This window comes from Polyangium jinanense, assembly GCF_028435365.1.
The window spans coordinates 1-40,550 of sequence record NZ_JAGTJJ010000081.1 but is presented as its reverse complement, the minus strand read 5'-3'; the positions used below and the strand labels follow the sequence as shown (position 1 = coordinate 40,550).

20 protein-coding genes are annotated in these 40,550 nt (G+C 67.2%); 10 read left to right on the top strand and 10 right to left on the bottom strand.

The genetic code is table 11. The features are described 5' to 3' along the window. The first annotated feature begins 327 nt into the window (after window positions 1–327). Window positions 328–1,710: a hypothetical protein gene (locus KEG57_RS50230; RefSeq protein WP_272428572.1), complete on the top strand. Its 1,383-nt coding sequence runs from the start codon at window positions 328–330 to the stop codon at window positions 1,708–1,710. 71 nt (window positions 1,711–1,781) lie between these two features. Here the strand turns inward: KEG57_RS50230 and KEG57_RS50225 are convergent, their stop codons facing one another. Continuing rightward, window positions 1,782–2,771 (bottom strand): response regulator, encoded by a 990-nt coding sequence (locus KEG57_RS50225; protein WP_272428574.1) that lies wholly within the window; start codon window positions 2,769–2,771, stop codon window positions 1,782–1,784. A gap of 260 nt (window positions 2,772–3,031) precedes the next feature. Between KEG57_RS50225 and KEG57_RS50220 the strand changes: the two genes are divergently transcribed. The 4 genes from KEG57_RS50220 to KEG57_RS50205 all read left to right on the top strand — a co-directional run bounded on the left by KEG57_RS50220 (window position 3,032) and on the right by KEG57_RS50205 (window position 17,402). Beyond that, window positions 3,032–9,040 carry an AAA family ATPase gene (locus KEG57_RS50220; RefSeq protein ID WP_272428576.1) on the top strand — a complete coding sequence of 2,003 codons (6,009 nt, stop codon included), beginning with the start codon at window positions 3,032–3,034 and terminating at the stop codon, window positions 9,038–9,040. Between the two features lie 220 nt (window positions 9,041–9,260). After that, entirely contained in the window at window positions 9,261–10,151 is an 891-nt protein-coding gene (locus KEG57_RS50215; RefSeq protein WP_272428577.1) for an STAS domain-containing protein, read from the top strand. Window positions 10,152–10,264: 113 nt separating this feature from the next. Then, window positions 10,265–12,328 (top strand): DUF4215 domain-containing protein, encoded by a 2,064-nt coding sequence (locus tag KEG57_RS50210; protein WP_272428578.1) that lies wholly within the window; start codon window positions 10,265–10,267, stop codon window positions 12,326–12,328. Between the two features lie 112 nt (window positions 12,329–12,440). Then, on the top strand, window positions 12,441–17,402 hold the full coding sequence (locus tag KEG57_RS50205; RefSeq protein WP_272428579.1) for an AAA family ATPase: 4,962 nt from the start codon (window positions 12,441–12,443) through the stop codon (window positions 17,400–17,402). Here the strand turns inward: KEG57_RS50205 and KEG57_RS50200 are convergent. From KEG57_RS50200 to trhA, 7 genes are all read right to left on the bottom strand, one after another. Then, window positions 17,389–19,365, bottom strand: a complete 1,977-nt coding sequence (locus KEG57_RS50200; protein ID WP_272459904.1) for a serine hydrolase domain-containing protein — start codon at window positions 19,363–19,365, stop codon at window positions 17,389–17,391. The genes KEG57_RS50205 and KEG57_RS50200 overlap by 14 nt on opposite strands. A 129-nt stretch (window positions 19,366–19,494) precedes the next feature. Then, window positions 19,495–21,039, bottom strand: a complete 1,545-nt coding sequence (locus KEG57_RS50195) for a vWA domain-containing protein (protein WP_272428581.1) — start codon at window positions 21,037–21,039, stop codon at window positions 19,495–19,497. Between the two features lie 488 nt (window positions 21,040–21,527). Next, window positions 21,528–22,316: an OmpA family protein gene (locus KEG57_RS50190; RefSeq protein WP_272428057.1), complete on the bottom strand. Its 789-nt coding sequence runs from the start codon at window positions 22,314–22,316 to the stop codon at window positions 21,528–21,530. Window positions 22,317–22,574: 258 nt separating this feature from the next. Then, window positions 22,575–22,715 (bottom strand): hypothetical protein, encoded by a 141-nt coding sequence (locus KEG57_RS50185; RefSeq protein WP_272428058.1) that lies wholly within the window; start codon window positions 22,713–22,715, stop codon window positions 22,575–22,577. A 39-nt stretch (window positions 22,716–22,754) separates the two neighbouring features. Next, window positions 22,755–23,048 carry a hypothetical protein gene (locus tag KEG57_RS50180; protein ID WP_272428059.1) on the bottom strand — a complete coding sequence of 98 codons (294 nt, stop codon included), beginning with the start codon at window positions 23,046–23,048 and terminating at the stop codon, window positions 22,755–22,757. Continuing rightward, window positions 23,045–23,998: a lipase family alpha/beta hydrolase gene (locus tag KEG57_RS50175; RefSeq protein WP_272428060.1), complete on the bottom strand. Its 954-nt coding sequence runs from the start codon at window positions 23,996–23,998 to the stop codon at window positions 23,045–23,047. The genes KEG57_RS50180 and KEG57_RS50175 overlap by 4 nt, the downstream gene beginning before the upstream one ends. An 8-nt stretch (window positions 23,999–24,006) precedes the next feature. Continuing rightward, on the bottom strand, window positions 24,007–24,687 hold the full coding sequence (trhA, locus tag KEG57_RS50170) for a PAQR family membrane homeostasis protein TrhA (RefSeq protein ID WP_272428061.1): 681 nt from the start codon (window positions 24,685–24,687) through the stop codon (window positions 24,007–24,009). Window positions 24,688–24,895: 208 nt separating this feature from the next. On the opposite strand from trhA, the gene KEG57_RS50165 reads away from it, so the two are divergent. The 3 genes from KEG57_RS50165 to KEG57_RS50160 all read left to right on the top strand — a co-directional run bounded on the left by KEG57_RS50165 (window position 24,896) and on the right by KEG57_RS50160 (window position 28,466). Continuing rightward, entirely contained in the window at window positions 24,896–25,579 is a 684-nt protein-coding gene (locus KEG57_RS50165; RefSeq protein WP_272428062.1) for a TetR/AcrR family transcriptional regulator, read from the top strand. A 4-nt stretch (window positions 25,580–25,583) separates the two neighbouring features. Further along, entirely contained in the window at window positions 25,584–25,730 is a 147-nt protein-coding gene (locus tag KEG57_RS56355; protein WP_372518244.1) for a methyltransferase domain-containing protein, read from the top strand. Window positions 25,731–26,291: 561 nt separating this feature from the next. Continuing rightward, window positions 26,292–28,466, top strand: coding sequence for a response regulator (locus KEG57_RS50160; protein ID WP_272428063.1), 2,175 nt, complete (start codon window positions 26,292–26,294; stop codon window positions 28,464–28,466). A 341-nt stretch (window positions 28,467–28,807) separates the two neighbouring features. Here the strand turns inward: KEG57_RS50160 and KEG57_RS50155 are convergent, their stop codons facing one another. Continuing rightward, on the bottom strand, window positions 28,808–34,771 hold the full coding sequence (locus KEG57_RS50155) for an AAA family ATPase (RefSeq protein ID WP_272428064.1): 5,964 nt from the start codon (window positions 34,769–34,771) through the stop codon (window positions 28,808–28,810). 94 nt (window positions 34,772–34,865) lie between these two features. Further along, window positions 34,866–35,561, bottom strand: a complete 696-nt coding sequence (locus tag KEG57_RS50150; protein WP_272428065.1) for a TetR/AcrR family transcriptional regulator — start codon at window positions 35,559–35,561, stop codon at window positions 34,866–34,868. A gap of 170 nt (window positions 35,562–35,731) precedes the next feature. On the opposite strand from KEG57_RS50150, the gene KEG57_RS50145 reads away from it, so the two are divergent. Both KEG57_RS50145 and KEG57_RS55995 read left to right on the top strand, forming a co-directional pair. Then, window positions 35,732–36,433, top strand: a complete 702-nt coding sequence (locus KEG57_RS50145; RefSeq protein ID WP_272428066.1) for a Coq4 family protein — start codon at window positions 35,732–35,734, stop codon at window positions 36,431–36,433. Window positions 36,434–36,498: 65 nt separating this feature from the next. Then, window positions 36,499–40,377, top strand: coding sequence for an ATP-binding protein (locus tag KEG57_RS55995; protein WP_272459903.1), 3,879 nt, complete (start codon window positions 36,499–36,501; stop codon window positions 40,375–40,377). Window positions 40,378–40,550 lie beyond the last annotated feature (173 nt).

Genomic DNA, 40,550 nt, shown 5'->3' with positions numbered 1-40,550 from the left:
GGCAAGTCCTCCGGAGGACCCCCCGGATCCGTCACCATCAGCCGCGGGCTCGAACGACTGGCACCCGCAGCAGAGATGCTACGGGTGCTCAGGGAGAATGGGCTCGCGAGATGAGACCAATGCTCAGGCCCCTGGCTGGTCCAGGTCCAGGGGCGGACAGCCCCTGGTGGGGCCTGGGGCAACGCCCCAGCGCAACGGCTTCGACATGAAACCCATGCTCCGCCGCTGGGTGGGGTGTGCGTGTGCGATCCTCGTCATCCCCCTTGCAATACGACCTGTGGCTCGATATTTCCCACGTCTCACTTCAACCCTGGAGAGTGAAAATTGATGAGCCGCTCGATTGGAGTCGGGATGGTGTTTGCTGCCGCGCTGCTCGCCGCGTGCGGCGAAGGAGGGACGAACAGCGACACGGGTGGGGGCGGCGGCGCGACGTCGTCCTCGGCGATGGGGGGCGGCGGCGCCTCCAGCTCGTCCTCGTCCACCGCTTCGGGCGGCGGCAGCCCCGCGCCCGACTGGGCCACGTCGTTGCCCGCGGGCGGCAGCTGGACCGAGCTCGGGGAGTCCGAGCCCTTCACGGCGTGGGTCAAGGCGAACCTCGAGCCCAACGCCGGTTACGTCGGCTCGGCGCCGATCGACGCCGTGCGCGACGCGTACTGCAATCCGGTGTTCGATCACGCGGGCAAGGCGTTTTACCTCTTCGGCGGGGGCCACAGTGACGGCAGCGTCAACGCCGTCTTCAAGCTCGACGCGGCGACGCTGAAGTACAGCATCGTCGTGCCGCCGACGCCGCCCTCCGCGTATCCACCTGCCTACACCGCGCCGAACTCCCCCATCGTCTATCCTTCCGGCGCGACGAACGGGTTTTTCCAGACCGCGGAGACGCTGACGGATCCCGCCGATCTGCCCTATGCGGCGCCGTTCGCCGCGCCCGCGTCGAGCCACACCTACTCCGCGATGAGCTTCGTCGACGGCAAGATGATCCTGCACTATGGCCCCGTGCGCGTCGCCGACGTGGTGAGCGGAAAGTGGACCTCTCTCGAGAAGGACGTGTACGGGCCGCAGCTCGTCAAGTTCAATCCCAACTACTTCGAGGTCGTGCTCCAGGCGGGCACGCGGACGGCCAACGATCCGGCGACCGGCAAGGCGTGGACGACCCTCATCGCCGGTGATGCTGGATTGAACTGGCGCAATCGCGTGCTCGAGATGGATCCCGCCACGCGCACGATCGAGAACGTGGTGGACGCCAAGTGGGAGGTGTCTGGCAGCTCGTCGATCGTGATCGGCGGGCCGTACGTCTACGTCTTCACGCCGACGAATTCCAACGGTACCTCGACCGCCACGCGTGGCTGGCGCATCGACAAGGCGACACGCGCGGTCGAGCACCTGACGCTCACCGGCGATCTGCCGAGCTGGCCTCAAATCTCCCCGAAGCAGGAGGGCATTCCGGTCTTCTACGATGGGGCGAAGATGAATTTCTGGAACTACAGCGTCGAAGCGGATCTCGATGCGTTCTTCCGCGTCGATCTCGAGCCCAAGAGCGGCGCCGGCACCGAGGCGGAGCCCTATGTGCTGTCGTCCACGCGCGAGGCTCGCCCGCCCTCGGGGATGCCCTCGCCCGCGCTGACGTACGAGCTGACCTACATCGCGGAATGGGGCGTCGTGTTGTTCCTGCCGAAAGGCAGCGAAAAGCTCTGGGCCATCAAGCCCTGACGCGATGCCGGCCTTTGCGAGCGGTCCCGAGGCGGCCGCTCGTTCCCTCCGCCGAACAACGAATCTGACAGCTACGCTCGATGACGGGCGGCCTGCATTGCGACCGCAATGCCGTCCTGCAGCGTCGCCTTCGTGACGATTCCTTGCAGGGATGCGTTGATGTGGACGAGCGTCCGGGCGACCTCCGAACGTATCCCGGTGATCACCGTGCGCGTTCCCAGGAGCCTGAGGCCGTTGGCAGCGGCGAGGAGCATGCTGGCGACGTTCTCGTCCACGCGCTTGAGGCCCGTGATGTCGAGAATGACGAATTCGGCGGATCGGCTGCTGGCGCCCTCGAGCATTGCCTCGATGGCTTGCTCGGCCCGGTCGGCGTCCATCGTCCCGATGAGCGGCATGACCAGGATGCGATCCGTGATCGGAATGAGGGGCGTGGAGAGCTCGAGGAGCCGGGTCTGCTGCGCGGCGATGATCTGCTCGTGGAGCGCCGTCTTCTCCGCATTCGCGCGCCCTTTCTCGACGAGCTCGCGCTCGAGCCGCTCCTTGGCATCACGCAGCTCCTCGGTACGGGTCATGAGCTCGACGAGGAGCGCCTCGCGCGCGGCCTCGACGGCGGCGCGCTGACGAACTTCCGCCTCCAGGCTCGTGTTCTTTTCCTGCAGCGTCCGCGTCATGCGCCGGACGGCGATGTGCGGGCGTATGCGCGCCAGGAGCTCCTCGGAATCGAAGGGCTTGCTGATGAAATCCACAGCGCCCGCATGCAGCCCCTGCAGCCGGTGCTCCCGACTGCTCAAGGAGGTCATGAAGACGACCTGCGTGTCGGCGGTTTGTGGGTTGGCTTTCAAGCGCCTGCACACCTCGAAGCCGTCGATGTCCGGCAACATGACGTCGAGGAGAACGAGATCAGGCTGCTCGCGCTCGATCAGGCGCATCGCCATGTTGCCATCCGTGGCAACGGCGAGGTCCAGACGCTCGCCTGACAATGCTTCGAGAAGCGTGTCGAGGTTGACGGGGTTGTCGTCCACCGCGACCACGAGTCCATTGTATTGCGTCAGAGCGTCCATCCAACCCCCGAAGAGTTTAGCGCGGACCCTATCAAGAAGTATCACGGCAGTAAAGCGCCAAGCATTTGGCGCCGCTGCAGGGAGCGCGGGGTCGGCGAGGCTGAAAAAACGCGATTCTGTAGCGTGGGCGTGATTCGATTTACACACGATCTCGAAGTGGTGGGCTTCGATCGTGTGTATGCACGGTTTGGCACGACACGACAGGCCCTCGCATCGTTCACAATTGCATTGACGTGCATCGGCTTTCCGAGGTTACTCTGGTGCAGATCGGGATCGTGCATCTGTACGAGACGCACGGGAGGGGTTCGAAGATGGATCTGACGGGGTATGGATTGGGCGATGTCGCTTACGAGGGAAGCGAGACACGCGTCTACCGCGCGGTGCATCTTGCCTCGGGCACGAAGGTGGCGATCAAGGTCCCGCTGGCCGATGTGCCGAGCCCGCGCGTGATGGGTCGGCTGGTCCACGAGCATCAAGTGCTTCAGCAGCTCGCGACCGTGTCCGGCGTGGCGCGCGTGCAGGGGTTCGCGCAGCGGGACGGCACGGTGGCGCTGGTTCTCGAAGATCCTGGATTTCGCTCGGTCGATCAGGTGCTCGCCACGCAGGGTCGTCTGCCGCTTTCGGCCGGGCTGCGGTTTGGGCGGCGCCTCGCGCGAGTGCTCGAGGGCGTGCATGCCGCCGGTGTGATGCACAAGGACGTCAAACCGCAGAACGTGCTCCTGGATGACGAGTCCGAGCAGGTCACCCTGCTCGATTTCGGCATCGCCTCGATGCTGTCCCAGGAGGCGACCGAGGCGAGCATTCCCGAAGCGCTGGACGGGACGCTCGCGTATATCTCGCCGGAGCAAACGGGGCGCACGGCGCGTGCGCTCGATACACGCACGGATCTCTATTCGCTGGGCGTGACGCTCTTCGAGGTGCTGTCGGGGCGGCGGCCCTTCACGGACCGCGATCCGCTTTCGCTCGTGCACGCGCACCTGGCCAAGACCCCGCCTCCGCTCGATACGGTCGCGCCGGACGTGCCGAGCGTCGTATCGGCGATCGTATCGAAGCTCCTGGCAAAGGATCCCGACCGGCGATACCAAACGGCCCGAGGCGTGGCGGAGGATCTGGAGGAGGCGCTCCGCGCGCTCGAGGAGCGCGGCACGGTGGAGCCCTTCTCGCTTGGAAAGAAGGATTTTTCGCGGAAGCTGCGGTTGCCGCAGGTGCTCGTGGGGCGAGAGCAGGACGTCGAGCGGGTCGGGGAGTCGTTTGCCCGCGCGGCGCGGGGCGCGGCGGAGCTCTTGCTCGTCGGCGGGCCGTCGGGCATTGGAAAAACGGCGCTGGTGCGTACGGTCTACCACGACATCGCGAAGGCCGGGCGCGGGCTCTTGATCGCAGGCAAACACGACCAGCTCGCGCGGTCGACGCCGTACGCAGCGATTGCCCAGGCATTCGGGGGGCTGATGCGTCAATGGCTTTCGAGCCCGAAGACGGTCCTCGAGACCTGGCGAGCTCGGATCCGGGACGAGGTCGGGGACAACGCGCGGCTGATTGCGGACGTAGTGCCGGAGCTCGACCTCGTCATGGGCAAATTGCCGCCGGTGCCGCCCGTGGAGGGCGAGCAGGTCCTCAATCGGCAGAAGCTGACGTGGCTGAACTTCGTTCGAGCCGTCACGACACCGAACCCGCCGCTCGTCATGTTCCTGGACGACATGCAGTGGGCAGACAGCGCCACGCTGATCATCCTGCAGACGCTCCTGACGGACGTGGAGCGAAAATCGCTGCTGGTGATCGCTGCTTACCGTGACAACGAGACACCGCCCGAGCATCCGTTGTGGAAGCTCGTGGAGGCCACGGAGGCGAGCGAAGCCAAGGTATCGAGGCTGACGGTGGGCCCGCTGTCGGAAGAGCAGGTGCAAAAGTGGCTTTCGCGCACGCTCGAGAGCGAGCCGAGTCGCGTGGAGCCGCTGGCCCGTGTGCAATGGCAAAAGACGCGCGGAAACCCGTTCTTTCTGGAGCAACTGCTGCTCTCCCTGCACCGGCAGAAGCACGTGGTGAGGGACCCGGAGAGCGGGGAATGGCGCTGGAATCAAGCGGACCTGGAGCGAGCGCAGGTCACCGATAACGTGGTGTCGCTCCTGACGGACAAGGTGCGAGAAATGCCGGAGGCCACGCAGCAGCTCCTGGGGCTCGCAGCGTGCGCAGGGCATACGTTCCATCTCCAGGATCTCGAGCGATTGAGCGGATGGGAGCGCGCCCGGGTGACGGGGGCGTTATGGCCGGCGCTGCAGGAGGAGCTGGTCGTGCCGGTCGATGGGGCATATCGCCCCGCGCAGGCGCTCGGAGCGGTCGGCGAGGGAGCGCTGGACGCTTCGTACCGGTTCTTGCACGACCGCGTGCAGCAGGCGAGCTACGAGCGAATCTCGCCGGAGCAGCGCGTCCTCGCACACCTCGAGATCGGGCGGCGGCTCTGGGCGCGATATCGAGCCGAAGGGGGCACGCCGCAGCAACTCCTGGAGCTCGTGCGGCACATGAATCAGGGCGCGGCGCGGATCTCGTCCGTGGCGGAGCGCAACGACGTCGCGCGGGTGAACCTGGAGGCCGCTCGCGTCGCAAAGGCGGCGAGCTCGTACCGATTGATGGCCAGCCTGCTGGAGAGCGCGCAGGCGCTCCTCGGCGAGCGATGCGCAGAGGACGAGCGAGCGCTGTCGGTGGAGATTGCCCTGGAGCGCCTGGAGGCGGCCTATCTGCTCCGAGACTTCGACGACGTCGAAGCACGTGCGCTCGACTTGCTCGCGAGGCCTCTTCCGGCGGTGCCTTGGCTGTCGGCGCAGGAGATCCGCGTTCGCTGCTGCCTGGCGACGGGCCAATACGCGCGGGGAATCGAGCTTGGCATTGCGGCGCTCGCGGAGCGGGGTTTTACGTTTCCCGCCACGGACGAGGCGTGTCAGCCGGCGCTCCTCGAGGAATCCGCCGCGCTGGATCGATGGCTGGAGCAAGACCTCGGTGCGTTCGATCGAATGCCGCCCGAGTGGTCCCTGGAGCACCGGCTCATCGATGCCCTGATGACGCAGGCGCAGCTCTGCTCGATCTACGGCGGCCGGCCGATGCTTTACACGCTCATCATCGTTCGCCTGGTCTCCGAGGCGGTGCGACGGAAGTCCCTCACGCCGGCGGCCACCCTCATGCTCTGCAGCTTCGCCAATGTGTGGTCGGTGGCCACGGGCATGTATCGGCGCGTCTTGCGCTGGGTCGAGCCCGGGGTCGTTGCCGCGGAACGCGTGGGGTCCGCGATGCTCCCCGAGTGCCTGGTGCTCCATGGTATCTACATGGTCTATTCCAGGCCCGTCGACGAGACGGCCGCACTCTACGAACAGGCGATCGCGACCGGCTTGAAGATCGGTTCGTTCCAGGGCACGAGCTGGGGCCTCCTGGCCGAGCTGTTCTATCACCGCGTCTGGCGTGGCCTGCCTCTCGGCCAGGTCCAGGCGCAGGTCAAGGCTCGCTGGGATCTCGTGCAGCGCGCGGGAGACGCCGTGGGAAGGCACCACTTCGAGGCGGTCGCGTCCTATTGCGAGGTGCTGATGACGCCCGAGGGCGCCCCGAAACTCCTGAATGACGAGCCTCTGTCGCGAGGTTCGCGCTCCCTCCTCGACGACGGGGACGGGTTCACGGGAGGGCTTGCGCGAACTCTGGAAGCCTATCTGTTCTGCGTCACCGGCAGGTGGGATCGAGCGCTCTCGCGGGCGCGGGACGCAGACCAATTCCGAGCCGACATCCTCGGCATGCCGCCGGTGACGGACATCCCGCTCTTCCTCGCGCTTTCGGCGGCGAAGTGCTGGCATGACGCCGCCGGCCCCGAGGAGCAGGCGCGGCTGCGAGCGCACATCGAGCACGGCCTCGAGCGGCTGCGCTATTTCGCGGAAGGTTCTGCGTCGAACTTCCTCCACAAGCTGCGCCTCGTCGAGGCCGAATACGCCCGTATCCTCGGCAAGACCGAGGAGGCGATCGTCAAGTACGACGAGGCGATCGAGCTTTCGCGCGAGCACCGCTTCCTGCACATCGAGGCTCTTTCGACCCAGCTCGCCGCCGAGTTCCGACTGCAAACGGGCACGAGCCATATCGGTGCCCTGTACATGCGCGAAGCTCGCGACGCCTATGTGCGCTGGGGCGCCGTCAACGTGGCCGCCCATCTGGGCGCGAAATACCCCGCCTTGCTCAAGGCGCCCGTGCACGCGGCTGTCGAGCGCACGGCCCTGACGACCTCGATCACGACGACCACGGGCGCCTCCGCGGGCGCGAATTTCGACGTGAACACCGCGGTGCGTGCGGCGCAAGCGCTTTCGAGCGAGCTCGATCCGGATCGCGTGGTCGGCCGGCTGATGGAGCTCTTGCTGGAGAATGCGGGGGCGCAGCGCGGCGCCCTCGTGCTCAGCCAAGGGGAAACGCTCTCCGTCGTGGCGCGGCTGTCGGTGGAGGGGGCTCGTATCGAGACGGGGCTATCGGAGCCGCTCGGGCAAAGCCAAGACATTCCGGCGACCGTGGTGCAGTATGCGGCCCGCACGGGCGAGCCCGTGGTGGCGGGTGATGCCAGGAACGAAGTGCGCTTCGCCAGCGACCCCTACCTTGCGTCGCGCGCGGTGCTCGCCCTTTTGGCCCTGCCTTTGACGCACCGAGGAAATCTCGTGGGCGTGCTTTACCTCGAACACCGAGACGTGGCGTCGGCGTTCCCTCCCGCGCGCGTGGAGTTCTTGTCGGTGCTGGCCTCGCAGGCGGCCATTGCCGTCGAAAATGCCATGCTGTACCGGGACCTGGAGGCCAAGATCAAGGAGCGCACGGCCGAGCTTCGGATCGCCAAGGAGGCGGCCGATCGGGCGAACCGGGCGAAGAGCGATTTCCTCTCGAGCATGAGCCACGAGCTGCGCACGCCGCTCAACGGCATCCTCGGTTATGCCCAGGTCCTCTCGCGCGCGCCCGAGCTCTCCTCGAAGAGCCGTGATGGGGTGCAAACCATTCAGAAATCGGGCGAGCACCTGCTTTCCTTGCTGGAAGACCTCTTGGACCTCGCGAAGATCGAGGCCGGCAAGATGGAGCTCGTTTCGAAGAGCTTCGACCTTGGCGCCTCGGTGCGCACGGTGGTGGATCTGTGCCGCGTACGCGCAGACCAGAAGGGCATCGCGTTCACCCAAGCGATACGCGCGGGCACGACGTCCACGGTCCATGGCGACGAGAAACGCCTGACGCAGGTGCTCTTGAACCTCGTGAGCAACGCCATCAAGTTCACCGAACGAGGAAGCGTGAGCCTCGCCATCGAGGAGCTTTCGCGCGGCTCCAAGGAAGGGGTCACGTTGCGGTTCCGGGTCGAGGATACGGGCCCCGGGATTGCGTCGGAGCACCTCTCGCGCATCTTCGATCCCTTCGAGCAGGTCGGCGATCAAAAGGCGAAAGGCGCCGGCACCGGGCTCGGCCTCGCCATCACGAAGAGGATCGTCGACCAGATGGGCGGCACGATCGAGGTCGAGAGTGAACTCGGCCGCGGAAGCGCCTTCACGGTGATGCTCCCGCTCGCGGGGGCGCCCGCTTCCGCGAGCGCTGACATGGCCCTCGGGTGGGATACCATCACCGGGTATCGAGGAGAACGCCGCACGATCCTCGTCGTGGACGATCACCCGCAGAATCGTGCCCTGGTGAGCGATCTGCTGGTCCCGATTGGCTTTGAGGTCGTCGAAGCCGAGGACGGTGAGGCGGCGCTCCGGCTGGCCAGGGAGCGGAGGCCGGGGCTCATTTTGATGGACCTGGCCATGCCGGGCATGGACGGCTATGAAGCCACGCGTCGCCTGCGGCAGATGCCCGAGCTCGGCGAGGTCGTGATCCTGATCTCGTCGGCGAAGGTATCCGAAGTCGAAGGGCAAGAAGGCGTCCGCGCCGGTTGGAACGATTCCTTGCACAAGCCCGTGCAAGCGAGCGCGCTCTTCGAAAAGATCCAGCGCTTCCTCGGCGTGGAATGGATTCATGCCGAGAAGAAGGCCCCGGTCACGGGGGCGCGGGCGAGTGGACCGCTCGTGCCGCCTTCCGGCGAGGAGCTTGCCCTTCTATCGCAGCTGGTGACGTCGGGGCGGATCCGGATCGTCATGGCGGAAGCGGCGCGCATGGAGCAGAACGAACCGCGACTCGGCCCGTGGCTCGAGCAGCTCAGGGGATTCGCGCGGAGTTACCAGATGAGGAAGCTGCAAGAGTTCGTCGATGGGTATGCCACAGGCACGGTCATGCCCGAGGTGAGCGCTTAGCGCGCACGACCAGGACGGAGCGAAAGACAGGAGCAAGAGACGGGTATGCAAGACTCCACCGGGTAAAGGACCGTCTCTTCGGGTCGATGTCGCTCGTACCCGACGGCTACCGTTCTGGGAATGGGCGCCTGGCAAGCTCCCCGCGTACGTCATTGGACCATCGAGGCCTTGTGCATCGCCTCACGTCCGATCTATGCTGCGCGAGTAGGGGGGCACGTGCATGTATATCCATGCGATCGAGGTCTCGGACGTCGAGAATCATCGTTTCCACGAACCTATGCGCACCGAGCTGGAGCGCCGCATCGCCGAGCTGGAGAGCAAGCTCGAGGCTGCCGAGCATGGGCAGCGCCTCGAGGCGGAGCGCTTCCGGCTGACGGTCGACGGCGCCCCCATCGGGATGGCCCTCGTCGGGCTCGATGGCTCATTCATCCGCGCCAATCACGCGCTCGGCGAGCTGCTCGGTTACGCACCCGCGGAGCTCATCAAGGTGCGCTTCCAGGACATCACGCATCCGCAGGACCTGCAGAGTGACCTCGAGCTCGTCGACCGCGTGCTCCGGGGCGAGCTCGCGCGGTACGAGCTGCGCAAGCGATACTTTCGCAGGGACGGCGCAGTCATCCACGCCGAGCTGCACGTCTCCATGGTGCGCGATGGGCGTGGCGAGCCGCTCCATTTCATCTCGCAGATCCTCGACGTCACCGAGAAGCTGCGCGTCGAGGAGACCCTGCGCGCGAGGCTGGCCGAGCTCTCCACGCCCCTCATTCCCATCCGCGACGATGTCATGGTCATGCCGCTCATCGGCGCGATCGATTCCGAGCGTGCGGAGCGGGTGCTCACGACCCTGCTCACAGGCGTGAGCAAAACCGGCGCGCGCGTGGCGATCGTCGACGTCACCGGCGTGGTCGCGGTGAACGAGCAGGTGGCGAGCACCCTCTTGCGGGTTGCGCAGGCTGTGCGGCTGCTCGGCACGCGCATGGTGCTGAGCGGTATCGGACCGGAGGTGGCGCGCACGTTGATCTCCATCGGCGCCGACCTGTCCGGCATCGTCACCTGTTCGAACCTGCAAACGGCCGTCGCGCATGCCGTCAAGCTCACGCGCGACAGCAGCTAGCCCCCTGCTGTCCGGCGAAATGAGCGCCACCACGGGCCGGGGTGGGAGACGCGGCACCGGCAGGCGAATTTTTCCCGCCTCGGAGTGAAAGATCCGCGTAGGATGCCGCCCCCATGAAGCGTCTCTTTGTCGGTATTTCTCTCGGCAGTCTCCTCCTCGTCGCTTGCAGCGACGGCTCCACCCAAACCACGGGCACGAACTCCACTTCCAGCTCCGGCAGCGGCGGCGCGGGCGGCGTCGGCGGCGATGGGGGAGTCGGCGGCACGGGCGGCGCCGGCGGCGCGGGCGGCGTCGGTGGTATGGGCGGCGGCGGCGGTATGGGCGGCGCCGGCGGCGCGGGCGGCGTCGGTGGTATGGGCGGCGGCGGCGGTATGGGCGGCGGCGGCGGAGGAATCGGCGGGGCGGGCGGCGTCGGCGGCAGCGGCGGCAGCGGCGGCGCGGGTGGGGCAGGGGGCATGGGCGGCGGCGGCGGCGCGGCTGGAAACGGCGGCGGGGGCGGCGCTCCTCCTGCTTGCGTCGTCGATGGGGTCGTAAACCCCCCGGAGCAGTGCGACGACGGCAACCTCGTCGACGGCGACGGCTGCGATCAGGATTGTACGTACTCGTGCGTCGACGCCGCGGCCGATTGCCCCGCGGCGCCGGTTTGCCAGCAGAACGCGTGCCTCGCGAACCATACCTGCGTCGCCATCGCCGACCCCGCGCAGGAGGGTACCACGTGTGGCCCGAACGCGACCTGCAAGGCCGGCGTCTGCACGGCCCCCGTCTGCGGCGACGGCGTCGTCCAGGGCAGCGAGCAATGCGATTTTGGCGCGGCGAACGGACCCAATGCGGGGTGCGAGGCGAACTGCACGTTCTCGTGCACCAAGGGGCCGGACTCGTGCCCCGACGCCGAGACCTGCAACGGCGTCGAGACGTGCACGACCGTGATGAACGGCGCGAACGTCGGGCAAAAGTGCATGCCGGGCGTGCAGCTCCTCGACTGCACCGCGTGCGCCTCCGGCGTGTGCGCCTCCGGCATGTGCAAGGCGTCCGTGTGCGGCGACGGCTGCGTCGACCCCATGAACGGCGAGCAATGCGAGCCGCCGGGGACCGTCCTTTGCGACGCGATGTGCAAGACCGCCCCCACGTCCATGTGCGGCAACGGCATTCGTGAGGCCGGCGAGGATTGCGACGACGGGAACCAGGTGAACCTCGACGGGTGCGATGGGGTCTGCAAGTTCGAGCAAGACCTGCGGTCGAATTACCTGAAGATGCAGTTCGCCACCGACGCATTCTGCGCGGCGAACCGGTTCGGCACGGCGATTGACCCGGGTGTGGCCGGTTCCCAGGTCCAGACCTACATCGATCAGGGCGTCAATGCTGGAACGACGGGCTTCCTCTTCAAGATGTTCGGCCTCGCGGCCCTCGTCGGCGTCGACGATCCGTCGGTCGAGCTCGGCGTCGTGCGCGCGACGCCCGTGGCGGGCGCGGGCTACAGCGGAGCGAACGACCTCGATTGGTGGTACAACACGAACACGGCCACGCTCGACGCGGCCCGGAACCCGCTCGACAAGCTCACGGGCAACATCACCGGCGGTGTCTTGAATGCGGGGCCCGGCACGATGAGCATTGCCATCAATTTCTTCCCGAGCGCCGTGACGACCCTCCGGATGTCGAGCACGAAGCTCCGCGTCACCGTCAACGCGGGCTCGACGCCGCTCGTCTCGAATGGGACGCCGCCCGGCCACCTCGCTTCCGAGCACCTGAACCCCTCTTTGCAGAGCTTCGCGAGCCTGGGGCAGAAAGACGCCACGTTCTCCGGCCTGCTCTGCGGCGACATCAGCGCGCGTTCGCTCGCGCAGGCCACCATTCCGCCCGAGCTTCTGCCCGGCGGCTCGCTCGCGTGCACGCAGGGCTACAGCGCCGCGAATAGTTTCCTCGACCTGCTCGTCTCCGGCTGCTCGATCAACGTGGGGTTCGTCGTTCCGGCCCTCTACCCGACGCAGCCCGATCAGGCCGATCCGGCCGCGCCCGTCGGCGGAGCCGGCGCGCCCTACAAGCTCACCGTCAATGCGCAGAAGGTCGTGACGGGCTGCACCGACAAGAACAACGCCGCGGTGAACCTCTCCACCTGCATCGACGCGGCCGCTTATTCGAGCTTCTTCCGGTTCGCAATGGGCCGCGTCATCCTCAAGTAGCCAGGCTGCCCTCTCCGGGGCGATGGTCATACGTGTTCGTGCGTGAAGCCACGAAAGGCAGAGCACGATTGTGCTTGGCGTCGGCCGGGCGCCTGTGTTTTGCTGGCACGTTATGGCCTATCGCCTCGTCGGAGCCGCGATTCACGAAGGCTCGTGCACCGTCATCCATCGTGGACAGCGGGATGACGACCCGACCCCGGTTGTCATCAAGCTCCCACGCGGAGAGGTGACGCCGCGTGACATCGAGCGGCTCCGGCACGAGTATTCGATTCTGAAGAGCATCGACGCGCCCGGCGTGGTCAAGGCCCTTTCGCTCGAGCCGTCCGAGCGAAGCGTCGCGCTCGTGCTGGAGGCGCTCCCGGGCGAGACGCTCGCCGCGCTCCTCCGCGCGCGGCGCCTCGACGTGGCGACGGCGCTGAAGATCGGCCGTGGCATCGCGGGCATTCTCGCCAGCGTCCATCAGCGCGGGATCGTTCACCGCGACGTAAAACCCCAGAATCTTCTTTATCACCCGGAGACGGGGAGCGTCTACCTTCTCGATTTCGGTCTGGCCATGCGGATGTCGGAGGCGACCGGGCGCGGCGCGGAGGCCATGACGGGGACGCTCGCCTATCTCGCGCCCGAGCAGACGGGCCGCATGAATCGAACGGTGGATCACCGCGCCGATCTTTATGCCTTCGGCGTCACCCTTTACCAGATGCTCACGGCGTATTTGCCCTTCACGACCACCGACCCCGTCGAGCTCGTGCACAGCCACATCGCGCGCGTCCCCGCCGCGCCGCGGGAGGTCGACGGGCGGATCCCCGAGGTCGTCTCGGCGCTCGTCATGAAGCTTCTCGCCAAGGCGCCGGAGGATCGATACCAGACCGCGCGCGGCGTCGAGCTCGATCTCGCCGCGTGCATCCGCCAGATCGAGGAAACGGGCACGGTCGAGACCTTCGTACTCGGGCGCCACGACACCGCTGCGGCGCTGCATTTGCCGGAGCGGCTTTATGGCCGATCCGTCGAGGGGAAGGCCTTGCTCGATGCATTCGAGCGGGCACGTCTCGGGCCGGCGGAGCTCGTCCTGATCGCGGGTCCCTCCGGGGTCGGCAAGTCGGCGCTCGTCCACGAGCTCCGCCGGAGCCTTCCTCGTGATGGCGCGCGCTTCATTTCCGGTAAATTCGATCTCCTGAGCCGCAGCGTCCCGTACGGCCCCGTCATTCAAGCATTCCGCGAGCTCTTGCAGCAGCTCCTCGGCGAGAGCGGAGGCGAGCTCGCGTCCTTTCAGGCGCGCCTGTCGCGGGCGCTCTCGGGCAATGGCCAGGTCATCGTGGATCTCGTCCCCGAGCTCGCGAACATCCTGGGCCCGCAGCCCGCGCTCCCCATCGTCGGGCCGGGCGAGTCGCAGAATCGCATGAACCTCGTGCTCAAGAGCTTCGTGCAGGTCTTCACGAGCCCGGACAGGCCGCTCGTCCTGTTCCTCGACGATCTGCAATGGGCCGATCCCGGCTCGCTCAAGCTGCTCGAGGTCCTGCTCGCGGACCGAGATTGCCCCGGTCTCTTGATTCTCGGCGCGTACCGCGACAACGAGGTGGACGCGGCGCATCCTTTGACGGTGACCCTCGCCGTGCTGCGGAACGAGGGCGTCGCCGTGAGCGAGATCGGGCTCCGATCGCTCGGCGCCCCGGAACTCGAGCAATTGCTCGGCGACGCGCTCGCCGTGGACCCGCCACGCGCACGCCCGCTCGCCATGGCCGTGCTGGCGAAGACCCAGGGAAACCCGTTTTTCGTGGGCCAGTTCCTGCACGCATTGCACGAAGGCCAGCAGATCCGCTACGACGCCGAGCAGAGCGCCTGGCACTGGGACCTCGAGGCCATCGAGGCGCGCGAGGTCACCGACAACGTCGTGGATCTGATCGTCGGTAGCCTCGCGCTCCTCGCGGGCGAAACGCAGCGCGTCCTCCGCCTCGCCGCGTGCATCGGCCATACCTTCACGCTGCAAACCCTCTCCACCATCGACGAGCTGTCTCCCGATCGGACCGCTGATGCCTTGTTGCCCGCGATCCGCGAGGGGCTCGTGGTGCAGGAAGCGTCCGATCGATACCGCTTCCTGCACAACCGCGTGCAGCAGGCCGCCTATGCGACGATCGACGAAGCGGACCGGGCCGCGACGCACCTGCGTATCGGGCGGCTCCTCCTCGCGGGAATGGATCCGGGTGCGCCGGATCGGGCCCACTTCGAGGTTGCCTTCCACCTCAATCATGGCGAGGCGCAGATGCAGGATCCCGCCGAGAGGCTCGCGCTCGCCGAGCGGAACCTCGACGTCGGCCGCAAGGCCAAGGCGTCGAATGCGTACGAGGCGGCGGCAAACCATTTCCGCGTCGGCACGACCCTGCTCCCGGAATCGGCTTGGCAGGACCTCTACGCGCTCACCTTCGCCCTGCACAAGGAGCTCGCCGAATGCGATTACCTCTGCGGGCGCTTCGGGCAGGCCGAGGCCTCGTTCGATCGCCTCGTGGAGAGGGCCCGGTCGAAGGTCGACCTCGGGAACGTGTTCGCCCTGGTGCTTCGGCTCCATCAGGTAGCGGGCAAGTACGCCGAGGCTGTCGATGTCGGCTTTCGGGCGCTCGGGCGCCTCGGCATCGAGACCCCCGAGACCGACGAAGCCGTGCAGGCCGCGACGATACGCGAGATGCAGGAGGTCAAGGCGCTCCTCGGCGAAACGCCCATCGAGGCGCTCGTCGACGCGCCCGTGATGACCGACCCCGAGCCGATCGCGGTGATGGGCATCCTGAACGAGCTCCTGTCCTGCTCGTACATCGGCAGGCCCGCGGTGTTCGCGTTCAGCGTCATGCGGGCCGTCCGCCATTCGCTGATCCACGGGAATTCGCCCGAGTCCTGCTACTCGTATAGCTGCTACGCCGTCCTTCTCGTCACATGGGACCAGATCCCGACCGCCGTCGCGGTCTCCGAGATGGCGATGGCGTTGAACGAGCGCTTCGACGACGCCGCGTCGCGCGGCCGCGTGCTGCACGTGCACGGCAACCACATCCATTTCTGGATCAGGCATTACCGCACGTGTTTCCCCATCGTCGAGCGGGCGTTCGACGCTTGCCTCACCGTCGGAGAGTTCGTCAATGCGGGCTTCATTGCCCACGCGGTCACATGGCTCGCCCTGGAGCGGGGGGATGCGCTCGACGACGTCGTCCGGTTCTCCGAGCGCTTCGCCGCCTTCGCGAAGCAGAGCCGGAACGAGCTCATCCTGCTTGCCGTTCAGCTCACGCAGCAGTTTGCCCGGAGCCTCGCGCGCCCCTGGCTCCCAGATCGGCCCCTCGACGACGATCGATTTTCCGGCGACTTCGTCCTCGCGACCTTCACGCGCGCGGGATTCCGCACGGGCATCGCCTTCTATCACATCACCTTGCTCATGCTGCATTACACGGCCGGGCAATACGAGGAGGCGGTGGCATCGGCCGACCGCGCGCGCGACGTCCTCGACGCCGTGCCGACGCTGCCCATCGAGCCGACGTTTTACCTGTACGAGGCGCTCGCCCTGCTCGCACGTGGCCCCGTCGGGGACGCGGAGGCCGCGCGGCGGGATCAAGCGCGAATTGACGCGAGCCGCGACAAACTCGCGCGTTATGCCGAATTCGGCCCCGAAAATTACGAGCACAAACATCTGCTCGTGCGCGCGGAGGCGGCGCGTGTCGCGGGGCGCCATCTCGAAGCGGACGACCTTTACGATCGGGCCATCCTCTCCGCCCGGACGAATGGCTTCACGCCGTACGAGGCGCTCGGGAACGAGCTTGCGGGCCGGGCGCTCCTCGCGCGCGGCAGGCAGCTCCTCGCGCCCATGTATCTACGCGAGGCGCACGCCGCCTACGTCCGCTGGGGCGCGGCGCACAAGGCCGAGCTCCTGACGAAGGAGCACCCGCACATCGTGGCCCACGGCCTCGCGCGTGTGCCGGCGACGCACGCCTCGACCAGCGCGAGCACCTCCGTGGGCCGGGGCGTAGGCGGCGTCGTCGATATGGCCACCGTCTTGCGCCTCGGGCAGGCCCTCGCCGGGGAAATGGAGCTGCCCAAGGTGATCGAGCAGCTCATGCGCATCGTGCTTCGCAATGCGGGCGCCACGCGGGGAGCCCTGATCCTCGATCGGGAAGGCGAGCTGCGGATCGAGGCGACGATCACCCTCGGGCCCGATGTCGTCACGGTATGCGACGAAGGCCCGATGGATGCTTCCGCCGACCTGCCGATCTCGGTGATCCGGTATGCGGCGCGCACCCGCGAGGCCGTGATGCTGGGTGACGTCGCGGCCGATTCGCGCTTCGCGAAGGACGCCTCCCTGCGCGGCCGCGGGGTCCTGTCGATTGTATGCCTCCCGCTCGTGCACCGGCGCCGCCTCGTGGGCGTGCTTTACCTGGAGAATGGCCTCGTCCGCGACGCGTTCGGGGCCGAGCGGGTCGAGTTTTTGGAATTGCTCTGCGCGCAGGCGGCGACGGCGCTGGAGAATGCGCTCCTCGTCGGGCATCTCCAGGAGGCGAGCCAGGCGCTCCGGCAATCGAACGAGCGGCTCGAAGCCGAGGTCGCCCAGCGGACCCACGATTTGCTCGAGGTCAACACGCGGCTCACGCAGGAGCTCGTGGAGCGAGAGCGCGCCGAGCAGGCGCGCGTCGCGCTCCAGGAGGAAATCATCCGCGTGCAGACCGACCTCCTCGTGGAGCTCTCCACGCCGCTGATTCCCATCACGGACGAGATCCTCGTCATGCCGCTCATCGGCGCAATGGACGCGCGGCGCGCCGAGCGCGTGATGGATACCGTGCTCTCCGGGGCGCAGAGCAGTGGGGCCCGGGTGGTGATCATGGACATCACGGGGATGAAGACCGTCGACGCCGAGGCCGCGTCCGCGCTGATCCGCGCGGCGTCCGCGCTGCGCCTGCTCGGGATGCAGGCGTGGCTCACGGGCGTGCGAAAGGAGGTGGCCCAGACGCTCATTGCCCTGGGCATCGACCTCGGCGGCATTCTCACGTTCGGGAGCTTGAAGCGAGGCGTCGCGCATGCGGCGCGCCTCGCGCGGGTCACTTCTCGTTGAACACGTACTCGTGCTGGGCGTCGCGGATCGTCAGCGTCCGTTTTGCCCCGCCGCCGACCACGAACTCCACCCCGATCATGCCCGGCGTCGTGGTGACGAACGAGATCGTCCCGTCCGGGTTCTTTTTCGTCGCGACTTCGCTCTTCCACTCGCCGAAATCGAAGATCGTCGCGGCGCCGGCGCGCGACACCTTGACGTCGCCGAGCGCGGCGTTCGTGTAATGGGCGGCGAGCTTCTTGGACTCCGCGGCGTCGGCCGGAGACGTGAGCAGCTTGCGCTCGGCGGCCATTTGCTCGAAGTACATCTTGCCCATCGTCGCGACCTCGGTGTCCGCCTCGGCTTTCCCGTCGAACAGCACCTCGAGCAGCTTGCGCTGGAAGATGCTGCGGATGAGCCAACCCGGATCGCCGTTCGTCAGGACCACGGCCCCGACGCCGTGCTCGGGCAGCCACATCATGTCGCTGTGGAAGCCGATGAGGTCCCCGCCGTGATGCACCACGGTGACGCCCCATTTCTTGTCGACCATGAGGCCCATGCCGTAGGTCGCGTCCGTATTGATGGCGACCTGAGGCGCGCGCCGCGCGAGGAGGATGTCCTTCTCGATGTAGGGTTTTCCGTCCGGCAGCTTGCCCTCGGCGAGCTCCATCTGCACGTATTTGAGCACGTCGTTCACCGTGGCCCAGGCGCCGCCCGCCGGGCGTACGGGAATGACGGCGTCGTTCACCGCCGCGATGGCCCGCGCGGGCTTACCGTCGATGTCCTGCGCGTGCGGGACCGCGTAATTGCCGGTCTGCGCGCGCTTGAAATCGAACGTGGCCCCCTTCATGCCGAGCGGCTCGAACACGCGCGTGCGCATGGCCTCGTCGTAGGCCTTGCCGAGCTCGAGCTTCGGGAATGCCACGTGCCCGCCGAGGAACCCGGCCGCCGCGGCGAGCGGATTCGAATACTGGAAGAGCTCGCCGAATTTGCTCGTCGGCTGCATCGTCGCAAGCGTGCCGAGCGCGCTGTCGGGCGTCACGCCCTGGAACTGGAAGATCCACTCGAGATCCTGCCGCGGCATCCCCGTACACGCGCAGATCAGGTGTTTTACCAGCACGCGGCTCGTCGTGTCCGCATCCCCGAGCTTGAACGAGGGAAAGAGGCTCGTCGCCGGCGTCTCCCACGTGAGCTTTTTTTCCTCGACGAGCTTCGCGAGCATCAGCGTCGTCAGCGCTTTCGTGTTCGACGCGATGATGTACTTCGTGTCCGCGTCCACGGGCTGCTTCTTGCCGAGCTCCCGCGCGCCGAAGCCGCCAGCGAACACCACCTTGCCGCCCTGGATGAGGCCGACGGAGACGCCCGGCACGCCGAGCTTTTGCTGCGCGGTCTCGACGAACTTCCCGAGCGCGGCGATACGCGCCGGATCGAGCGTATTCGCGGTTTTCCCCGCGAACGACTCGCGCGCCCGCCCCTTGGGCAGGAGGCGGCCGTAGATCAACCCGACCTGCGAGCCGCGCTTCTCGCCGACGGCCTGGTCCATGTCGTAGATGACCACGGTCCACGTATCGTTCGCGAACCGCGCCATGGCGCCGACATCACGTTTTTCGTTGGGCGAGGTCTGATAATCGTAGATCTTGATGCGGGTCCAGCCGTCCTTGTCGGGGGCGTCGACCGTCGCCTTGAGCGGCCATTTCTTCTCGGCGCCATAGGCCGCCCACGCGAGCGCGACGGCAGCGTCCGCGTCCTTCGCCTGCACGTCGACGAGCGCGATGCGCGAGCCCGGTTCGGGGGCTTCGAGAATCGTGGCCGGACCCTTCACGCTGATCTTCCAGCCGCTCGGCGCGATGAACGTATTTCCGGCGACGGTGGTCTTCGGCGTATCCGCGGCGAGCCGCTCGCCCGCGACCGCCTGCGGGGCAGGGGCCTCGGGCGCGGCCGTAGGCGTGGCGGAAGCGGCGGGCGCGGACGGGCCCGTCGGCTCCACGGGCGGCGTAGGGGCCGCGGGTTCCGGTGCGGACGAACAGGCGGCGAGCGTGACGAGCGCGATAACAGGTAGGAGCGAACGCATGGCGCGCAATCTACACGCGCGTGCTTGGCAGGGAAAGTTCTGTTCTCACCGGGCTTGCGGCAGCGCGTATTCGAGCAAGATTGCGCCGCCGGTCTCGGTGAAGAACAACGTCTTCAAATCGATCAGGTTCCGCGAGGGCTGTGCGCCTCCCTCCGTCGTCACGCCATATGAGCGCACGTGCTCGACGCCGAGCCCTTGCACGAACGCCGCGACGTTGAAATCGTAAGCCACGGGCGTCACGAGATAATCGAAGGCCCGGAAATACCGGAGCATGTCCTCGCCCGATTGTACGAACAAGTAATTGCCGCCCCGGCTGTTCGTGATCGCGTGGATCACCGATTGGTGGAAATTCTCCCCGACCCCGAGCGCGGTCAGGCCGATCCGAGCGTTCGCCTGCTCGGTCACGAGCCGCTCGAGCGAGGCGGTATCCGTCACGCCCGTGTTGAGCCCCGCGTCCGAGATGAGGATCACGCGGTGCTCGTAGCCCGGCAGGCGGTCCACGTTTTCCCGGACGAGCGTGAATCCGTCGCGCAGCCCGGCTTCCAGGTTCGTCGAGCCGCGGGTTTGGAGAGCCCTCACCTTGGCGATGAGCGCCGGCTTGTCGCGCACGGGCGCGGGCCGGACGAGGATTTCGCTGTTCGTCTCGAAGAGGACGATCGACAGCATGTCCTGCTCGTCGAGCTCCTCGATCGTGCGAATGAGCGCGTCCTTGGCCCATTCGAGCCGCGATTTTTCGGTGCCGTCCGTGGCACCCATCGAGCCGCTGACGTCGAGCACCACAGCGAGGTTCAGCGGATCGCGCCGGAAGGCCTCCTCAGTCACATTCGAGCTCATGCCGAGCTGCACGTACAGCCGGCGTTTTTCGGAATCGACGGCCACGGCTGGATTCACGCAAACGAGGGACGAGCAGGCCTCGGCGCGGGTGAGCGGGAGGGAAAACTCGCGCAAAAATCCCTCGACGGTGAGCACGTCGGCCTTGGGTACGCTTCCATCCCGCACGAGCTTGCGGAAATACCCGAACCCCTGCGCCCCGCCGCCCCCGAGGGCGAGCCCACCGCCGCCCGCACGCGCGGCGAAATACAGCGCCCCGTGCAGCGGAGCGGGCTGCGGCGGCGAATAACCGCCGACGGGCGCATGACCCTGCGCCATGTTCGCCGCGAGGGAGCGCGTAAGATCCAGGACCTCCACGACGTCCTGATCCACGCGAAGCCGCGGATTCGCCAGGATGCGGGCGTCCATGGCCTGGATTTCGGTGCGCAATGCAGAAGCGACAGCCATTCGAGGGGTGGCGCAATCGATGGCGACCCGCCCGATCTCGGAGCGAACGGGGGCCGGGCAGGCGTTCTCGTACCGGTCGAGGAAATCCACGAGGGTCTGGGCAGTCTGCGCCAAGAAAATCGTCTTTTCGATCCCGGGATCGGTGGCGACGAGGCCAGGGCCCCCGAGCGGCGGGATTTCGATGGATCGGGATCCCGATTCGGTGCGTGCATTGTCTGCGCGCTCGTAACGCCAGGAGACCTCGACGCGTGACGCGGCGAGCGCAGGCTGCCCGAAGAGGACGAGCGTCGCGAGAAACAAGAGGATCTGCATGGAAACCTCCTTCCCGGGCCGTGCCCGGGTGAGGGGAGGAAGCAAGAATCGTAAACCGCCGCGCCGGGGCGCTGCCCCGGGCCCCGCGGGGGCTGTTCGCCCCTCGACCCGAACCAGGGCAAGCCCTGGACCATTTGGGGAAGAACTGCGCGATGCGCAGTTCTTCCCACAGGCCGGTGGCAAGACCATGGAGGTGCGTTCCACGCTGGCGACGTCATGGGTCGAGACGTCAGCGCTGCTGTCTTGGCTGGCAGGGTCGTCGTTGGTCTTGACTCGGCCTGTTCGATGAACTGCGCATCGCGCAGTTCATCGACCCCGGGTCCAGCGCTTGCGCTGGTCCGGGTCCAGGGGCGGACAGCCCCGGTGGGGTCTGGGGCAAAGCCCCAGCGCAGCGCCCGAGGTCGATACGGGCGCAAGGAGCGGATGCGGAGGCGGTCGGAGGGGCGGAGGCGATGCTCAGGACCGCGTCACGCCCCTCCTACATCCCCTCATTCCTTCGTCAGCTTCGTGAGGTCGATCATCTCGTCCACGTCCGGTACCACGATCAGATCGCAGCGCCGGTTTTTCTGCTGACCGTCCTTCGTCCCGTTGTTGGCCACCGGATCCGTGTCCGCGAATCCGGCCGCGCTCCAGTGCGACCGCGGCAGCGCTCCGCCCTTGCCCACCAGGAAGATCAACACCGAGCGGGCGCGCATCAGCGACAGGCCCCAGTTGTCCTGGTACGTGCCGCCGTTGAGGGGCTGGTTATCGGTGTGACCAGCGACCTGATAATCACGATCGGCCAGGGATCGGTCGTTCTTGATGACCCCGGCGACCTTCTTGAGGATGTCCTCGCCTTCCTTCTTCAGCTCGACCTTGCCGGTATCGAAGAGCACGTCGCCCGGGAGCGAGATCACCATGCGGTTGCGGCGGATGCTGACTGCGAGTCCGAGCTTGGTCAGCTCGTCGAGCTTCTTGCGCAGGAGGTCGAAGCGCGCCTTGATGGCTTCGAGTTGCTTCGCGCGCGCCTTGTACTCGGCGAGCGCTTTCTCCTGATCCTCGAGCGTCGAGCTCATCTTCTTCACGTCCGCGCCGGCGTCCTGCAACTGCTTCTCGAGGTCGGCGACGCGCTGCTTGGCCGCGGCGAGCTCTTTCTCCAGCTCGGCCTGCTTGCTAGCGCTCTGGTCCTGGAGCTGATTGTACTTGTCGAGCTGAGCCCTCCACTCGTCCTCGGAATGGCCGCAGCCGGCGACGAGAGAGGCCAGAATGAGCGGAGTCACGAGGAGGCGTCGATTCATGAGCAAGGTCTCCGTGCCTCTTGCGAGGCAGAAATCGATCGGAGCCGCGAGGCCCCGACGAAGGGGTGTCTGCAAGGGAGACTCGCAAACCTCGCGGGCAGAATCCAGTGCTTTGAAGACGAACTTCATGCGGAAGGAGGCGCACCAGCATAAAAGTCCAGTTGTCCCGGAACATGGAATGCGTGTTCGGGACGGAAGGTGCGCAGGTCTCGTCACGAGCTGTCACGGTGCGAGGTGCTGCGCCGGCGCCCCCGCACATCACGAAAGCCGCTGTGTCAAGCCCGATGTCGAGGCGAGCGCTCCGGCCACGGCGAAGGCGTTCGGTTCGTGCTCCGTGCAGTTGTCGTTCTCGACCTCACGTTTGCCCGCGGCCGCGACACGCCCGCCGTCGAGCAGCATCTCGACGCCCCGTGGTCACCCTCATGGATGACGGCCTGGTCACTGGCTCGCCGAGCGGGAGGCGTGCTCGTTGCGTTTGTCCACCATGTCGATCACGACGTCCAGGGTGTCGGCGACGACGCGATTGACGAGCCGGATCATTGCGTGGGTGTTCGACACCAGAAGGTGATGGATCTCGAGGATTCCCTTCGCGGGCACCTCGAGGGGCGGGATGCGCGCGAGCAGGTCGAGCGGCCTTCGGGCCGTCTCTTTCTGCAATCGCTCCACGGCGCGCGAGCCCTGGTCGATCGTGTCCGCTACGAGCGCCTTCGCGCCTCGCCATCGTTCCATCATGTTGTCTCCTCGCACCACGCGCGAATCTGCGTGTAGACGTCCGGGTCCGCGGCGATGCGGAGGTGATCCATTCCCGCCATGATCCGCACGTGCTCCTGGGGGAAGGGAGAGCAACGGTGTCTGGGCTCTGCCCGGCCCGTCGCGCTCGCCACCGCGACCAGCGCGTCGCCGAAGAGCAGGCCGAGGCGCGGATCCTTGGACAGCGTACCCGCGATGAGGTGGTGACGGATGTGCGGCAGAAGCGGCACGGGGTGGCGGCGGTTCTGCAAGAGCGCGCCTTCGTCCGCGCCCTCCCAGTCCTCGCGCCGCAGGTTGGCGAAGCGCAAATCCTTCACGCCGCTGCTGCGCAGATTGAGGATGTCGGCGATCAGCGTCGCGACCGGATTGCCGACCTTTTGCAGCGTCCAGGAGACCACGTTGCCGATGCGTTCGAGCGGGGCGCCGAGGTGGGGCGTGCCGATGTAGAAGGCGCGCGTGGCGAGGGGCAACCAGCGCCGTCCTTTCTCGCTCGCGACGTGGGTCGCGCTGCGCAAGACGAGGCCGCCCATGCTGTGGCCCATGAGCAAGATCTCCTCGACAGGGACGGGGTATTCGTCGACCAGCCGCTCGAACAGCGCGTCGAGCGCCTCGCCGTTGTCGGAAACGTGCAGCCCGCTGTTGTAGCGGACGAACACGGGCGTGAATCCCAGGTCGCGGGCGAGGAGCGAGCCGTACGTCTCGCCGTCGGGCATCTGCCAGATGCTCTCGACGCTCATCAAGCCGTGCACGAGCACGGCAATGCGGGCCGTCGCGTGGGGGTAGGCATCGAGGAGCGCGCGGCGCGTGGCACGGAGGGGTTTTTCTCCGTGTACGAACGTCATCGGCGTGGCGAGGCCATTGCCCGTGCGGTGCAAATAGTCGCCGACGGCACCATTCAGCACCCCGATCAAGAGCTCCACGTTCTTTCGCATGGCGGCCGTCACGCCCCTCGAACGATCGTCGCGACGGCCGTGAAATGCATCGCGGCGGCGACGACGGTGCAGGCGTGAAACACCTCGTGGTAGCCGAAGACGCCGACGACGGGGTTCGGGCGCTTCGATGCGTAGGCAAGGGCGCCGAGGGTGTAGAAGGCGCCTCCGCCGAAGATCAGGAAGAGCTGCGTGAGGTCGAGCGCGCGCCCCACGGCGCTCAGAAACGGAACGATGCACCAGCCGGCGACGACGGCCACGGCAGCGGTCACCCATTTCGGCGAGCCCGACCAGAAGATCGACTTGACGATGCCCACGGCGGCGCACGCCCATGCCAGCGTGCAAAGCCTCGTCCCGTCTCCTGGGCCCAGGGCAATCAGGGCGATGGGCGTGTACGTGCCAGCAATGAGCACGAAGATGGCCGCGTGATCGAGGCGACGCATGCGCAGGCGCGCCTTCGGGCCCCAGTTGATCCGGTGGTACGTCGCGCTGACCGTGAAGAGGGTGAGCAGGCTGAGGCTGTAGACTGCGGCAGCCACCGAACGGCGGATCTCGGCGGTGATGCATACGAGCGCCACACCCGCGACGAACGCGACGAGCGCCGCCCACTGATGAAGGACGCCCCGGAGCTTGGGCTTCTCGGAGTGCGGTTCGAAGCCGTTCGCAAGCGGTGCATGCAGGTCGTCGTTCATGGGAGGCCTTCTCGAGGTCAGCGACGGCGCGCTTACCTACGGAAACGTAGATACGATCGAGTAGGGTAGCAGGTCAAACGGCCCGTCGCGCCGTTCGCGATCCTGACCGAAACATGACCAAGCTTCCCAGGGGCGATCGTCTGCGGGAAGGCGCGCGAGACCGGCCGCGTGGGCCATGAAACCTACTCGACCGTAGGTAGAAGGAATCATGGCTACGGTGAGAGTCCGTCACAACGGCCGGCATGTCGACACCCGCGAGGCTAAACTCGGCGCGATGCCGCCCCGAGCGCCCCGCCTTTCAGCTTCGGCCCGCCGCGCCTCCATCATCGACGCGGGTCGGTTTGTCTTTGCACGACGCGGTTACGAGGCCACTTCGGTCGAGGAGATCGCCGAACGCGCCAAGGTCTCCAAGCCCGTCATCTACGAGCACTTCGGTGGGAAAGAAGGGCTCTACGCGGTCGTGGTCGACCGCGAGATGGACTATGTGGTCCGGAGGATCTCCGAGGCGATCGCTCAAGGTGAACCGCGCGAGCGACTCGAGCAGGGGGCCCTCGCCTTCCTCACCTACGTCAAGGATCACCCCGATGGTTTCGCGATCCTCGCCCACGACGCCCCCGCCGCGGGCGGCGGGATGTTATCGCTACTCAGCGACCTGGGCGTGCGGGTCAGCGAGGTCTTCACGGCTTCTTTCAAAGCCGGCGGCTACGACGCTCGCGCGGCGCCCATCTACGGCCATGCCCTCGTCGGCATGGTGACGTTCGTGGGCCAGTGGTGGACGACGGCCCGCAAGCCCCCGATTGAGGAGGTCGCCACGCACATCGCGGCCCTCGCGTGGATGGGCCTCCGTCACCTTCCCAAGCGCCCGACGAGCATCCGAAATCGACCGCGTTGATTGCGTGGCCTTCAACCAGCGGACCCACCGCTTCCCGAACACGCGGTTCGTCGAGGGGGACGCCGAGAGGTTGCCCTTCGCCGACAGCGCGTTCGACGTGGTGCGACGAGATTGGCACGGCACATTTCGACGCCTTCGCGCGCAGCAATGACGCCGAATCCCTGGGGAACTTTCTGGGCACGCCGGGCTCGAAGGTCTATCACGACATGCAGCAGGGGGCGTCGACCCACCCTATTTACAAGCTGCGGCGACGCCTATCATGATGGCTGCTTCGGGCACTTGTCCTCGTCGTCCGGGAGGCCGTCCCTGTCCATGTCGAGCGCAGCCGTCCTCGTTCGGCTTAACAGGCGCGGGCCAGGCGCGTGAGCACGGCCGTAGGTCGGACAGACAGACGTACGCCCGGCCAGACGAGGGCTCCTGCCCACGAGGGGGTCGCGGTTTGGAATTGACGCCGCCTCGCGAAGGTCCCAGGATCGAGCAGTTGGATAGCGAGTAGCGAGGTTCCTATACGAATGGACTCCCGGGCGCAGCAGAGACAGAGGATGTTGCGTGCGAGCGAGCCTCGGCTTTTGACACGCGGGAAATCCGCCGGGTGGCGCCTTGGCGCGGCGAACGGGCGGCGTTGGCTTTTTTCGGGCCGGCTGGCCCAGGGGTTCGCGTGGAAGGGGATGCCGGGTCGCGGTGCGCGGCGCACCTGGGGCGGTCAGCGATCATGAGCAGAGCCCCGGCGCCCGGTGTTCGTGAGGGCACGATCCTCATCGTGGATGACATGCCCATCAACCTGGCCGTGCTCGTGGATCATCTGGAATCCGCAGGTCATCAGGCGCTCGTCGCACAGGACGCGGAAGACGCCTTGAAGCGGGCTCGCCTCATGAAACCCGACCTGATTCTGCTGGACGTGGTGATGCCTGGGATCGACGGCTTCGAGACGTGCCGGCGCCTGAAAGCGGCGGAAGGCACCCGAGACATCCCGGTGATATTCATGACCTGTCTCGGAGAAGCGGCAAACAAGCTCGAGGGGTTCGAGGCAGGGGGCGTCGATTACATCACCAAACCATTCGAGATTGACGAGGTGCTCGCGCGGATCCGGACGCACCTGAGCTTACGCGAGGCACAAAAAGAGCTGGAAGCGAAGAACGCGCAGCTGCAGCATGCCCATCAGGAGCTGGAACAACGGGTGCGAGAGCGCACGGCCGAGTTGGCGACCTCGAACGCGGCTCTCAAGGCGGAGAATGCCGAGCGAAGGCGCGCGGAAGATGCTTTGCGCGAGAGCCAGCATCTGCTCCAGGCCATCGCCGACAACTCCACGGCGGTCCTCTACGTCAAGGACCTCGAAGGCCGCTATTTGATGGTCAATCGCCGTTTCAAAGAATTATTTCATGTGACCGAGCAGTCGCTCCTCGGCAAGACCGACTATGACTTGTTCACCACGGAGTATGCCGACGCATTTCGCGCTTTCGACCTGCGGGTGGCAGCGGCCGGGAAGGTCCTGGAGAGGGAAGAGATCGTGCCCCAGGACGATGGGGTCCACACGTACATCTCGATCAAGTGCCCGCTGTTCGACGAGTCGGGCCGGACGTATGCGGTTTGCGGGATTTCCACGGACATCAGCGAGCGAACGCGGACGGCGGCGGAGCGGGAGAGGCTGCTCTCCCGCGAACAGGCGGCGCGCGCGGAGCTCGAGCGTACCGGGCGGCTGAAGGATGAGTTCCTGGCGCTTTTGAGCCATGAGCTGCGGACGCCGCTCACCGCGATCCTCGGCTGGTCGCAGTTGCTCCTCACCCGCGGTCCCTCGGACGAGATCCAGCGCCGGGGGCTCGGGACAATCGAGCGAAACGCACGGACGCAAGCCAAGCTCATCGACGACCTCCTGGACATGTCGCGTATCATCAGCGGGCGGCTGAGCCTCGAGATGGAGGTGGTCGATCTGGCCGAGATGCTCGAAACGATGTTGGTATCGGCGGAGCCGGCGGCGAAGACGAAGGGAATCCGCCTGGAGCTCAACATCGCGTCGGCCGGAGAACTGGTCATGGGGGACCCGAATCGTCTCCAGCAGATCGTGTGGAACCTGCTCAGCAACTCGATGAAGTTCACGCCGCAGGGCGGGCAGGTAAAGGTATCGCTGCGTCGCGAGGGCTCGTATGCGCATCTCGCGGTGAGCGATACGGGGATCGGCATCGATCCGAATTTTTTGCCGTACGTATTCGAGCAATTCCGGCAAGAAGACGCTTCAACCACGCGCGAGCATGGCGGGCTGGGTCTGGGGCTTTCGATCGTGCAGCACCTGGTCGAGCTGCACGGGGGGACGGTGGAGGCGCAGAGCGCAGGGAAGGACCAGGGGGCGAGCTTCACGGTGAGGCTGCCGCTGGAGGCCAAGCATGCCGAGGTTTTGGTCGGAGAACGGCCTCTCTCGATGCCGCAGCGCCGGCCCTTGTCGCACCGTGGCGGGGAGCTTCTGAATTTGACGGGGGTGCGGGTGCTGGTGGTGGACGACGAGCCGGACACGCGAGAGCTACTCCTGCGGATCCTGGTGGAGTGTCATGCGGAGGTGCGGACGGCAGGCTCCGTCGTGGAGGCTCTGGCAGAGCTGATCCGAGACCAGCCGACGGTTCTGGTGAGCGACATCGGCATGCCGCAAGAGGGCGGGTACGAGCTGATCCAGAAGGTACGGCAGTTGCCCCGGGAGCGTGGGGGGAGCGTGCCAGCGCTGGCATTGACCGCATTCGCGCGCGCCGAGGACCGCGCGCGGGCGCTTTTGGCCGGCTACCAGATGCATCTGGCCAAGCCAGTGAAGCCGTCGGAGCTGGTGGCGCACGTGGCAAGTTTGGCCGGGCGAAACCATGGTGGGGTCGAGACGAGCCCCGATGGCCGCGTCCGGTCCGTGTAGCCACGACGGGCCGTTGCGCCGGGGCGCTGCCCCGGACCCCGCGGGGGCTGTTCGCCCCTCGACCCGAACCAGGGCAAGCCCTGGACCTCAGGGGGAAGAACTGCGCGATGCGCAGTTCTTCCCACAGGCCGGTGGCAAGACCAGGAACGGCGTTGCCAGTCACGGCGGTCTTGCTTGGCAGGGCCTTCGCTGGTCTTGACTGCGGCCTGTTCGATGAACTGCGCATTGCGCAGTTCATCGACCCCGGGTCCAGCGCTTGCGCTGGTCCGGGTCCAGGGGCGGATAGCCCCTGGTGGGGCCTGGGGCAACGCCCCAGCTCAGCGCCTCCAGATGAGACCTCGTCAGGTGCTCTCGCTCGCCGCTGCCTGGCCTACCGCGGCATACTCCTCGACGAACTCCTGCAGCTTCCGTATCTGGTAGGTCAATGCTAGCGTCTGGAACTGCTTGAGCCAGGGGCCGAGTCGCGGCTCGTTTTGTTGCATTCGCTCCGCTTCCGCCAGCACGTTCCGGATACGACCCGACGCCACCAGCCGCGAGAGCAGCGATAGCTGCTCGGCCGAGGGCGGCACCAGCGCGCCATCCTGCTCCGCCGTGGGGGCTGCGGCTTTCACTGGTTCATGCGTCCATTCCACGCCGAGGAATCGCGCGATTTTTTCGAAGAGCACGCTGGCCTGCACGGGCTTGGGCAAGAAATCGTCCCAGCCGGTGTGGGCGCCCTTCGGCTGTTCGGCGGCGGTCACGTTCGCTGACGAGGCCAGGATGACCACTCCGTCGAGCTCGGGCATCTGCCGCAGGCGGCGCGTGGTCTCGTAGCCGTCGAGGCCTGGCATGGCCAGGTCCATCAGGATCAGCGCCGGCTTGTGCTCCAGGGCCAGCCGCAGCGCGGATTCGCCGCCGTCGGCCTGGATGACGTCGAAGCCGATGGGGACGAGCAGATCGCAGAACAAGGCGCGGTTGCCGGGGTTGTCGTCCACGACGAGGATCTTGCGGCGCTCGCCGCGATACCCGGTGATTGTGTCCCACCCCGGGGCCTCGTCGACGGCCGCGGGAGGGAGCGCCTCGGTCAGCGTGAGCGTCACTGTGAATGCGCTCCCTTTGCCTAGCTCGCTCTCGACGTGAATGGTTCCGCCCATCTGCTCGATGAGCCTCTTGGTGATGGCAAGGCCGAGCCCGGTCCCTTCGCTCTTTGCCTTCTGGTCGCCCACCTGCTCGAAGGGGTCGAAGATGCGCGCGAGGTGCTCTGGGGCGATGCCAGGGCCCGTGTCCTCGATTCGGAAGCGCACCTCGCGCGTACCACTTCCGCCCTCGGTCAGCACGTCGACGAGCAGGGTGACTGCGCCGCGCTCGGTGAACTTGATGGCGTTGCCGAGCAGGTTCAGGAGCACCTGCGTCAAGCGCTTTTCGTCGGCGTGCACGGCGGCGAGCGCTGGGCCCCGCACCTCGTAGGTGAAGGCGATGCCCCTTGGTTCGGTGCGCACACGGCAGAGGTCCACGATGGTGCGCACGAAGGAGGGAAAGTCGAACTTCAGGGGGACGAGCTCCATCTTGCCGGCCTCGATCTTCGCCAGGTCTAGGAGATCGTTCAGCAACGAAAGCAGGTGCTCGCCCGACTTCTTCACGATTTGCACCCCTTCGCGGCTCTTTGGCGAGAGCTCGGGCGCTCGCATGAGGAATTGAGCGTACCCCAGGATGCCATTGAGTGGCGTGCGTAGCTCGTGGCTCATGCTCGAGAGGAAATCGCTCTTCGCTCGATTGGCGCGGTCGGCCGCCTCCTTGGCGATCTGTAGCTGCGCCGTGCGCTCCTGGATTTTGACCTCCAAGTCCCGGTACAACACGGCGTTCTCGACGGCGATTGCTGCCTGCGAGGCGAGCACCGACAAGAGCTCCACGCGTGCGGGAGGGAAGGCCGACGGCACGTCGCGGTGCTCGAGGTACAGCACGCCCACCACGTGGCCCCGATGCGTCAAGGGCAACGCCAGCAGCGAGAGGACCGCGTGCGATGTGAGGTACGGGTCGCCGGCGAAGCGCGCCTCGGACCTCGCATCGCCCGTCACCACCGGCTCGCCTGTGCGGGCTGCATATTTCACTACCGCCACTGGCACGTCGTGACTCTGCCCGAGAGGCTCCGACAGCCCCGTCTCGATGCGGGCCCCTTCCACCGATAACCGCGCAACGACGGAGAGCGCATCCCCTTCGCTGAGCACCAGGGCGCCGCGTTGCGCCCCCGCGTTCTCCAGGGTGAGCTCCATCAGTCGGCCCACCACGCGCCCCGGGTCGAGCTCGCCCGACAGCGCCTGCGCCGCGCGCACCGCGGTTTTTACGTCGAAATTCGCGTTCGTGGCTTCACCCGTGGTTGTGGTCGTCGCCGTCATGGTCGTGCGCTCGGAGGCAGGCTCGAGCATGGACACCTTGAGCACGGCCGGATACCTCGCGCCCAGGTGGGCGACCACGGCATAAGCGCCCCAGCGCGCGTAGGCATCACGAGCCTCGCGCAGGTACATCGCCCCGATGTGGGTCTTGCCCATCGAAAGGCGAAACTCGGCGGCGAGCTGGGCGGACAGGGCCTCGATGTGCAGAAAGCGGTGCTCGCGGCTGAGCTCGATGGCCTCGTCGTATTTGTCCGCTGCCTCCTTGGTTTTGCCGAGGACGCGGGCGTATTCGGCCTCGACGAGGCGCAGCTTGTGGAGGAAGTTCTCTTCGCAGCCTTCGGTGAAATAGCGCAATCGCGTGAGGCTGTGCTCGATGTGCTGCCCGAGCCGCGCCTGTTCCTCGCTCGTGGCGGCGTCGGGCCAGCACTTCGCCGCTGCGAGCGCGAGAAAGAGCGCGATGTCCGTCACGGGTGGCATCCCGAGGATGTCTGCCTGGAATTGCTCCGCCTCCCGCATCCTCGACAACGCCTGCTCCCACTTGCCGACCGCACAGAACAGATACCCTTCCAGGGTCCGAGCGACCCCTCCGGTGAACTTGTCTCCATCGGCCAGGAGGGAGCGCGAACCTCGTGGCAATGGCTCCTCCTCGAGGAGGTTCTTGGCTCCGTCCGGAGACATGAGCACTTCGCAAAACGACGCGACCAGCTCGAAGTGGTGTCGCCCGACGGCGTCCCCTGCGCGCTGCACCAGATCCCAGCGAGCTTTTTGCTGCGCATCGACCTGGCCGAGCGGCAGACCACGCCACACCCGGTAGTAAGCCAATTCGGACAAGATCCCCCAGCTCGTGCCTTGAAAGGACCCGATCTTCAAGCCGGCCGTGATGCCTTGCTCATAGACGGGCGGTGCTTCATCGACGGGCCTCGTGTGGGCCAGGTAAATCCCCTTGAGCGCGAGGCATTCGGGGAGCATCGGGGAGCCCACACGTTCTGCGGCGCGCACCCCGGGCGTGAGCCATCGCATGACACGGCGGTACATGCCCGTCGCCACCGACCACACATTGGCAAAGCTGCAGATCATGAACGTGGCGGCAGGCGTGAGCGCGTCCCGCCGTATCGCCTCGGACACGATGCGGGCGATGATGAGCGAATACAACATCGGCCGGCCGCCGTAGATCGTGCAGAGCTGCGCCTGCGTCATCAGGGCATCGATGAGCCGGTGCGAAAGCGACGGATCGGCCTGCATTCGATCGAACCCGTCCGGGTTGCGTTCGAGCCATTGATCCAGCTCCGTGGACTCTTGCAGGAGTGCGGCCAGACACGCGTCGTCCGTGTCGGGGAACGTGATGCCCCGCTTTGCGAGGGCGGCGATTCCGATTCCAATTCCTCGCGCATACTGACCCGTGGCGACACAGCAGCGCGTGCGGATTTCCTGCGCCGAGAGCCACGCCACCTCCGGCAGAGGCCTGTCCAGCAAGGCGAGCGCTCGCGCCTCGACGTCGTCGAACTCCCGGAGCAGATAGGCGGCTTCCAGGCGCGTGAGCCCGATCTCCGCCGACAGATCGCGCTCCTCCTCCCAGGCCCGCTCCCCGAGGAGCGCCTGCGCGTTGTCCAGCAGATTGGCCATCAATCGGTACGAGCTCGCCGCCTTCGCGGTGCGCGCGCCCTCGAGGTTCAGCCGCGCGAGCTCCTTGCGCTCCTCCGCGGATGCGAGCCGCGAAGAGCCCAGGTTCAGATGCCGCACGAGCTCCAGGAATTGCTGGGCCGTACCCCCCTCGTCACGATAACGCGCCCGGAGCCGCCGGCCGATCTCCAGATGCGCGAGCACCCGCTGCTCCGGCGAGATCCGCTCGTAGCTCGCCTGCTGCACGCGGTCGTGCAGGAATCGGTACGCCGCGTCCAGCGACACATCGCCCATGCCTCCGAGCGCCTGCGCGGGGCGGTACGCGCCATCGACCGGCACCACCAGCTCCGCATCCAGCGCTGGCCATAACGCCGCCGTCACCGGGGCGCGCTCCCACCCGGTGAGCCGCGTGAGGTCCTGCAGGTGGAACGTGTGGCCTGCGCAGGCCGCGAGCCCGAGGAGCTTTTGCGTCGGCTCGGGCATCTCGCGCACCTTGTCCGTCAAGAGCGCCACCACGTTATCGGTGACGCCCGCCCTCTCCAGCGACGACTGGTCCCAGCGCCACGCCCCGCTCTCCGGGTCCCGCACCACCTGCTGCTGCCGGTGCAGCGAGAGCAGGAGCTGCTCCAGGAAAAAGGGGTTTCCGCGGGTCTTTTGCGAAAGCACGCGCGAAAGCGGCAACACCCGCACAGGCTCGCTCTCCAGCGTTCGCGCGAGCCACTTTTGCACCTGCTCTGCCGACAGCGGGCCCACCGTCATTCGTGAGACCTTGGCCTCGCTCTTTTCCACCGCCTCCACGAGCTTCCAGAGCGGGTGCTCGGGCGGCGTCTCGTTATCGCGGTACGCCGCGATCACGAGCAGCGATTTTCGCTCCACGTCCGTCAGCAGCGTCTGCAGGATGAGCAGCGTGGCGCTGTCGGCCCACTGCATGTCGTCCAAAAACATCACGAGCGGCGGGTTCGGCGCCGTGACGGCTCGCACGAAATTCAGCCACGTCAGCTTCTGCCGGTTGAGCACCTGGTCGCCCTCCACCGGCGGCACCGGTGGCAGCTTGCCCATGACCAGGTCGAGCTCCGGCACCACGTCCGCGATGAGCCGCGCATTGTCCCCGACCTCGCGCCGAATTCGCTCCTTCCAGGCCTCGAGCACCGTCTCCGAGCTGGAAAGCCATTGACGCATCAGCGCCCCGAACGCTTGCGCCAATGCCGCGAAGGGTGTCGACCGCGCGAGCTGATCGTGCTTGCCCGCGATCAAGAGCCCGCGCCCTGCCTGCGCGATATCCCTGTAGACCGTGCGCACCAGCGCCGTCTTGCCGATGCCCGAGGGACCCCCGACGAGCAAAAGCTCCGTCGTACCCTGCGCGGCGCGCGCAAAGGACTCGCCCACCCGCTCGACGTCGCGCTCCCGCCCCACCAGCGTCTGCGGAATCCGGAGCTTTCGCGAAAAATCTTTTCTTCCCAGCCGGAACGGCTCCACCGTGCCCCGCTCGTTCCATTGCCGGAGCGCCTCCTCCAGATCCTCCGCCACGCCGCGGGCCGTCTGGTAGCGCCGCTCGGGATCCTTCGCCAAAAGCTTCGCCACGATGGCCGCCACGGCCCTGGGCACGTCCGGCGCGACGGAATCGAGCGGACGCGGGTCCTTGGCCAGGTGCGCGTGCACCAGCGAGAGCGGATCACGCTCCGTGAAGGGCAGCCGCCCCGACATCACCTCGAAGAGCGTCACCCCCAGCGAATACAGGTCCGTGCGTGTATCGAGCGCGCGTGCCGTGCGCCCCGTCTGCTCTGGGGAGATATACACCAGCGTCCCCTCCAGCGCTTCGGGGATGCTCGCCTCGGTCGCCTCCTGCGACAAGAGCGAGGCGATGCCGAAGTCGAGCAGCGTGACCTTCTCGCAGGCCTCGTCCACCAGCACGTTTTGCGGCTTGACGTCCTTGTGCATCACGCCCGCGGCATGCACCCCCTCGAGCACCCGCGACAGGAGCTTGCCGAGCCGTAGCGCGGCCCCGACCGGCAAGCGCCCCTGCTTGGCGAGCAGGTGATCGAGCGAGTCGAGGCCAGGATCCTCCAGCACCAGCGCCACCGTGCCGCCCTGCTGCACGAGCGCCCGTGCGCGCGCCACCCCGGGCACCTCTGCGAGGTGCATGAGTGCCTGGTGCTCGTGGATCAGCCGCCCCAAGACGCGCGGATTGGGCACCACGGCCACCGGGCTCTTGATGGCCACATGCGCCCCCGAGGGAACATGGACCGCGCGCCAGACCCGTGTTTCGGTCCCGTCGTAGACGACCTCTCCGAGCGTGTAATCCCGCAGGTCCATCATACTTCCTCGTGGCCTTTCCAGAGGCGCTGCCGTCCGAGCGCATCGATCCTAGATCGAGCGGGGCGGGATGTGACCCTCGGTCTCTGGGGAGTTTTTACTTTTCGGGCAACCTTTGCGCGACGAAGCCGTGGTCGTCCCCGCGCTTGCCGGCGACCTCCTTCGGCAGGCGCGCCGCCCCCGCGCAGGCGCCTGCGAGCACGGTGTCGATGGCCGCGGCGGCGTAGTCCTCGCTCACGTCCTCGCCGCGATGGATGAGGCGCCCATAGATCCCCCCGAAGATCAGATCGAGGATGAGCTCCGTGTTCACGTCCGCGGGCAGCTCGCCGCGCGTGATGCCTCGCTCGAGCAGGGCCTTGTTGCGCTGCCGGTTTCGATCGCGCAGGCCCCTCGAAAGGGCCTCGACCTCCGGATCCGCGAGCTCCGTCTGAAGCATCCGCACGATGCCCCGGCCCGTTTTCGTCTGGCACGTCCGCACGGACCCCATCACCACGGCCAGGAGATCCCCGCGCAGCGTGCCCGTGTCCGGCGGCTCCTGCTCCGCGTTCACCGCGCGCAGGGACGCCGCCACGAGCTCCGCCTTGGTCGGCCAGCGCCGGTAGATGGTCGTCTTGGCGACCCCCGAGCGCGCGGCGACGTCCTCCATGCGTAGCGCGCCGTAGCCCACGCACCCGAGCTCCTCTTGCGTCGCGGAGAGCACGGCCGCGACCACGCGCTCGGCGCGTCCCCCGGCGCGTGTGCCTTCGGTGCGTCGGCTTCGACGAGCGGGCGGGGGGGTGCTCTCGTGATGCATGGGCAGACCTCTTCCGGATCGAATCCTAGCGGATCTTGCCTGCCCCTCACCCAAAGGCAACTTCTGGTTGCGACGCCAATTCCAGGCGGGTACTATGGCTAAAGTTCGTAGCCTTTATGTCATGCATGAGCACGGCGAGCGTCTCGCTCGACGAAAGGATGTGTGCTGCGATGAATGCAAGTCAGGTCAGCCAACCCGTGTCTCTCCCCGACAACGCCTCCCTGTTCACCCGCCTGCGCGTGGCGCGCCAATGCCTGGAGGTGCTCAAGAACGACGCAGGGAATCCCACCGCCGGCCAGACGCTCAGCCTGAGCCTGAATGGCAATGTCTTCGCATCGCTCGTGGAGGAGCTCGGTCGCAGCCAGGAGGGGCGCCGCATCCTGTCCGAGCGGCCTTCTCTGCAGGGCAAGGACCTGGACCTCACCGCCCTCGAGCGCCTGCCCGAGGGGACGCTCGGCCATGCGTTCGCGCGCTACTTCCGCGACAACAAGATTTCTCCTTTCGAGACGACGCTCGAGCTCAAGAGCGACATCGAATTCATCTCCAAGCGCTACCGCGAGATCCATGACCTCTTGCACGTGCTGACGGGCTACGGCACGGACGTGGTGGGCGAGATGGAGCTGCAAGCGTATTGCCTGGGCAACGTCGGGCTCCGGACAACGGCGTTCGTCTTGCTCAACGGCTCGCTCTTCCTCCTCAAAACGCCACAGTCCGGCGTCGGGCGATCCGCGTACCTGCAGCGCGTCTGGGCCGCGTACCGGCGAGGCCACGCTTCCGCTCCTTTCCTGGACTTCAGGTTCGAGGACCACTGGGAGACCCCCGTGGCCACGCTGCGCGCGCGGCTCTGCGCCCCTGCGGAGCGGATGAACTGACCTCGCCGGGCGGCTGCTCGGCCTTCTGTGGCGAGCGCCCTCTGCTCCCTGTAGCATCCTCCCGCGTGCCCCGTCGCCTCGTCACCGTCCTCGCCGTCGCGCTCGCGGCCACCTCCGCGTCCACGTCCTCCGCAGCCACCGACATCCGGACCCGCGGCGTGCCTTGGATCCGCACGTTCGGCCTGGAGGACGGCATCCCGCAGAGCACCGTCAATGCCATCGCCTTCGATACCGCGGGCCTTCTGTGGATCGGCACGCAGGGCGGGGTCGCCTCCTACGACGGGCGCCGCTTCACGCCCCTGTCGCTGCCGCCCGAACAAGCGTCGAGCTGGGTGCAGGCGATCGCCGGAACGCGCGACGGGGCCGTCTGGCTCGGGATGTACACCGGTCACATCCTCCGTCATGCGGAGGGCCGCTTCACCCGCTTCGGGGCCGGTGAAGGCCTCACGGCCGAGCGGGAGGTCTCAGCGCTCGTCGAAGCGCCTTCCGCGAATGGATTCGCGCTCTGGGCGGGGACGCTCGACGGGCTCTATCGGTTCGAGGGCGAGCGCTTTTCGCGGATCGATTTCGGGCCGGAGCTCGGATACATCGACGTGCGTGCCCTTCATCCGGGGACGCTCCCGAGCGGCGAGCCGACGCTCTGGGTCGGCACGGGTCGGGGGCTCTTCCATTGCGAGGATCACCGCTGCGCGCCCTTCGAATCCCTCGGGGAAGGACCGCCGGACAAGGTCATCAACGCGCTTTTGGAAAGCACCGACGAGGCGCGCCGTCGCGTGCTCTGGGCCGGCACGTCCAAGGGGCTCGCCCGGTATGCGGAAGGGCGCTGGGAGCTCGTCGCGCCTTCGGGCGCGGCGAGTCCGGCCCAGGGCATCCGCGTGCTCGCCGAGACCGTGAGCGGCTCCGGGAAACGGACGCTCTGGGGCGGCACCGGCGGCGGGGGCCTCGCCCGCCTGGAGGACGGGGTGTGGACGGCGCTCACAAAGCAAAACAGCAGCCTGCCAGACGATTACCTCACGACGCTCCTGGCGAGCGGGGGCGCGTCTTTCGGCCGCACGTTGTGGATCGGCACCGAGACCGGAGGCCTCGGTCGCCTGCGGCACGACGGCTGGGTCGGCTTCACCGAGCGGAGCGCGGGCGTCCCCGGTGCCGTGCGCGGCGTCGCGGAGGTCACCCCGCCGGGCGGCGCGCCCGAGATCTGGCTCGCCGTGCGCAACCAGCTCCTCCGGTCCTCGGAGCAGGGTTTTGTGCCAGTCCTCTCGCCCGAGGAAGGCGCCGAGATGAGCCAGCGGCTCGCTTTCCTCGTGCCTTCGCGGCATCAGCCGGGCGCGGTCTGGACAGGCGGCAACAGCAAGGGGCTGCACCGCTGGGCCCATGGAAAGCTTTCCACCTTCACCCGGCAGAACTCCTCGCTCCCGTACGAGGTCGTGTACGCCGCCAGCGAGTCGCTGGACGGGCGTGCGCTCTGGGTCGGCACGACGGCCGGCGCCGCGCGCCTCGACGAACAGGGCAGGGGGCCGGTCTACAAGCAGAGCACCGACGGACTCATCCACAACAACCTGCTCGCCCTTCTCGAGACCACGCGCCCTGGCGGGAAGACGACGACGTGGTTCGGGACGACAAAAGGGTTGTCTCGGCTCGATGACGACAGCGTTTGGCGGACGTACACGGCCACGAATTCGCCCCTCGGCACGAACATCATCGCGACGCTCAGCGAACTCCGCGACGTGCGCGGGGCGCGGGTCCTCTGGGTGGGCACCGGGGGCGGCGGCGCCGCGCGATACGATCTCGACGCGGAGGCGTGGCTCCCGTCGCTGAACGAGACGTCGAACCCGGCCCTGCCGGACAGCTCCGTGCTTTTCGCGCGCGCGGACGCGCTGGGCCGCGTGTATCTCGGCACCAACCGGGGCGTCGCGCGCCTCACCCCTCGCACGCCGACCCCCGAGGACCCCGCGGAGTTTTCCGTGTACGTTTTCACGCGCGAGGACGGGCTGCCGGGCGATGAGTGCAATGCGGGGACCGCCTCGGTCGACAGCCGCGGGCGCATCTGGGTGGGCACGCCCGAGGGCGCGGCGGTCTTCGATCCGGCGGAAGAGGTCCCGGATCACGCGGGCGGGCCTCTCGTGTTCTCGTCCACGCGCGCCGCGGACGGCATGCTCGCGCTTTCGCCCGGCGCGTCGCTCGCTTGGAACCAGAACACAGTGTCGTTCGATTACGCGCTGCTCAGTTTCCTCCACGAGCGCAGCACGCAATATCGCACGCAGATGGTCGGCTTCGACGCGGCGCCGAGCGCGTGGACCGCGGACGGGAAGGTGCGGTACACGAACCTGCCGGCGGGCGCGTACACGTTCCAGGTCTGGGGCCGTGATCACGCGGGCGTCGTCGCGGGGCCGGCGGCGATCGCATTCCAGGTGAAACCCGCGCCCTGGCGGACGTGGTGGGCGTACCTGGGGTATACCGTGGCGATTTCGGGGCTCGTGTACGGCGGCGTGAGGTTCCGGCTCCGCGCGCTCGCGCGGCGCAATCTCGAGCTCGAGCGACAAGTGGAAGAGCGGACGGCCGAGCTTCTGGCCGCCAAAGAGGCGGCGGACGCGGCGAACCAGGCAAAATCGAGCTTCCTCGCCAGCATGAGCCACGAGCTGCGCACGCCGCTCAATGGAATCCTCGGATACGCACAGCTCCTCGCCCAGTCACCGGAGCTCTCGCGGAAGGATCGCGCCGGGCTCGATGTGGTGCAGCGCTCGGGCGAGCACCTGCTCGCGCTCATCGACGACGTGCTCGACCTCGCGCGGATCGAGGCGGGCAAGATGGCGCTCGTCCCGTCGGAGGTCCATCTGCCGTCGCTCCTGCAGAGCGTCGCGGACCTATGCCGGGTCCGCGCAGAGCAGAAGAGGCTCGTGTTTCAGTACGTGATCGCCGGTGCGCTGCCCGAATGGGTCGAGGTCGATCCAAAACGACTGACGCAGGTTCTCGTCAATCTGCTCGGCAACGCCATCAAGTTCACCCGGGAGGGGAGCGTCACCCTGCGAGCCTCCGCCCAGGGCAGCGGTGATTTCGTTTTCCGGGTGGAGGACACAGGCCCAGGGATCGCGGCCGCCGATGTCGCGCGGATCTTCGAGCCCTTCGAGCAAGCCAGCGATCGGAGGGCGCGCGCCGAGGGCGCCGGGCTCGGGCTCGCGATCAGCCGGCGGATCGTGAAGCAAATGGGCGGTCAGCTCGACGTGAAGAGCACACCCGGCGAGGGCAGCACATTTTTGGTCTCGCTTCGTCTGCCCATCCTCGCGCGGGGCCTGCCAGCGAAAGAGGTGCGCCCCGCCGAGGTCATCACCGGCTACGAAGGCGAGCCCCGCGTCGTGGTCGTCGTCGACGACAACGAAAGCAATCGTGCCTTCGTGCGTGACGCGCTCGAGCCTCTCGGATTCGAGGTCCTCGAAGCCGAGGACGGCACGCGAGCCCTCGCCTTGATCGAGGCCCGGAAGCCAGATCTGGTGATCCTCGATCTCGCGCTGCCGGACCTCGCAGGCGACGAGATCGCGCGGCGTCTGCGTCGTCTCCCCACGCTCGCCGATGTGCCCATCGTCGTCTCCTCCGCGAGCGTCGACGAAGCGCAACAACGGCGCGCAAAGGAAGCCGGCTGCGACGAATTCCTCCCCAAACCCGTACGTCTCCCAGCACTCTTCGAGGTGCTCGCGCAGCATCTCGATATCACCTGGATCCGCGCACCACGCGTCGTCGCAGATGCCGAGGAGGTCGGTCCACGGATCGAGCCGCCCGCGGAGGCCATGGCGCGCCTGCTCGATCTCGCCGAGCGAGGGCGAATCCCGGAGCTCCTGCAAATGCTCGACGCCGTCGAAGCAGAAGACACGCGGCTCTCGCCATGGGTAGCCGAGGTGCGGGCACTGGCAGAGTCCTTCCAGCTCCGCGAGCTTTGCGCCGCGCTGGCGTGACCCCTGGGGGCGGGCCGTCGCGCCGGGGCGCTGCCCCGGACCCCGGCAGGGGCTATCCGCCCCTGCACCCGGACCAGGCACGGCCTGGACCGAGGGGGGAAGAACTGCGCGATGCGCAGTTCTTCCCACGGGCCCGTGGCAAGACCACGGAGGTCTTGTCGTCAGCGGCCGTT

What these genes read in the sequence shown, in the direction of transcription:
- KEG57_RS50165 (WP_272428062.1), top strand. Translation starts at nt 24,896, where the DNA reads ATGGCTACGGTGAGAGTCCGTCACAACGGCCGGCATGTCGACACCCGC.
- KEG57_RS50175 (WP_272428060.1), bottom strand. Translation starts at nt 23,998, where the DNA reads ATGCGAAAGAACGTGGAGCTCTTGATCGGGGTGCTGAATGGTGCCGTC.
- trhA (WP_272428061.1), bottom strand. Translation starts at nt 24,687, where the DNA reads ATGAACGACGACCTGCATGCACCGCTTGCGAACGGCTTCGAACCGCAC.
- KEG57_RS50230 (WP_272428572.1), top strand. Translation starts at nt 328, where the DNA reads ATGAGCCGCTCGATTGGAGTCGGGATGGTGTTTGCTGCCGCGCTGCTC.
- KEG57_RS50145 (WP_272428066.1), top strand. Translation starts at nt 35,732, where the DNA reads ATGAATGCAAGTCAGGTCAGCCAACCCGTGTCTCTCCCCGACAACGCC.
- KEG57_RS50205 (WP_272428579.1), top strand. Translation starts at nt 12,441, where the DNA reads ATGGCCTATCGCCTCGTCGGAGCCGCGATTCACGAAGGCTCGTGCACC.
- KEG57_RS50155 (WP_272428064.1), bottom strand. Translation starts at nt 34,771, where the DNA reads ATGATGGACCTGCGGGATTACACGCTCGGAGAGGTCGTCTACGACGGG.
- KEG57_RS50180 (WP_272428059.1), bottom strand. Translation starts at nt 23,048, where the DNA reads ATGATGGAACGATGGCGAGGCGCGAAGGCGCTCGTAGCGGACACGATC.
- KEG57_RS50225 (WP_272428574.1), bottom strand. Translation starts at nt 2,771, where the DNA reads ATGGACGCTCTGACGCAATACAATGGACTCGTGGTCGCGGTGGACGAC.
- KEG57_RS50210 (WP_272428578.1), top strand. Translation starts at nt 10,265, where the DNA reads ATGAAGCGTCTCTTTGTCGGTATTTCTCTCGGCAGTCTCCTCCTCGTC.
- KEG57_RS50160 (WP_272428063.1), top strand. Translation starts at nt 26,292, where the DNA reads ATGAGCAGAGCCCCGGCGCCCGGTGTTCGTGAGGGCACGATCCTCATC.
- KEG57_RS50195 (WP_272428581.1), bottom strand. Translation starts at nt 21,039, where the DNA reads ATGCAGATCCTCTTGTTTCTCGCGACGCTCGTCCTCTTCGGGCAGCCT.
- KEG57_RS50215 (WP_272428577.1), top strand. Translation starts at nt 9,261, where the DNA reads ATGTATATCCATGCGATCGAGGTCTCGGACGTCGAGAATCATCGTTTC.
- KEG57_RS50190 (WP_272428057.1), bottom strand. Translation starts at nt 22,316, where the DNA reads ATGAATCGACGCCTCCTCGTGACTCCGCTCATTCTGGCCTCTCTCGTC.
- KEG57_RS50150 (WP_272428065.1), bottom strand. Translation starts at nt 35,561, where the DNA reads ATGCATCACGAGAGCACCCCCCCGCCCGCTCGTCGAAGCCGACGCACC.
- KEG57_RS50185 (WP_272428058.1), bottom strand. Translation starts at nt 22,715, where the DNA reads ATGCTGCTCGACGGCGGGCGTGTCGCGGCCGCGGGCAAACGTGAGGTC.